Raw genomic sequence first — 56,435 nt, forward strand, 5'->3', positions numbered from 1 at the left:
ACCCACCGTCTACGCCAAGGCCGACCACGCCATCCAGTCCATCGAGGATTGGATCGAGCTGGCCGAGGCCGAGCCCAACAGCCTGGTGTTCGGTCACGCGGATCCGCTCAGCCTGGTGCACCTGCCGCTGGTACTGCTCGAGCTGGAAACCGGCATCCAGAACGTCCACCTGCCGACCACCGGTGGCGGTGAGACTCGCACCATGATCCTGGGCGGGCATATCGACCTGGGCATGACGCTGCCGCCTTCCATCGTCTCCAACGTCAACAATGGCGAAGTTACCGCCATCGGCGTCTTTGCCGATGAGCGCTCCGACGTGCTGCCGGACGTGCCCACCTTCAAGGAAGCCGGCTACGACGTGTCGTTCGAAGCGCCGCTGCTGGTCTACACCTTCTCCTCGGTGGCGGAGTCGATCCAGCAGGAACTCTCCGAGTGCATCATGACGGGGCTCGAAAGCGATACTGCCCAGGCCATGGGGCGTCAGGCCTCGGCAGGACTGGAAAACGTCCAGGGACTCGAGAGCGCTCAGGCCGTCTATCGCGACACCACCGAGCGCGTCAGGGAAGTGCTCGCTGCCATCGGCGAAGGCTGAACCTTACAGGTTGACGCTCCATGAACGGGGCCGGCTTGCCGGCCCCGTCGTGGCGTCGTGATCGTTCCAGCCTCGTGGGAGAGTGCAGATGTTGGATATCGTCATCGAGGCCAGTGCGCTGGCCTTCCATCCCTATGTGTTGATGTACGTTTTCCTGGGAGTGCTGCTGGGTATCACTCTGGGTGCGATCCCGGGCTTGTCGGGTGACATGGCGATTGCCTTGCTGTTGCCCTTCGTGTTTTTCCTCGAACCCGCGCTGGCCATGGGCCTGCTGGTGGGTATCTACAAGGGCGGGCTGTTCGGTGGCTCGATTGCCGCCATTTCCTTCGGTGTGCCGGGCACGCCCGGTGCCGCGGCGACCAGCATTGACGGCTACCAGGCCAAGCTCAAGGGCAATCCGAGCAAGGCGCTGCATACCGCCCTTTACTCCTCCGTCATCGGCGATACCACCAGCGACCTGGTGCTGATCTTCATCGCCGTACCGCTGGCGGCGGTGGCGCTGACCTTCGGGCCCATCGAGTTCTTTGCCCTCTATGCCTTCTCGCTGATTCTGATCGCTGCCCTGAGCCAGGGCATGGTGGCCAAGGGCCTGGCGGTGGCCGCCATTGGCGTGCTGCTGGCGATGATCGGCCGCGACCCCATTACCGGGGCCTCTCGTCTCACCTTCGGCATGCCCGGGCTGTCCGGGGGGCTGAGCCTGATTCCGGTGCTGATCGGCATCTTCGCCATCTCGGAGGTGGTGTTCCAGGGCGCCAAGCTGTGGCGGAGGAAGGTCGACAAGCTGATGGACGACGTGGCCGAGCAGGCCAGCCTGCTGCAGGGCTACGACATCAGCAAGGACAGGCTGACCTGGGCCGAATTCAAGTCGACCCTCAAGGCCACCTATATCGGGGCCGCAGTGGGCACCTTCATCGGCGCGCTGCCGGGGGCGGGGCAGTCGCTGGCGGCCTTCATGAGCTACGGCCTGGCCCAGCGCTTCTCGCGCCGCTCCGAGGAGTTCGGCAAGGGTTCGCTGGAGGGCATCGCCAGCGCCGAGTCCGGCAACAGTGCGACCTGCGGCTCCACCTTCATTCCGCTGTTCGCCTTCGGCATTCCCGGCAGCGCCACCGCGGCGCTATTCGGCGCGGCGTTCATCCTGATGGGCATGACGCCGGGGCCGAGCCTGCTCACCGACCACACGGCGATCATCTATGCGCTGTTCTTCACGCTGATCTTCGCCAATCTGGTGAACCTGCTGCTGGGCAAGATCCTGCTGCCCTATTACTCGCGCATCGCCATGATTCAACCCGGCTACATGATCCCGGCTGTCTTCATCCTGGCGATCGTCGGCACCTTCGCGGCGAACAATTCGGTGATGGACGTGTGGGTGCTGCTGTTCGCCGGTTTGCTCGGTGTGACGCTGAGGCTGATGAGTTTCCCGCTGGCGCCGCTGGTACTCGGCTTCATCATCGGACCCGGGGCCGAGCGGGCACTACGCCAGTCGATGATCATGGGCGGAGGCGACTGGTGGGTGCTGCTCAAGAGCCCCATCGCCATTGGCTTCTACATCGCCGCCTTTGCGCTGATCATGCTATTCACCTTCGCCCTGAGGGCCAGGAAATGAACGAGGGCCGGGAAATGAACCGCACGATGGTGAAAGAGCTGCTTTCGGCAGCCCTGATGCTGACGTTGGGCGTCGCTGGCTTGTTACATATCCAGTACGGTGCCTGGCGACCCGCACCGCTGGTGCCTTCCTACATCATGCCGCAGACGGCGTACTACTTCCTGCTCGCTGCCGGCGTCTGGGTGCTGGCCGCCCTGGGCTTGTTCGCCCTGAAAGGCCGGCTCAGCGCGCTGGAGCGGCCCGGTGCCGAGAACCAGGATCTGGTGGGCGTCGGGGTCGCCGTGGCCTTGATGCTAGGCGGCGCCGTGGTCTACTTCTGGCTGGTGCTCAACGTGGGGTTGGTGGTCGCTACCGTGGCGTTCAATGGCGTGCTGGTGGCCATGCTGGCGCCCAACGCCAGCTACAAGAGCCTGCTGATCGTGCCGCTGCTGGTGGGGGCGGCGGTATGGCTGCTGTTCGTCAGGATGATCGGCGTTACCCTACCGACGCCTCTGCTGTTCTGACTGGGTTGCTTGCAGAGGGTTAGTGGATAAGGTTATTGGAACAGGAGTCGTGGGCCAGGGGTAGTGGAAGAGAAGCAGCGTTGAAACGTTGGGATTGAAGTGGCTCCGGGAGTCGCCGATAAGTTCATTACCGGCAAAGAGCGATGGCCGGAGGCGTTCGTTGCTTCATCTTCCCCTGCCTGAAGGACAACGGCACCATGTTGCTTTCCTCTTTCGATACGTCCCGTCTATCCGGTGAGGTGCCGCCTCAGGTGAGAGCCTGTGGGGAGCGTTTGCAGCATCTCGACGGCTGGCTGGCCACGGTCACCCTGATAGGCAAGGTAACCAGTCCCACCGGAGCCGTCTCGCTGTACGACAGCGTCAACACGACTCGTGAGCGCTTTCGCGCCCTGCGCGAGAAACTCGTGTCCGCGCTGGTGGAAGCCCATGCCGGCGAACTCGAGATGAAACTCGGCTCCCTGGCGCAGGTGGCAGTGGATATTCTGATTCGCAACCTCTTCGAGCGCACCGCCGATGTCGGGTTTCTCGCCACCGACCCGATGCTCAGAGCCTTTCTTGCCGATGGCGAGTCGGCACCGAGCGAGGCGAATCTGGCCGAGCGGCTCGAGGAGTACGTGGCCAAGTATTCGGTCTACGACAACGTCCTGCTGCTCTCGTCCCAGGGCGAGGTACGTTGGGCGCTGCAGGCCTGCCCGGAAGCGCAGCGCGACGCCGCGCTGATGGCAGATCTTGCTCGCAGCAGGGCCGACTATCTGGAGGTCTGCCGCCCCTCACCGCTGCTGCCGGCCCTGCCTGAGGCGCACCTGTTCCTGGCGCCGGTGCTGGCCGATGACCAGCCTGGAAGCCGCTGCCTCGGCCTGCTGTGCCTGAGCTTCAATTTGCAGGACGAGATGGCACGCTTGTTCGACCAGCTCTGCGACGCGCAGCAGCATCTGGTGCTGCTGACACCGGATGGCCATGTCGTTGCTTCCAGTCTGGCAGCCCTGCCTGCCGGGATGTCGTTGGGCGACCCGGGGCGTGGACGGGTTGAGGCCATCACCCTCCAAGGGCGGCGCTACCTTTGTCGCGCGGTGGAGGGGCACCCTTATCAAGGTTATGCCGGGCTGGGCTGGCGTTGCATGGCGCTGCTGGAGCAGAGGGACGCCTTTGCCCGGGGCGATGCCGGTGTGACGACGCTCATGGCCACCGGGGGCGAGGCGACGGCAGATCACCGCCAGGGCGCATTGGCGGAGATTTGCGATGAAGCGGCAGACGTGGCGCAGCGGCTCAGTCTTACCGTGCTCAATGGGCGAATCACTTCGGCGCAGTGCCGACTGACCGAATTGACACCGGTGTTGCAGCAGGTGCGCGAGATCGGTTACCAGACCCGCCAGGTGTTCGACGAATCCATTGCCTCGCTGCAGAACGCGATGACGCAGGTCACTCTGGCGGATGCCGCCATGCGCTCGTTCAGCATGATCGACATCATGGATCGAAACCTCTATGAGCGTGCCAATGACGTACGCTGGTGGGCGCTGGATAACCGCATCCGGCACTGGATGCAGGTTGGCGGCGCGGAAGCCGGCAGGCACATGACCAGGGTGCTGGAGTACATCAACCGTCTTTATACCGTCTATACCAACCTGCTGGTGTTCGATACGGAAGGTGTCATTCGCGCGGTTTCCTCGCCCGAGTCGAGTGCTCTAGTGGGGACTCGTCTGCCTGAGGCGTTGTCGCTGCAGGCCTGCCTTGCTCTGGGTTCGAGCCAAGCCTATGCGGTATCGGCTTTCGCACCCACGCCGCTGTACGATGGCCAGGCCACTTACCTCTACATGGCCAGAGTGACCTCTGCTGAAGATGGCCGGGTGCTGGGTGGCATGGCGACGGTGTTCGACGCTGCCCCGGAGCTGAGCAAGATCGTCACCGACAACCTGCCATCGCCGGCTTCCGCTGGAGCGGCAGCTTTCGGCCTGCTGGTGCAGCCGGATACGACCATCCTTGCCTCCAGTGAGGCTTGCTGGCCGGTGGGGGAGCGGCTGGATGCCTATCTGCCGGTATCCATGGTGGGTATGGCGCCGGGGCAGCGCCGTACCCAATGGCTCGAGCACGGCGGTCGGAGTTATCTGATGGGTTTGACCGCTTCCGCCGGCTATCGGGAATACAAGGTCACCGATGGCTATTGCAACGATGTCATTGCGCTTGCCTGCCTGCCCTTGGCTTGAGGCGACTGCCCACCGACTCGGCCGGTATCCACCGGCCGGCCACGCCTGGTGCGGCTGTCAGCGATAGGTGTCCTGGTACTGCTTGCGCAACTCGTTCTTCTGCACCTTGCCCATGGTGTTGCGCGGCAGGGTATCGACGAAGAACACCCGCTTGGGCTGCTTGTATTTCGCCAGTCGTCCTTCGAGATGGTCGAGCACCTGGCGTTCCCCCAGCGTGACGCCCGGCTGCGACACCACCACGGCAGTGACGCCCTCGCCGAAGTCCGGGTGGGGCAGGCCGATCACCGCCGATTCCACCACGCCTTCCAGCTCGTCGATCACCTGCTCGACCTCCTTGGGATAGACGTTGTAGCCGCCCGAGATCACCAGGTCCTTGTCGCGGCCGACGATGTGCACGTAGCCCTGTTCGTCGGCCATGGCCAGGTCGCCGGTGATGAAGAATCCGTCCTCCAGCAGCTCCTCGCGGGTCTTCTCGGGCATGCGCCAGTAGCCGATGAAGACGTTGGGACCGCGTATCTCGAGCATGCCGATCTCGCCCTGGGGCACCGGCGCATGGGTCTCGCGGTCGGTGATGCGGTACTCCACCCCTGTCAGCGGCATGCCCACGGTGCCGGCGCGGCGCTCTCCGTCGTAGGGGTTGGAGATGTTCATGTTGGTCTCGGTCATGCCATAACGTTCGAGGATGGCGTGCCCCGTCTTGGCCTCGAAAGCCTGGTGGGTCTCGGCGGTGAGCGGCGCCGAGCCGGAGACGAACAGGCGCATGTTGGCGGTCGCTTCCGGGGTGAGGCGCTCATCGGCCACCAGGCGGGTGTAGAAGGTGGGTACGCCCATCATCACCGTGCCGTGAGGCAGCTCCTCGAAGATCACGTCGGCATCGAACTTGGGCAGGAACAGCATGCTCGAGCCCGCCATCAGGGTCACGTTGCAGCCAACGAACAGGCCATGGGTGTGGAAGATGGGAAGGGCGTGGATCAGCCGGTCCGCAGCGGTGAAGCGCCAGGCCTGTACCAGGGTGGCGGCGTTGGAGCCGAGGTTGCGGTGGGTCAGCATGGCGCCCTTGGAGCGGCCGGTGGTGCCCGAGGTGTAGAGAATGGCGGCAAGGTCGTCGTGCTCGCGCGGTTCGATGCCGGTGTACGCTTCGGCACGCTCGGCCAGCGCCAGCAGGCTGCCGTCGGCATCGGTGCCGAGGGTCTCCACCGCGGGGCAGCCGGTCTCGCCGGCCACCGTGCGGGCTTCATCCAAGGCGGCGGGGCGGCAGACGAACAGCGCCGGTTCGGCGTCGTCGAGGAAGTAGCGGATCTCATCGGCGGTATAGCCGGTGTTGAGCGGCAGATAAACGCCGCCCATGCGCAGGCAGGCGAGGTAGAGCAGGATCGCCTCTGGGCTCTTGTCGACCTGCACCGCAACGCGGTCGCCGGGGGCCACGCCCAGCGCTTTCAACGCACCGGCCAGGCGGGCGCTGGCGTCCAGAGCATCGCGGTAGGAGTAGCGCCGACCTTCACGGGTGGTGATGAAGTCGGCGTCGCTACGGTCGCGCATGCGGGCGGCGAAAGTTTCGAAGAGGTTGTGACTCATTTGGCAGGCTCTCCTTTGGCCATTTTCCTGGCGCGGCGATTGAGATCGCGAACTGCATTGGAACATACCACCGTGGCGTTGGCGGTGTAGTTCTCGTGGTTGCGCTCGATGTCGTCGAGTACGTAGAGGTAGTTGACCATGAGTCCTGCGGCCTGCTTCAAGCCCTTGGGTGAGATGTCGCCGAGCCAGTTGATGCGATGCAGCTCGGCGCCGTTGCCGAGGTGGAAGCGGGCCACCGGGTTGAGCGGCAGGCCGCGGGCGTTCTTCTCCTCGACCAGATAGCGGGCGGCAAGCGGCTTGACCACCGCCGCGAGGCGCTCGCTGTGAGCCGGGTCGAGATGCCAGTCGGGGGCGTCCAGCTCGTGCAGCAGCTGGCGCAGCTCGTCGGGCAGAACCTCGTCGTCACGCCGCTCGCCGAGCCAGGCGGCAAAGCCCGGCACCGGCGAAAGCGTGACGAAGTGCTTGAGCTGGGGCAGTTCCAGCTTCAGTTCCTGGACCACCTGTTTGATCAGAAAGTTGCCGAAGGAGATGCCGCGCAGGCCGGTCTGGCAGTTGCTGATGCCGAAGAAGGCGGCGGCATCGGCGGCTTCGGGGTCGTCGATGTCGCGCTCGTCGCTGCGCTCTCCCGAGAGGATGGGCTGGATGCGGTTGGGTAGGCCCCGGCACAGCGCCACTTCGACGAAGATCAGCGGCTCGTCGCCGATGGCGGGATGAAAGAAGGCGAAGCAGCGCCGGTCGCGGGCGTCGAGGCGGCGGCGCAGATCGTCCCAGTCGCGAATCTCGTGCACTGCTTCGTAGCGAATGATCTTCTCCAGAATCGAGGCCGGTGTGTTCCAGTCGATGCGCTTGAGCACCAGGAAGCCGCGATTGAACCAGGAGCCGAACAGGTGGGCGAAGTCGGCGTCGATGGCGGCGAGCTCCTGCTTGTCGCCGCTCCGATCGTGCAGCAGTGTCAGCAAGCCCTCGCGCATGCGCACCAGTTCGTAGGTGCCGTTGGTGGCCAGGTTGAGGCGCCGGAACAGCTCCTGGCGGCGCGGTTCGCAGGCATCGAACAGGGCTTGCAGGCGGGAATTGTCGCGCTGTTCGCGGTAGGCCTCGTAGGCCTGGTCGATGCGCGCCGGATCGGCGGCGAACTCGCTGGCAAGCCCCTCGAAGAAGCGGGTGCGCTCCTCCAGCGTCAGGCGGTTGTACATGGAAAGCGCGCGACTGGCCAGGCTGATGCTCGAGGCCTCACCGTCGCTCTCCAGCAGCGCCCGGCAGGCGGCGAGCACCTGGTCGTGGTCGGGCATGCCGGCCTCGCCCTGGCGCCGCCACAAGCGCGCGTCGCGCTGGGTGATGCTGTTGAACAGCTCCTGCAGGAACGTCATGTTCATATCGGCTCTCCGTCAGCCCATGATCAGGTTGGGCAGCCACAGGGCGATGCCCGGGAAGAAGCACAGCAGGACGATGCCGAGCACCATGCACAGGGCGTAAGGCAGACTGCCCAGCAGGATGTTGCGCAGCGAGATGTCCGGTGCGATGCCCTTGATGATGAACAGGTTCAGGCCCACCGGTGGGGTGATCAGGCCGATCTCCAGGTTGATGGTCAGGATCACCGCGAACCAGTAGGGATCGAAATCGGCGGCCAGGATGATCGGCAGCAGGATCGGTGCGGTCATCACGATCACCGCCACCGGTGGCAGAAAGAAGCCGGCGACGAGCAGGAACAGGTTGATGATGCCCATCAGCACCCAGCGATTCACTTCCATGTTGGCGATGGCGGCGGCCACGGTCTGGGTGATGAACATCGAGGAGAGGGCGTAGGCGAACACTTCGGCGGTGGCGATGACCAGCATGATCATCACGCTCTCGCGCAGGGAGTCGCGCATGATCAGCTTGACCGGTTTGACCTGCCACATGCGGTAGATCAGCACCGCCAGCGCCACGCAGAGGAAGGCACCGACCCCTGCCGCCTCGGAGGGCGTGGCCACACCGCCGTAGAGGGCGAACAGGATGCCGGCAATCACCAGCAGGAAGGGCACTACCCGCACCAGAGCCTTGAGGTTGGTGTCGACGTTGGCCTTGATGTTCTGCTTCACCTGGGCCGCGGCCTGAGCCATGGGGTTGGCGTAACCTCCGGCCAGGCGGCAGGCGATCATGGTCCAGATCATGAACAGACCGGCCAGCATCAGCCCGGGCAACACTCCCGCCATGAACAGGCGGCCGATGGAGGTCTCGGTGGAGATGCCGTAGATGATCATGGTCACCGAGGGCGGGATCAGGATGCCGAGCGTGCCGCCAGCGGCGATACAGCCCGCGGCCACACCGTCGGGATAGCCGCGGGTGCGCATCTCGGGAATGCCCATCTTGCCGATGGCGGCACAGGTGGCCGGCGACGAGCCGGAGAGCGCCGAGAAGATGGTGCAGGCGCCGATGTTGGAAACGGCGAGCCCACCCGGCAGACGGCCCATCCACAGGTCCAGCGAGCGGTAGAGGTCGCGGCCGGTAGGCGAGGAAGCCACGGCGGCGCCCATCAGGATGAACATGGGGATGGCGACGAAGCCGAATTCGGCGATGCGGTCGAAGAAGGTCTCGCCGAAGTAGATCAGCTCCGGCAGACCGCGGTCGTACATCAGCGCCAGCAGCGACACGCCGCCCAGGGCGAAGGCGATGGGTGTGCCGATGGCCATCAACACGATGAGCGCGATGGCGACGATGATGCCCATGGTGATCGGATCCATGTTCACACCTCCCCGCGCAGGATTTCGGCGACGTACTGCAGCGTGAGCAGGCTGGTGCCCACCGCCATCGGCATCAGTCCCGGCCACAGCCGCGGGTTCCACACGGTGCCGGTGCGCCAGTTGTACTGGTAGGCCTCGATCACGTAGACCCAGGAGGCATAGGCCAGCGCCGCGCAGAAGGCCAGACCGATCAGCGCGGCTACCAGGCGCATGATCTTGCGTGCCGTGCCACCCAGGGCGTCGGGCAGAATGGTGATGGCCACGTGGCCGCCGGTCATCAGCACATAGGGGCTACCCATCAGCATGGCGCCGGTAACGGAGAACACCGTGAACTCGGTCTGCCAACTGGTGCTCATGCCGAGCACGTAACGAATGAAGACCATCTGACAGATCACCACCACGCCGGCGATGAACAGCACGGCCGCCAGGTAGGCGCTGGCGCGTGACAGGGTGTCCATCAGGCGGATATAGCCGCCGATGACACCGGATCGTTGAGCAAGGGATTGAGAGTGGGCCATGGCCGTGTAGTCCTCCCGGGGTTCGAAACGGGGGCCACCCGTGGCGGGTGGCCCGACTCACTGGGAAGAGCTGGGCCTCAATCGACGGCGAGGGCCGCGTCGATGATGGCCTGGCCATTGGGTACGTTTTCGGCAAAGTTCTTGTAGGAGGTCTCACGGGCGATCTCGATCCAGGCGTTGTAGTCCTCCTCGCTCATGCGCACCACCTCGATGCCGTTCTGCTCGTAGACCTCGACCATCTTGGCGTCGATGGCCGCGGCCTCGGCGGCGAAGAACTCCTCGGCGGCCTTGCCGGCTTCCATCAGCGCGGCTTGCTGCTCCTCGTTGAGGCGCTGCCACACCTGCTCCGAGATGAGAATCGGCTCGTACATGAACCACAGCGCGAAATCGCCCGGTTCGGTCAGGCACTCCACCTGTTCGTAGAGGCGGAAGGAGATGAACGACATCGACGAGGTGTTGGCGGCATCCAGCACGCCGGTCTGCATGGCGGTATAAACCTCGGAAGAGGGCATCGAGGCGATGGAGGCGCCTGCCGCCTGCAGCATCTGCTCGAAGGCCGGGCCGGCGGCGCGGATGTTCTGGCCGCGCACGGTGTCGGGGGCGGTGATGCACTGCTCGCTGGAGGCGAAGCCGCCGGCGAGCCAGCTGTCGGCCAGCACTCGGGCACCGTTGTCCATGATCACCTGTTTGATCATGTCCATGTACTCGGACTCGTTGAGGCGCGCGGCGTGTTCGTGGTTGCGCACCAGGCCCGGCATCAGGGTGGCGGAAAACTCCGGATGGCGGCCGCTGGCGTAATCCAGCGGCAGCAGGGTCAGATCCAGGCGGCCGCGTACCAGCGCGCCCCACTGCTCGTTGGCACGGAACAGCGACTGACCGGGGTAGACCTGAATCTCGAGCCCCACATCGGCTTCTGCCACTTGGCGGGCCATCAGCTGCACCATCTCGTCGCGGACATCACCTTGACCACCGGGGAACTGGTGCGAGGCGCGCAGTACGGTGTTGGCGGCAGCGGCACTGCTGAAGGCGAGGGCCAGGCCGAGCGTCGCGGCCAGGGTAGCTAGGGTGTGGCGTTGCATTGGGCGTCTCCTTGGGATTGTTGTTGTACTGAAGTGTCGTTTTTATATCCATCAGGCGTGATGATGTATACTTCAATAGACGTTGTATATACTCGTGTCAAATCCGTTACAGTAAAAAGACCCGCTCTTGAATGCCGCGACCGAGGAGGTGGCCATGACCAGCACCAAGCGCTCCAATGCACAGCGCCTGCGCGACTCGCTGGAGAACGACATCATCAACGGTCGCCGGCTGCCCGGCGAAAGGCTGGACCCGGAGGCGTTGGGCCGGGAGTTCAATGTTTCCCGTACCCCGATACGTGAAGCGATCCAGCAACTCGTCGCCAGCGGGCTGGTGACGGTCTCGCCCAAGAAGGGCACCTTCGTGGCCAAGGTGGGCATCGATCAGCTGATCGAGATGTTCGAGGTGATGGCGGAGCTGGAGGCCATGTGCGGGCGCCTGGCGGCGCGGCGCATCAGCGATGCCGAGCTCGCCGAGCTGCGTGATGCACTTGAGCGCTGCGAGGCGGCCGCTCGGGCCGGAGACACCGACGAGTACTACTACGAGAACGAGGCCTTCCACGACTGCATCTACCGGGCCAGCCACAACACCTTTCTGCTCGGTGAGGCGCGCCAGCTAAAGCAGCGGCTCAAGCCTTATCGTCGCTTGCAGTTGAAGGTTCGCCAGCGCATGCACAGCTCGCTGCGCGAGCATCGGGACGTGGTGGCAGCCATCGAAGCGGGCGACCCGGCGGCAGCGGAACATGCCCTGCGCGATCACGTGCTGATCCAGGGCGAGCGCTTCAGCGACTTCGTGGCCAGCATTCGCGAGTTCGAGCGACCGGTTTCCGCTACCGGCTAGCCGCTCGTAACGAGTCGCTCGTGACCAGTCCCTTATAAGGGGGGGCAACGGCGCTCGATTTTCGCCGCCCCCGCGCCTACAGTGAGCGGCATGAAGACTGCTGGAGTTACCATGTTTCCCCCGTTCACTCTGCGTTATGCCCGCCTGCCGGAACGCTTCTACGCCCACTTCGAGCCGGTGCCCGTGCGTGAGCCGCACCTGGTGGCCTTCAATCGGCCGCTGGCCGAGGCGCTGGGCTTCGACCTCGCTGCCTTCGATGCCGAAGAGGCGGCGGTATGGTTCTCCGGCAACGTGGTGCCCCACGGCGCCGAGCCGCTGGCCCAGGCCTATGCTGGGCATCAGTTCGGCGGCTTCGTGCCGCAGCTGGGCGATGGCCGTGCGGTGCTGCTGGGCGAGGTGACCGACCGCGACGGTGGGCTGCGCGACATCCAGCTCAAGGGAGCGGGGCGCACCCCGTTCTCCCGCGGCGGCGATGGCCGGGCGCCTCTGGGGCCGGTGTTGCGCGAGTATCTGGTCAGCGAGGCGATGCACGCCATGGGCATCCCCACTACCCGGGCGCTGGCCGCGGTGACCACCGGCGAGCGGGTCATGCGCGGCATTCCGGAGCCCGGGGCCATTCTCACCCGGGTCGCCTCCAGTCATATCCGCGTCGGCACCTTCCAGTACTTCGCCGCCCGCGGCGATATCGACGGCGTACGCGAGCTGGCCGGGCACGTCATCGAGCGTCACTATCCGGCGCTTGAGTCACGCCAGGACGGCGAGCGCTATCTGGGCCTGCTGGAAGCGGTACAGGCGCGCCAGGCGGCGCTGATCGCCAAGTGGATGGGCGTGGGCTTCATTCATGGCGTGATGAACACCGACAACACCTCGATTTCCGGCGAGACCATCGACTTCGGCCCCTGCGCCTTCATGGAGCAGTACGACCCGAAGATGGTGTTCAGCTCCATCGACGAGGGCGGGCGCTACGCCTACTCCAACCAGCCGTGGATCGCCCAGTGGAACCTGGCGCGGCTGGCCGAGACCTTGCTGCCGCTGATCGATGACGACAGCGAGCGCGCGGTGGAGCGGGCCACCGAGCTGTTGCAGCGCTTCCCGGAGCAGTACGAACGGGAGTGGCTGGCGGTCATGCGTGCCAAGCTCGGCCTGACCAGCGAGAAGCCCGGCGACAAGGCGCTGATCGAGTCGCTGTTGGCGGCCATGCACCGTGGCCGTGCCGACTTCACCCTGACTTTCCGTCGGCTGGCGGACGTTGCCGAGAGCGCTGCGGCGGAAGCCTCGCTGGTCGAGCTGTTCGAACGCCCCGAGGAGATTGCCGGCTGGCTGGAGGAGTGGCGCGAGCGTCTTGCTCAGGAAGAGCAGGGCGAGAGCGAACGGGCGCAGCGCATGCGTTTGGCCAACCCGGCCTTCATCCCGCGCAACCACCGCGTGCAGCAGGCGTTGACCGCGGCCATGGACGAAAACGACTACGGCCCCTTCGAGACCCTGCTCGATATCATCACCCACCCGTTCGACGACCAGCCCGGGCGCGAGGAGTACATGCGGCCGGCCGAGCCCACTGAGCGGGTGTTCCGCACCTTCTGCGGGACCTGAGGCGGTGCCTTACTCGCACTCTCGGCGACCTGTAATGACGGCCTGCAGCGTATGTGCCAGGGCCTCTGCCGCCGAGCCCTCGGCTTCGCCCTGGCGCATGACCAGATACCAGTTCAGGTAGAGCCCCTGTTCGGTGAGGCGCAGCGAGGCCAGATCGCCCGTGGTCAGATGTGGCTCCAGCGTCCAGGCCGGTAAAACGCTGACCCCCAGGCCGTGACGCACCAGGCTCAGCACGGCCTCGGTCACCCCGGCGCTGATCACCCTGGCCGGCAGCACGCCGGCAGGGCTGAACAGCTGTTCGTATTCGCGCCCCTTCTCCGGGGTGGTGTGATAGGCGACATAGGGCTCGGCGGCGACGTCTTCGGCGCCGACCCATGCCTGGCGGGCCAGCGAGTGGTCGTGGCGCACCGCCAGACGCAGCTCGTCGTGCTTCAGCACCGTGGTATCGAAGCCGATGGGCGGATGGCTGCCTGCCACCAGCGCCAGGTCCACATGGCCGCGCCTGAGCGCGCGGCAGGGTTCCAGCGAGACATCCGGGACGATTTCCACGCCGATATGGGGGTGGCTGCGGTTGAAGGCGGCCAGGGCGGTCGGTAGCCAGTGGTAGCCGCCGCACGCCTCGACGCCCACCCGTACCACCTGTTCGACCCCCACCGCCAGACGCTGAATGTCCTGTTCGGCCCGCTCCAGTTCCGCCAGCACACCGCGGGCGGCGTGCAGCAGGCGCTTGCCGGCGGAGGTCGGGTTGAGCCGGCGCTGGCCGCGGGTGAAGAGCAGGGCGCCCAGCAGCCGTTCCGCCTCCTTGAGCCGGTGGCTGAGCGCCGATTGGGTCAGGCCGAGCTGAACGGCTGCGTCGGAGATGCTGCCGGCATCGGCGATGGCCACCATCATCTGCATCTGGCGGGTGCTGAGTCGCGTTGTCATATTATTTTATTTCATGGAAAGCCGTCTTTTTATCAAATTTAAATGTCTTCGACACCTTCGTAAACTGACGGAAAGACGACGAAGGAGGGCGACCATGGCCAAGCGGAAGGAAGGGCAGGCACGCAGCACCAGCGTGGACCTCTCGCAGGAGGGGGTGCACTGGGACCAGCCGATGAGCTATGGCGATTACCTGCAGCTGGGGCCGCTGCTGTCGGCCCAGCGGCCGGGTACCGCGGAGCATGACGAGATGCTGTTCATCGTCATCCATCAGGTCTCGGAGCTGTGGCTCAAGCAGTGCCTGCACGAGGCCCACGCCGCCGCGGCACACATCGCATCCGACCGCTTGCGCCCGGCGTTCAAGATGCTCACCCGGGTGGCGCGAATCCAGGCGCAGATGATCAATGCCTGGGAGGTGCTGGTGACCATGACTCCCGCCGACTACGCGCGCTTTCGTGACAGCCTCGGCCAGAGTTCGGGCTTCCAGTCGTTCCAGTATCGCGAGCTGGAGTTCCTGCTCGGCAACAAGAATGCGGCGATGATCGAAGTGCACCGTCGCCATCCCGAGCGCTACCGGCGCCTCAGCAAGGTACTCCACGCTCCGAGCCTTTACGACATCAGCCTGCAGCTGCTGGCCCGGCGCGGCTTCGCACTTCCCGAGTCGGTCATCGCGCGGGACTGGTCGGAGCCCTATCGGCCCTGTGACGAGGTGGAGCAGGCCTGGGCGGATATCTACCGCGATACCGGCCGCTACTGGGAGCTCTACGAACTGGCCGAAAAGCTCGTCGATACCGAGTACCACTTCCACCAGTGGCGCTTCAGCCACCTCAAGACGGTGGAGCGCATCATCGGACAGAAGCCCGGCACCGGTGGCACCGGCGGGGCCTCCTATCTCGCCAAGGCGCTGGACCTGCAGTTCTTCCCCGAGCTGTGGTCGGTGCGCACCACGCTGGAGGAGGGCGCCTCATGAGCCGACTCTATGACATCTCCCAGCCGCTGCGTGCCGACATGCCGGTATGGCCCGGCGATACCCCTTTTGCCCATGAGCCGACCTGGGTGCTCGACGGACAGTGCCCGGTCAACGTCTCGCGCCTGACGCTCTCCACCCACACCGGCACCCATGCCGACGCGCCCAGCCACTACGCCGCCGATGGCAGGGCCATCGACGAGGTGGAACTCACCACCTACCTTGGCCTATGCGTGGTGCTGGACATGCGCCATGCCGCGCCGAGGGTCGAGCCCGAGCATCTGCTGCCCGTGCTGCCGCCGCGCGTCGAGCGGGTGTTGCTGCGCACCTGGGAGCATTTTCCCCATGAGCACTGGCGCAGTGACTTCACCACCATCGCGCCGGAGAGCATCGACCTGCTGGCCGAGCGCGGCGCGCGGTTGATCGGCGTGGATAGTCCTTCGCTCGACCCCGAGGTGGACAGCAAGCTGCTGGCGCATTGGCGGGTGCACCAGCACGGTATGGCGATTCTCGAAGGGCTGGTGCTGGATGCGGTGCCGCCGGGCCATTATGAGCTGATCGCCCTGCCGCTGAAGCTGGCCGGGGCCGATGCCTCGCCGGTGCGGGCCCTTCTGCGCGAGCTGGCTTGATAGCTACGCGAGCTGACAAGCGCTTTCCCGATTCCGTTTTCTCCTTGTGCTGGAGCCGACCATGCCCCTGACTCTCGATGACGTTCGCGAGCTGGACCGCCAGGACCCGCTGGCCACCTTCAGAAGCCGCTTCACCCTGCCGCAAGGCACGATCTATCTCGACGGCAACTCCCTGGGCGCCCAGCCCAGCGCTGCCGTGGCCGCCGTCGACGGCCTGATGTCGCAGTGGCGCGACTCGCTGATCCAGGGTTGGAACCAGGGCTGGTTCGATGCGCCGGAGCGGCTTGGCGACCGGCTGGCGCCGCTGCTGGGAGCCGGGCCGGGCGAGGTGCTGGTGACCGACACCATCACCCACAACATCTTCAAGCTGCTGGGCTATATCACCGAAGGGCAAAGAGGCACTGAAGGACAGAGCCGGGCGCGGCCGGTGATCCTCAGCGAAGGCGGCAACTTCCCCACCGACGGCTACATCGCCCAGGGCTTCTGTCGCTTCGGCGGCTTCGAGCATCGGGTGGTGCCTGAGGGCGAGGCGCTGGATGCCTATCTCGACGAGCGGGTGGCGGCGGTGGTGCTCAGCCACGTGCACTATCGCACCGGGCGCCTGCGCGACATGGCGGCGATCACCCGCCAGGTGCATGCCAGCGGCGCCGAGGTGATCTGGGACCTGGCCCACTCGGCCGGCGCGATGCTCGTCGACCTCGCCGCCTGCGGCGTGCGCTACGCGGTGGGCTGCACCTACAAGTACCTCAATGGCGGCCCCGGCGCGCCGGCCTTCCTCTACGTGCGCCGCGACTGCCAGCAGCAGGGCTGGCAGCCGCTGTCGGGCTGGCTGGGTCATGCGGCGCCGTTCGCCTTCGAGGCCGACTATACCCCTGCGCCGGGCATCTCGCGCTTTCGTACCGGCACCCACTCGCCGCTGGCCTTTGCTGCCTTGGAAGCGTCGCTGGCGCTGTGGCAGGAGGTGGACCTCGCTCAACTGCGGCGCAAGAGCCAGCGCTTGATCGAGCTGTTTCGCGAGTCGCTGGCCGGCTGCCTCGAAGAGCACGGCATCAGTGACATCACCCCGGACGAGGCGCAGCGCGGCAGTCAGGTAGGGTTGGTGGAAAGAGAACACGGCTATGCCATCGTCCAGGCGCTGATCGAGCGCGGCGTGATCGGCGACTACCGCGAGCCGGGGCTGATGCGCTTCGGCTTCGCGCCGCTCTACCTGAGCCATGAGGACGTCTGGCAGGCGGCGCAGCATCTGCGCGAAGTGCTGAGCGAAGGCGAGTACCTGGCGCCGCGCTTTCAGCAGCGCGGGGCGGTGACTTGATAAGGGACTGCACCCAGGTCATCGACGGATTCCGTAGGCTTTCATGCACGGTATCGGCGCTTGGGGGTACACTGGTCGTAACTGACGTTTCGAGGTCGTGACATGCCTTCCACGCATCGTCGTGATGACACTGAGCTTCACCAGTCGATCCTACGGGCGCTTGCGCCGTTCGAAGAGATCGAGCAGGTCGTGCTGTTCGGCTCGCTTGCCAAGGGGCGCGCCAGGCCCGACAGCGACCTCGACCTTGCGGTGGAGGCTCGCCACCCGCTGACCAGCGACAAGAAGATCGCCCTCATCGAGGCGTTGGCCCTGGCGTGCTCCCGCCCTGTGGATCTGGTCGATCTCAAGACGGCCGGCCAGCCGCTGCTGACGCAGATCGTCACCTCGGGAGTACGCCTGCAAGGCAGCGATTCGGCATGGGCCCGCCTGGTCTACCGCAACATCATCGACAACGAGGATTTCGTGCCATTGCAGCAGAGAATCCTCAAGGCGAGGCAGGCGGCATGGATCAACTCCTGATCAACCAGAAGCTGGAGTCGCTGCGGCGTTGCGTCATGCGGCTCGAAAGCCGCTGCCCGAGCAGCGTCGAGGCCTTGGAAGCGGATCTCGATGCTCAGGATATCCTGGCGCTGAACCTGACCCGTGCCGTTCAGCTCTGCGTGGACATAGCGGCACACTGGATCGCGGAGCACCACGAGCTGACGTCTCCTATCACCATGGGGCAAAGCTTCGATGTACTTGCCGAGCGAGATGTGATCAGCCGTGCGCTGGCCGATGACATGAGAAAATCGGTCGGCTTCCGCAACATCGTGGTTCACAACTACGAAGCCGTTAACTGGCAGGTGGTTTTCGCCATCTGTCGCGATCATCTCGACCAGTTCAGGCAGTTTGCCCGGGTCTTCATGGATCCGTCGCTTCGCTGAGCCGCGTTTTGTCCTGATATGGCCGAACGGGCTCAGCAAGTGGCGGAATCTGCTTTCCGCTAGTTGATCATCCCGGGCAGCCAGGTGGCGATGCCGGGGAACACGATCAGCAGCGCAACCAATAGCATCGAGCAGAGAATGTAGGGGATCGCCGCGGCGTAGATCTCGCGCATGGTGGTGCCCTTTGGCGCCACACCCTTCATCACGAACAGCAGCAGTCCCAGCGGCGGCGTGGAGAAGCTGATCTCCAGCGCCAGCAGCATGATGATGCCGAACCAGATGGGGTCGAAGCCGAGTACCTGGGCCAACGGGAAGAAGAACGGCACCGTGAGCATCATGATCGAGATCTGCTCCATGAAGGTGCCGAGCACCAGCAGCACGGCGAACATCGCCAGCAGCATCAGGATCGGCGCCAACTCGAAGCTGGTGGCCCACTGGATCAGCCCGCTGGAAGCGCCGGAGAAGGCCAGCAGCTGGCTGAAGGTGGCCGAGCCGAACACGATCAGGTAGGCCATCAGGGTGACTTTCAGCGCGCCGATCACCGAGAGCTTGAATGCCTCCCAGGTCATGCAGCGAAAGATCACCGCCAGCACGATGGCACCCAGGGCGCCGAAGGCCGCCGCCTCGGAGGGGGTGGCGAAGCCCAGCAGCATCAGCGCGACGATGAAGATCATCACGCTGATCATCGGCAGGATGTCGGTGAGCACCAGCAGCAGTTTCTGCTTGAGCGGCACTGGTTCGAGTTCGTAATTGGGGGCCGCGTCCGGATCGAGCCGGGTCTGGATCCAGATGGTGGCAATATAGAACCCGGCCAGCACCAGGCCGGGCATGATACCGGCGATCAGCAGCGCGCCGATATCGACCTTGGCCAGGGTGGCCAGCAGCACCGCCAGCGCCGAGGGGGGAATGATGATGGCCAGCCCCCCGGTGCCCAGGATCGGGCCGATGGCCATGCGCTTCTGGTAGCCGCGGCGCTCCATCTCCGGCACCAGCAGCGAGCCCATCAGCGCGGTGGAGCCCATCGAGGAGCCGCTCAAGGTCGAGAAACCGGTACCGCCCACCACGGTGACGTAGGAGAGCCGGCCGGGCACCTTGCCCATCAGTTGGTCGATGGCATTGAACATGCGCATGCCCAGGCCGGTGCGGAAGAACAGCTCACCCATCAGCAGGAACAGCGGGATCGGCACCAGGTTGAAGCTGGAGAGCGCGCCGAAGCCGTTGTTGAGCAGCTGGATGAGACCGTTCTGGCCGCCCATGAAGTGCCAGGCACCGATCACGTTGGCGGCGAGAAAGGCCAGGGCGATCGGCGTACCGATGGCCATGAAGCCAAGAATCAGGGCCAGCAGAAAGGCCAGGGCCAGATACCATTCCATTATTCCTTGATCCCCGCTTCGCCGCTGTGAAGGATGTCGCGCCCGACCACGAAGCGGGCGAATTCGATGGCCATCATGGAAAAGCACACCGGGTAGGCGATGGTGAGAATCCACTTGGGCACGAAGAAGGCGCGCACGTCGTAGTCGTTGCGCGCAATGTTCATCGACACCAGGTCATAGCCCTTCCAGGCCAGCACCACGCACACCGCCACGCACAGCAGGGCCACCAGGCGGCTAACCACCTGCAGGGCCATGGGCGAGAGGATCGAGGTGAGCAGTTCTATGTGCACGTGCCCCTTGTGGCGCACTAGCCAGGGGGCGCCCAGCAGGGTCAGGTAGAACATGGCGTATTCGGTGGAGAGGAAGAACCACGCCGAGGGCTGCAGCCCCAGGTTGCGGATCACCACCGAGAGCACGATGGCGACCATCAGCCACACCAGCATGATGGCGGCAGCGAGGGCCATGCCGTTGAGCAACAGCAGGTAAGCACGACTGGCGTATCGCATAAGCCTCCCCGGGCGCGATGAAAAGGGCCGAACGAACCGACGACGAGCAGCAGTAGTGGGCCGGTCGCTGGCGACCGGCCCCCGCGCTTACAGGTCGTTGAACTTCTCGATCAGCTCGTCGTAGTGCTCGAGACCCATGGGGTGACGCTCCATCTGGCGGCGCATGCGCTCCCAGGTGGCTTCGCGCGCGGCCTCGGAGAAGCGCTCGCCGGCCTCGCCTTCCAGACGGAAGACCTGCATGCCGTCGGCTTCCAGCTCGGCCTGCTGCTCCTCGGCCAGCACTTCGAAACGCTCGGCACTGGCACGCTCGTGCTCGATGGCCACTTCCTGCAGGATCTCGCGGGCTTCCTCGCTCAGGCCGTTCCAGCTGTCCAGATTGACGATCACGCCCATGTCGGTGGAGAAGAAGTCGGGATCGATGCGGTAGTTGAGGAAGCGGTCCCAATTGAGGTCCTTGAGGCCGATCTGGGTCCAGCCGGTGGCGTTGACCACGTTGCGCTCCAGCGCCGAGTAGACGTCGGTGGTGGGCAGGCTGATCGGCTGGGCGCCCAGGTAGTCCTGGAAGAAGGCGTCGTACACCGGGTTGCTGCGCAGGGTCATGCCGGAAACGCTGAGGTTGCCCTCGCTGTCCAGGCGCGGTTCGTTGATGGTGTAGAGGTTGTAGCTCACGCCGCTGTCGAACCAGCCCAGGTAGTAGACCCCCATCTTGTCCTGGTGGATCTGGTTGAGCAGGTCGATGCCGCCGTTCTCACGGGCATAGATGGCGTTGGTGTTGGAGGCCACCATGGCGTCGCGCTCGGGCACGGTGCCGGCATAGAAGCTGGCCGCGGTGTAGGCCATGTCGACCACCCCGTTGCGTACCGCGTCGGGCTGCTCGGAGAGGCCGATCACCTCGGGGCCGCCACGTACATTGATCTGAACCACGCCTTCGCCGCGCTCGTTCACCTTGTCGACGAACTCGAGGAAGCTCTGGGTATAAATCAGCGACGGCGGAAAGGCGTGGACGGCGGTGATGCGCTCCACGGCCAGGGTCTGGCCGGAAGCGACCAGGGCAGCGAGGCCCAGGGAAGCGATGAGAGGCTTGTTCATAGTTGTTCTCCTTTCAATCTTCAGCGTTGGTTGTCTTGCGGTCTTGTCTTTGGTCCTGGGGCCGGAGGCCAGTCAGCCCCGTGTGATCAGCGGTGGCGGCCCGGCATCGAGCCAGGGCCGTTGGCTGGCATAGCGGGTGGCGAAGCGTTCGATCTCCTCGGCGTGCTGCCGGGTCAGGTCGATGTCGTCCCAGCCGTTGAGCAGCTTGGTACGCCAGATCGGGGCGATGGTGAAGGCGACGCTCAGCTCGCCGATGGTGATGCGCTGCGCTTCCAAGTCGACGTGCAGCGCTCCAGGGGCTTCTCCCAGCGCGGCAAGCAGTGTCTCGGCGTCAGCCTCGCTGACCGTGGCCGGCAGCAGGCCGTTGTTGACCGCATTGGAGGCGAAGATGTCGCCGAAGCTCGGCGCGATCACGCAGCGAAAGCCGAAGTCCACCAGCGCATAGACGGCGGCCTCGCGTGATGAGCCGGCGCCGAAATTGCGCCTTGCCACCAGAGTTTCCGCCTCACCCGCCTGCGGGTGGTTGAGGATGAAATCCTCGACCGGTCGGCCGCTTTCGTCGTGGCGCAGGTCATGGAGCAGGAAGCGCCCGTAGCCGACGCTACGCGGCTCCTTCATGAAGCGCGCCGGAATCAGCTGGTCGGTATCCACATTGGCCAGCGGCAGCGGACAGGCCGGGGCGTCTATGATCTTGATCGGTTCCATCACTCGGCTCCTGTCACAGCTGGCGTACGTCGGCCAGGCGGCCGGCCACGGCTGCCGCGGCCACCATGGCCGGCGACATCAGATGGGTTCTGGCGCCCGGCCCCTGGCGGCCCTTGAAGTTGCGGTTGGTGGTGGAGGCGCAGCGCTCGCCGGGCGGCACCAGATCGCCGTTCATGCCCACGCACATGGAGCAGCCGGACTCACGCCACTCAAGGCCCGCCTCGCGGAACACGGCATCCAGCCCCTCGGCTTCGGCCTGGCGCTTCACCTGGGTGGAGCCTGGCGAGACGATGCCCGGCACCCGGCTGCGACGGCCGCGCAATACCGCGGCCGCGGCGCGCAGGTCCTCCAGGCGCGCGTTGGTGCAGGAGCCGATGAAGACCCGGTCGATGACGATGTCGGTCAGCTTCTGGCCGGGAGCGAGGCCCATGTAGTCGAGGCTGTCGCGCAGCTGCCGCGCCTTGCCGGTATCGCGCTGGTCGGCCGGGTCGGGTACGCGGGCATCGATGGGCAGGGCTTCTTCCGGCGAGACGCCCCAGGTAACGGTGGGGGCGATCTCGGCGGCGGCGAGCGTCTCTTCGCGGTCGAAATGGGCGCCATCGTCGCTCTTCAGCGTCTGCCAGTAAGCCAGCGCCTGTTCCCATTGCTCCCCCCGCGGGGCGAAGGGGCGACCGCGCAGATAATCGAAGGTGGTCGAGTCGGGGGCGATCATGCCGCAGCGGGCGCCGCCCTCGATGGAGAGGTTGCACAGCGTCAGGCGCGCTTCCATCGACAGACTGCGAATGGCGCTGCCGGCGTATTCGATGGCGTAGCCCCGGGCGCCGTCGGCCCCCAGGCGGGCGATCCAGGTCAGCGCGATGTCCTTGGCGGTGATGCCCGGTGCCAGCTCGCCCTCGACGGTTAGGCGCATCTTCTTGGGGCGGCTCTGCCACAGAGTCTGGGTCGCCAGCACGTGGGCCACTTCCGACGCACCGATACCGAAGGCGATGCTGCCGAAGGCGCCGTGGGTGGAGGTGTGGCTGTCGCCGCACACCATCAGCAACCCGGGTTGGGTCAGGCCCTGCTCGGGGCCGAGCACGTGCACGATGCCCTGGCGCGGGTCGTCGAGGCCGAACAGAGTGATGCCGTGCTTGCGGGTGTTGTCGGCCAACTGCTCGATCATGCCGCGCACCTTGGCGTCGCCGATGGCATCGAGCCGACGGGTCAGGGTCGGCACGTAGTGGTCGGCGATGCCGAAGGTCAGATCGGGACGCGTCACCGACAGCTCGCGTTCGTGCAGCTTGTTGAAGGCATGGAAGGAGCCCTCGTGCACGAAATGGCGGTCGATCCACAGCAGGCTCTGGCCGCTTTCGCCGCGCAGAATCTCGTGGGCATCCCACACCTTGTCGAACAGGGTCGTTGGCATTGTCATGTCGGTCGCTTCAACGGGGTTGTGTCATTCTTGTCCAAATACATCTATCCCAGACCGATATCACAGGTCAAATGTATTTTTGACTGTTATTTAAATGTATTAAAAATAGCACATTTGGTTTGCGTTACGCTCATGCCTGCTGCTCCGCTTCCGCCTGCTGGGGTTCCGGCGCCATCGGTTCCCAGTAGCGTGCCGCTTCGTCACCGGTGCGGTTGAGATCGATCTGAATGCGGTAGCGGTCGGGGCGGTAGAGCGCGTCGAGATGCTCCACGCCGCGGCCCTCTTCGTCGTATACCACTCGGGTCAGCGAGATCAGCGGCGAGCCCACCGAGACCTCCAGTGCCTCGGCCACCTCGTGGGTGGCCAGGGTGGCTGAGATGGTCTGAGCCGCGTGGTCGACCTTCACGCCGCTGCGCTCGAGCAGGGCGAACAGTGGCGTTTGCGACAGATCGGCTTCGTTGTAGTGCAGCGCGATGTACTCCGGCACGTGGGTCACCAGGTAGGAGAACGGCTTGCCATCGGCCATGCGCACGCGAATCGAGCGCTGCACCTTGTCGCCCTCACGCAGCCCCAGGCTCTCGCGCACCGGCTCCGGCGGCTTGGCGTAGCAGAACTCCAGCAGCCGTACCCGTGAGGCCTTGCTCATCTTGACCATGTTGGGCAGCAGGTTGGCGACGCTGGCGGTCATCACCGTGGCATCCAGCGGCTGCTCCAGCACCACGGTGCCGAGTCCGGGCTTGCGTGCCACCAGTCCCGCTTCGTTGAGCGCCTGCATGGCGCGCCGGACCGTGACCCGCGACACACCGTACTGCTCGGCCAGTTTCAGCTCGCCGGGCAGCTTGCGCCCCGGCGCCAGCCGGCCGCTGAGAATGGCGTCCTTGAGCAGCAGATAGATGCGATGGGACTTGGTGCCCCCAACGGAATTCGCATGCGTATCGTTCATGGTTCGATCCTTGTGCATTGTTGTCGGTTGCGATGAAGCGCTTGACGGAAGGGTCGGGGTGGACATAGAAATGTATTATGCATAGGACAACTTTGTGTGCCATGCAATTCGAAGAATAGCGCCAAACAACGACAAAGGCTTCTTCCCTGGAGACCCCTATGCCTGCCAACAAGCCTGCTGCTGCCCCCGAAGAGGTCGTGCGCGACTTCCTGGCGGCAATGGAGGCGCGCGAGCTCGAGCGTGCCGGTGCCCTGCTCGACGAGGAGTTCAGCATGGTCTTTCCGGGCAGTGGCGAGATGCATCGCCTCGAAGAGCTGGTGGCCTGGGCCGCCGACCGCTACCGCTTCGTGCGCAAGCGCATCGCCGCGGTGGAAACCTGTGATGGCAATGGCGTCACAGCGGTGTTCTGCCATGGCGAGCTCGACGGCGAGTGGCCCGACGGCACTCCCTTTGCCGGGGTGCGTTTCATCGACCGCTTCGAGCTGCGCCACGGCCGGATAGTGCGACAGCAGGTCTGGAACGACCTGGCGCTGGCACGTCCCTGAACAGGGGCGACGTACCACTTACCGACTTTCCGAACATGAGGAATTCACCCGTCATGACTGTTGATGCCAGCGACCTCAAGGCCAGACTGCACGCTCCCGAGATCGTCGTAGCACCTGGCGTTTATGACGCCCTGAGCGCTTCGCTCGCCGCCGAGGCGGGCTTCGATACCGTCTACCTCTCGGGGGCCAGCATCGCCTACACCCAGCTCGGCCGCCCCGACATCGGCCTGGTCAGCGTCAGCGAGGTCAATGACGTGATGGCGCACATCCGCGAGCGCACCGAGCTCTCCGTGGTGGTGGATTGCGACACCGGCTTCGGCAACGCCATGAACGTCATGCGCAGCGTGCGCATGCTGGAGCGCGCCGGGGCCAACGCCATCCAACTCGAGGATCAGACCTACCCCAAGCGCTGCGGCCACCTGCGCGGCAAGACCCTGGTGCCGCAAGGCGAGATGGTGGGCAAGCTCAAGGCCGCATTGGACGCTCGGGCGAGCGATGCGACCCTGATCATCGGGCGCACCGATGCAGTGGCGGTGGAGGGTACGGCCCGGGCCATCGAGCGTGCCCATGCCTACCGCGAGGCCGGTGTCGACGTGCTGTTCATCGAAGGCATTCGCAGCGACGACGACATCGCCAGCATCATGGCCGAGTTCCGCGGCAAGATCCCGATCATGGCCAACATGGTGGAGGGGGGCGACACGCCGCTGCAGAACGCCCAGGCGCTGCAAGCGCTGGGCTTCTCGTTGGTGATCTTCCCCGGTGCTCTGGTACGTGCCTTCACCCACATGGCGAGCCAGTTCTTCGGCACCCTGCGCCGCGACGGCACCACCGATGCCTTCCGTGAGCGCATGCTCGACTTCAGTCAGCTCAACGAGGTGCTCGGCACCCGCAAGATGCTCGAGCTGGGCGAGAAGTATGACGCCCGCTGATCACAAGGACAAAGACACAGGAGAGAGCGCATGATCACGACCGATAAAACCGCCAAGGAGATCTTCTTCGAGGTGATGGCCAACCCTCAGCGCGTGCCGTTCGGCTTCGGCAACAAGGCGGTGCTGGTCAACGTCGATCCGCAGAAGGCCTACACCCGCACCGATCTCTACAAGACTGCCTACGAGACCGACCCCAACCAGCTCGACTACGTGAACCAGCTGGCACGCGGCTTCCGTAAGCTCGGTTGGCCGGTGGTATGGACCCATGTCGCCTTTCTCGACTCCGCCGAGGATGCCGGCGTATGGGGCACGCGTACCGACACCCCGGATTCGTTGCAGAACATCAAGTACGGCTCCGACCGCGCCGCCTTCGACGAGCGGGTCGAGATCGAGCAGGGCGATGTGGTCTATACCAAGCGTATGCCCTCGGCCTTCTTCGAGACCCCGCTGCAGTCGCTGCTGGTGTGGCACCAGGTCGACACCGTGATCGTCACCGGCGGTTCCACCTCGGGCTGCATTCGCGCCACTGCGGTGGACAGTCTGTCGCGGGGCTACCGCACCATCGTGCCGATGGAGTGCGTGGCCGACAAGCACGAGAGCTACCACTACGCCAACCTCACCGACCTGCACTTGAAGTACGCCGACGTGATGAACGTGGCCGACGTGCTGGCCTGGCTCGAGGCACGCGCGAGCGACAAGGCCTGAGCGGCGGGGAGGCTGACATGCAGGCAGAGCTGAAAGAGAGACTGGGCGCCTACGACTACTGGCCCTACGAGAACCGGCCGAAGATCGCCTGGCCGAACGGGGCTCGGGTGGCCTTCTGGGTGGCACCCAACATCGAATACTATGAACTCGATCCGCCGGCCAATCCCCAGCGCAAGCCGTGGCCCACGCCGCACCCCTCGGTGCCGGGCTTCAGCATTCGCGACTATGGCAATCGGGTCGGCCACCAGCGCCAGATGGCGCTGCTCGACAAGTACGGCATTCGCGGCTCGGTGTCGCTCTCGGTGGCGCTGTGCGAGCACCACCCCGAGATCGTCGCGATGTGCCGCGAGCGCGACTGGGAATTCTTCAGCCACGGTATCTACAACACCCGCTACACCTACGGCATGAGCGAGGCCCAGGAGCGGGAGATGATTCGCGACGGCATCGAGACGATCCAGCGTCATACCGGGCAGAAGTGCGCCGGCTACCTGGCGCCGGCGCTGTCCCACTCCGAGCACACCCTCGACCTGTTCGCCGAGGTGGGTCAGGAGCTGTTCGGCGAGGAAGGCGGCATTTATACCTGCGACCTGTTCCACGACGACCAGCCCACGCCGATCCGCCTGCGCTCGGGGCGGCGCTTCATCTCCATGCCCTATTCGCTCGAGATGAACGACACCATCGTCTACGCGGTGAACAAGGTGGAGCCGCGCCACTACCTGACCATGCTCAAGCGCCACTTTGACCGGCTCTACGCCGAGGGCGCCGAGTCGGGCACGGTGATGTGCATTCCCACCCACAACTATCAGATCAGCTGCCCGCACCGCATCAAGGCCTTCGAGGAGGCGCTGGAGTACATCACCGGTCGCAGCGACGTGTGGGTTACCACTGGGCGCGAGATCGCCCAGCACTATCTCGCTCACCACTACGACGACGCCTTGCGCGACATCGATGCCAAGTCGGGGAGGAACTGAGTCATGGCTCTCGATTCGGACTACCTGCGCTACCCCTGGCGGCGCCACGGCTACGATCACGAGCGCTACGCCTGGTCGATGCTGGGTGAGCGCCAGCCGATCCAGTGGCCTGGCGGCAAGACGCTGGCGGTGTGGATCAACGTCTCGCTGCAGTTCTACCCGCTCAACCAGCGCGGTGTGCCGTTCAAGGTACCCAACGGCATGACCATGCCCTACCCGGACCTGCGCCACTACTCGCTGCGCGACTACGGCAACCGGGTGGGCATCTACCGCATGCTCGCGGCATTCGAGCAGCGCGGCATTCGTCCCACCTGGGCGATCAACGCCCAGCTCGCCGAGCAGCACCCCTACCTGCTGAATCGCCTGAAAGCATACGGCGGCGAGTTCCTGTGCCATGGCTGGAACATGGATCACCTGCACTACGGCGGTCAGGATCGCGACGAGGAGGCCGAGATCGTGCGCCGCTCGGTCGCCACGCTGCGTGAACTGACCGGACAACCCGTTCGCGGCTGGCTGAGCCCGGCCAAGCACCAGAGCTGGAACACCCCGGAGCTGCTCGTCGAGAACGGCATCGAGTACTGCTGCGACTGGGTCAACGACGACATGCCCTACGCCTTCGTCACCGACCAGGGCGAGCTGACCATGCTGCCGCTTTCCACCGAGATCGAAGACCAGTTCGTGATGTGCCAGAACCTGCACTCTGAAGACAGCTGGGTGGCTCAGGTGACGGACGCCTTCGACTTCCTGCTGCAGGAAGGGCGGGAACAGGGCGGACGGCTGCTGGCGCTCAACCTTCATCCCTGGCTGGTGGGTCAGCCCCATCGTATCGGCTGCCTGGAGGCGGTGCTCGATCACATCGCCGGCCATGCCGAGGTGTGGCAGGCGCCGGCGGGAGAGATTCTCGATGCCTACCGGGCTCAGGCCGGCGGCAACCACTGAGGAGAAACGTCATGCCTATCGTGGCCTTTGGCAGCGGAGAAGAGTTCGAAGCGCACGTGCCGCTGGTGATCGTCGGGGCGGGCGCCTGCGGCCTGGTGGCGGCCCTCGCCGCCAAGCAGTTCGGTATGGAGGCGGTGGTGCTGGAGCGCGATGCGCTGCCGCGGGGCAGCACCTCCATGTCTCAGGGGTTCATCCCGGCGGCGGGCACGCGCTTTCAGGAGCGGCGTGGAGTGACGGACAGCCCGGCGCTGATGGCCGAGGACATCCAGCGCAAGAACGGACACCAGGCCGACCCGGCCATCGTGCGTGCGCTGACCGAGGCCTCGGCCGGAGTGGTGGAGTGGTTGGCCGACGACCACGGGGTGCCTTTCGACCTGGTGGAGGGCTTCCTCTACCCGGGCCATAGCCGCATGCGCATGCATGCCACCCCACGGCGCACCGGGGAGGAATTGATGGGCAGCCTGCTCAACGCCGTAGAGGCGGCAGGCGTCGACCTGCTCACCGAGGCGCGAGTGGTCGACCTGCATGTGGACGATGGCGGCCGGGTACATGGCGTGACCCTCGAACGCCCCGACGGCAGCCGGGAGGCCATCGGTTGCGACGCCCTGATCCTTGCCTGCAACGGCTATGGCGGTAATCCCGAACTGGTGGCGCGCCACCTGCCGGCGCTGAAGGATGCACTCTATTTCGGCCACGAAGGCAACCAGGGCGACGCCCTGCTGTGGGGCGAGGCGATGGGCGCGAGCCTCAAGGACCTTGGCGCCTGCCAGGGCCACGGTTCGCTGGCGATGCCGCATCAGACCCTGATCACCTGGGCGGTGATGATGCGCGGCGGGGTGCAGCTCAATCGTGAGGGCCGGCGCTTTTCCAACGAGCACGGCGGCTACTCGGAGCAGGCGGCCAAGGTGCTGGCCCAGCCGGGCGGCATGGCCTGGAACCTGTTCGATCGGCGCATCCATCAGGCTGCGCTGGAGTTCGAGGACTACCGCAACGCCCACATTGCCGGGGCAGTGCGCACCTTCGACAGCCTGGAGGCCATGGCAGCGGGGCTGGAGCTGCCGCTGGAGGCGCTGCGTGAGACCTTCGCCGAGATGCAGGCCCTGGCCGAAAGCGGCGCAGCCGATGCCTTCGGCCGCACCTTCAGCAGCGAGGATCTGCTGACGGCGCCCTATCACGCGATCAAGGTCACCGGTGCGCTGTTCCACACCCAGGGCGGGCTCGAGGTGAATACCCAGGCGCGGGTGCTGCGCCAGGACGGTAGCTTATTCGCCAATCTGTTCGCCGCCGGCGGTGCGGCGCGCGGGGTTTCCGGCTCGGGCGACAGCGGCTATCTCTCCGGCAACGGTCTGCTCAGCGCCGTGGTACTGGGCGCCATTGCCGGGCGCGAGGCCGCCCGTCAGCTCAGCTGCGACTCGGCCGCGTAAACGTTCGCTTTCGTTACAGCGAGGCGTCAGGCAGCGTCAGCTCCCGCGCCTCGCCATGATATCCTGCGCAACTTCACTGAGCGCTCCTCTCACTCAGCATTTCTCTGACTAGGTACTTCTCTGCCTAAGCACTCTTCATCCCGGGCGGAACTTGGCGCCCACTCGGCGCGTCGATGTGCGATCTTTAAGCGGCGCAACAACTTTTTGTTACCGAATGGCTTGTAAAGTTAACGGTAATGGTTCGTTAACCTGTCACTCTGACGTTACATGAACCACTTGGCCTTCGAGGAGAGGCGGCTTGCCACAAAGTACTCCTGGCGCAGTATGGCGCCGCCTCAATACATTGCAGAGGCGTCTGCTGGGTGGGCTGGTAATGACCTGGCTCGTCATCATCGGGTTGCTGCTGGTCGTTGCGTGGGGCAGCGGTCAGAGACTGATGCATGAGGCCACTCTTTCCCACTTGGGGTATCAGGCAGAAATATTGAGCCGAGAACTGCGGGACCGCCTGAACTTGCGCTTTACCGCGCTGGAAATGCTCTCTGCGCAGCTCACCGATGTGTCGCACGAGGACGCTCGGCTTCTGCTGCAGCAGAATCCCAGCCTGCTGGCTTACTTCGAAGGCATCATCGTCAGCGACGCCGACGGCGAGATCATTGCCGATCTGCCTCAGGTGCCGGGACGCGTTGGTTTTGGCGTTGACGACACCGAGTACTTCGCCATGGTGAGCAACTCCCGCTGGCCGTACGTCAGCCGTCCCTTCTTTGGGCGGACCAGTCACCAGCCTCTGGTAATGATGCTGGTGCCTCGTTATACCCCCCAGGGGGAGTTCGACGGGGTGGTTGGTGGGCTCCTGAACTTCGCTCATGGCCAGTTTTTCAGCAGCATTTCCGCGCTCACCTTCGAGCATAGCGGCCACATCGCCATCTTTACCGCCGCCGGTGTGCCTTTGTTCGTGCCAGGGCCAATCAGCCACCATGTCGGGTCGCTCCAGCACCTCGATCCACTGGATTTCCAGTTGGCCCTCGACGGGTGGCAGGGCGAAACGCTCCACGAGCTGGATGGCGAGGACGTGCTGGTGAGTTACCGCCAGGTGTGGGAGGCCAATTGGGTAGTGGCCATGCTGATGCCACGTCATTCGGTATTGGCGCCGTTTCAGAATTTTCTGGAACGGTTGTGGTGGACCTGGCTGGTGATTGCCTTGGTGCTGTTGGTCCTCATTCGCTGGCTGGTCGGGCATCAGCTCAAGCCGTTGCATCGGCTCGAAAGGCAAATCCTGGAAATCGGCTCCGGAGTGCGCCAGCGCCTGGCGCTGGCGACCGGCCTGAGGGAGTTGACGCAAATCTCCGACGCCTTCAACAGGCTCGAGCAAGAGCGCAAGGATGCCTTGCAGCACCTGAGGCATCGCGAGGCGTTTCTCGATGCCGTACTCGGCTCGACCCCAGCCGGCATGTTCGTGGCCGATCAAGAGGGTGACCTCATTTATCTTAACCCGGCTCTGTCGACCATGCTGGGCCACCTGGCCGGTGCGTCGACCCATGACCTCTGGCAGCTCATCCATGAGGATGATCGCGAAGATGCCCATGACATGTGGCTGCATGCCATGAGCCGGAACAGCGAGTTCCTGCGACAGCTGCGCATGCGGGATGACAAGGGCAACATGCTGTGGGTCGAAATCCATGCCAGCCGGGTCGAGGGCAGCGAGGGGCCGCTTGGGATAGTAGGCACGATCAAGGACATCACCGAGCGGCAGCACCAGGAGGCGTTGCAACGTTGGGAAGCGGAGCATGACCCCTTGACCGGCCTGCTCAATCGTCGCGGTTACCTGCGGCGCCTGGAAGATGCAATGGCCGACTTTGCCAAGCTCGGTACGCCATCGGCCGTGATTCTCTTCGACCTGGATCGCTTCAAGCCGGTAAACGATGAGGGTGGGCATGCGTTAGGTGACGAGCTGCTGCGCCGAGTAGCCCAGGTGCTGGTGTGGGAGGTGAGACGCAGCGACCATGTTGCCAGGCAGGGCGGAGATGAGTTCGGCCTGCTGCTGCCGAGTTGTACACTCAGCCAGGCCGCGACAATCGCCGAGTCGCTGCGCGTCGCCATCGGCCAGGTCAGTGTCGCCCATGAGGGCAAGGAATACGCCGTGACGGCGAGCATTGGCCTGACCGCTTTCCATGAAGGTGACGAGAGTCTCGAGGAGATTCTGGTGCGGGCCGACGCCGCGAGCTACGAAGCCAAGAGGCAAGGGCGAAACAGCGTGGTCGTGCATGGCAGCGCGGTCACTTCAAGCCGCTCCTCGGACACCGGCGGTAGTCATGCCTGAGCTCAACCGGAAGGGACGCGGAGCGTTGAGCCATCCGCCTCGCCCATCAGTAGCGCCCGGTTGGCCTCCAGCGCCTCGCGCAGGAAGTCCCACAGTAGCCTCACCCGCGCCAGGCGCCGCTGCTCCTGGCGCGCGGTGATCCAGAACTGACGCACGATCTCCACCTCATCGTTCAGTACGCTCTCGAGCCGGCTGCCGGTCTCGGCCATGAAGCAGGGCAGCACGGCGAGCCCGGCTCCCTGCAGGGTCGCCGCGTGCTGGGTGGTGACGCTGGTACTGCGAATCGAGAAGTGCGGCGGCGTGCCCACCACCGCCGGATCGAGCAGCGGGTCGAGATAGTTGAGCTGTTCGCTGAAGATCAGGTCGTCGACGTAGCCGATCAGCCGGTGCTGGCCCAGCTCGTCGAGCCGTGTGGGGCGGCCGTGGCAATGGAAGTAGCTCTCGCTGCCGTAGAGCCGCAGGCGGTAGTCACACAGCCGCGAGATCACCAGCCCCTGACTCGCCGGGCGCTCCACGGTGATCGCCAGGTCCGCCTCGTGGCGACTCAGGTTGACCACCCGCGGCAGGGCCAGCAGGTCCAGGGTGATGCCCGGGTGGCGTTCGCAGAAGGCCGAGAGCAGCGGGGCGACGACCCAGGTGCCGAAGCCTTCGGTTACGCCGAGGCGAATCTGGCCGCCGAGCTGGCGGTTCTTGTCGGCCAGGCTCTCGCCCGCCTCGAAGGCGTGGCGGGCCATCTCCTCGGCGTGGGCCAGCAACTGCTGGCCGGCCTCGGTCAGGTGGTAGCCATGGGTGCTACGCTCGAAGAGCTGGGTATTGAGTTTCTGCTCGAAGCGCCGGGTGCGCCGCGACAGCGTGGAGTGGTCCAGGCCCAGGCGCCGGGCGGCGTCGGTGAGCCGCTGGCTGCGCGCCACTTCGAGAAAGATCTGGATGTCCTGCCAGTCGAGCACGGTTCGCACCTCGCGGGGGTTGCTTGTGCATTATTGCACAAGGCATGTGAAGAAGTGCCCGTTGTCACGCTGGCTCGCGGCTATATAGACTCGAATTCATCACACTTCGTGTGTTTCTACACACAAGGTCTACATCGCAGTGTCAACCGTACAACGACTACAAGCACAACAGGAGTTCGCCATGTCCATTCGTGAAATCCCCATGTACATCGACGGCCAGCCCGTCCCGTCCCAGAGCCAGGAGTGGCGCGACGTGATCAACCCCGCCACACAGGAAGTGGTGGCACGGGTACCGTTCTGCACCGCCGAGGAGGTCGACCGCGCCGTGGCCAGCTCCAAGGAGGCGTTCAAGACCTGGCGCAAGACGCCGCTGGCCAAGCGCATGCGCATCATGCTTACGCTGCAGGCGCTGATCCGCGAGCACACCGAAGAGCTCGCCGCGCTGATCACCGAGGAACACGGCAAGACCCTGCCCGACGCCGCCGGTGAGGTAGGCCGGGGCCTGGAGGTGGTGGAGCACGCCTGTTCCATTACTTCGCTGCAACTGGGCGAGCTGGCCGAGAACGCGGCCAGCGAGGTCGACGTCTACACCCTCAACCAGCCGCTGGGGGTGGGCGCGGGCATTACCGCCTTCAACTTCCCGATCATGCTGCCCTGCTTCATGTTCCCGCTGGCCATCGCCACCGGCAACACCTTCGTGCTCAAGCCCTCCGAGCAGGACCCCAGCTCCACCATGCGTCTGGTCGAACTGGCCCATGAGGCGGGCGTGCCGGCCGGCGTGCTCAACGTGGTGCACGGCGGCCCCGACGTGGCTAACCAGATTTGCGACCACCCGGACATCAAGGCGCTCTCCTTCATCGGCTCCACCAACGTGGGCACCCACATCTACCGCCGCGCCTCCGAGGCGGGCAAGCGGGTGCAGTCGATGATGGGCGCCAAGAACCATTGTGTCGTGATGCCCGATGCCAACCGCAGCCAGGCCATCAACAACCTGCTGGGCTCTGCCTTCGGTGCCGCCGGGCAGCGCTGCATGGCCAACTCGGTGGTGGTGCTGGTGGGCGAAGCCAACCAGTGGCTCGACGATATCGTCGAGGGCGCGCGCAACATGAAGGTGGGTCCGGGCACCCAGCGCGATGCCGATCTCGGCCCGCTGGTGTCTCCGGCAGCCAAGGAGCGCGTGGAGCGCCTGATCGATGCCGGCGAGAAAGAGGGTGCCAAGCTGCTGGTCGATGGCCGCGGCTACCAGGTGGAAGGCTATCCCGACGGCAACTTCGTCGGTGCCACCGTGTTCGCCGACGTCAAACCCGAGATGACCATCTATCGCGAGGAGATCTTCGGCCCGGTGCTGTGCGTGGTCAGCGTCGATACCCTGGACGAGGCGATCGCCTTCATCAACGCCAACCCCAACGGCAACGGTACCTCGATCTTCACCAACTCCGGCTGGGTGGCGCGCCGCTTCGAGACCGACATCGACGTCGGCCAGGTGGGCATCAACGTGCCGATCCCGGTGCCGGTGGCCTACTTCAGCTTCACCGGCTCGCGGGCCTCGAAGCTCGGCGACCTGGGCCCCAACGGCAAGCAGGCGATCCAGTTCTGGACCCAGACCAAGACCGTGACCGCACGCTGGTTCGAGCCCGAGAACGTCTCCAGCGGCATCAACAGCACCATTTCGCTGAGCTGACACTTGCCGACTGGCAAAGCGCCCATCCCTTCGGGGTGGGGCGCTTTGCGTAAGTTAAGAGTTTTTCAGACTAGACCTGCTAGAGTGGAGGGATCGTAAGGACACGATAGGAGGCAGTGTACCGATGCGCTGCGCGCTCGCCGGTGCCCATACCGGCATGGCCAAATGGATGGCCGCTCTAATCTGGTCATTCTCGTGGCTGCTCGTGTGGCAGGCCCAGGCCGCTGTCGACATCACCACGCCTTCCACCGTGATCAATCCTGCTCCCCAGGTTGCGGTGTTCGAGGATGATACCGCTCAGCTCGGTATCGAGCAGATCCTGGATCGTGCCGAGGTGCTACCCTGGCGGTTGTTGGAGCAGGAGGTGCCCAACTTCGGCTTCACCCACTCGGCCTGGTGGCTGAAGCTGGAGCTCGCCAATGACTCCCATGCTCCCCTGCGGCGCTTGCTCGAGCTGGCCTCGCCGCTGCCCGATTTCATCGATGCCTATGCCGTCGATGCCGAGGGCAGGGTGCTGCAACAGTGGAACACCGGCAGCCGGCGCCCATTCGCCTCTCGCCCTGTGCGGCATCACGCCTTCGTGCTGCCGGTATACGTGGGCGCGAACGAAACGCGACAGGTGTACATCCGCTTGGCGAGCCACGATGGCTTGGTGCCCGCCACGCCTCTGCGGCTGATGGACGACGTCAGCTTCCTCGAGCGTACCCAGAGCGAGCTGATGGCCTACAGCGTGCTTTATGGCGGGCTGCTGGCACTGCTGCTCTACAATCTGCTGACCTTTCTTGCCACACGCGAGAAGGCGTTTTTGCATTCCGTCTTCTATCTAGGCGCATTTCTGCTGTTCAACCTCTCACTGCGAGGGTTCGGCTATCAGTACCTGTGGCCGGAGTGGCCGCGCTTCAATCAGCAGGTCTTACTACTCAGCGCGGGGCTGTTGTACGTGGCGCTCACCCTGTTCAGCCTCGACTATCTGAACCTCAAGCGGCAGGCGCCGCGCCTGGCCAAAGGCCTTATGCTGCTCACGGGGCTCTTGGTGCTCAGCGTGTTGCCAGGCCTCGCAGATCGTTTTGCCTGGGTGCTGCGTGCCTTGGTGCCGCTGAGCATCGGCTATGCGTTGCTGTTGCTCGGCACCAGCGTCTGGCTTTGTCTCAAGGGTGACCGGCTGGCGCAGATATTCCTGCTGGGCTGGAGCGGCCTGCTGGTAGGGGGATTGCTCTACTCGCTGCGTCTTGGTGGCTTCGTGCCCTATGGGCTGGCCACCGAGTACGCACTGGAGATGGGGGCGGGCTTCGGCTTCCTGCTGATGGCCTTCGGTCTGGCCTGCAAGATAAACCGGTTGAAACGCGCCAAGCTGGAAGCGGAACGCGAGACCTACGAGCTGCAGCGTACCCTCAATCACCAGCTCGAGACCAAGGTCCATCAACGTACCCAGGAGTTGGAGCAGGCCAACCGCAAGCTGGCGGCCATGGTGCGCACCGACCCGCTGACGGGACTGCTCAATCGGCGCCAGTTCGAGACGCTGATCAACGAAGAGATCCAGCGCCGTCAGCGTGACGGCAAGCCGCTGATGTTCGCCATGATGGACATTGATGATTTCAAGCTCTTCAACGACACCTACGGTCACCAGGCCGGCGATGAAGTGCTCATCGAAGTCGCCGCTCTGCTCAAGGCCCATTTTCGCCGCGCCGGCGACCGGCTCTTTCGACTGGGCGGCGAGGAGTTCGGCGTCCTGCTCGAAGCCGATTCGATGGAGGCGGGTCGTTTCGCACTGGAGCGCTTTCGCCATGCCCTGCAGCAGTTGCGGATTCCCCACGAGGCGTCGCGGCACGGGGTGGTGACCGGCTCCTTCGGGCTGGTTTGCTGCAGTGACTACGATCAGGTGCCGACGGCCATGGCCATTTACCGCCAGGCCGACCAGGCCATGTACGAGGCCAAGCAGATCAGCCGCAACCGGGTGGTCACATGCTCGCTGTCGGTGACGGCATGAGCGGATGTCCCGTGGACTTCTTCTTTACGTTGACGTTAACTGGATTCGTCCAGGCATAACAACGACGCCAGAGGTCCCGTCATGACAACACCGATCAGCCGCTTTCCCATCCCCGAGTCGATCCAGGATCTGCCCGAGGATATTCGCAAGAGTATCCTCGAGGTGCAGGAGAAGGCCGGCTTCGTGCCCAACGTGTTCTTGATGCTGGCACACCGCCCCGATGAGTTTCGGGCGTTCTTCGCCTACCACGATGCCCTGATGGAGCGAGAATCCGACACGCTCACCAAGGCGGAGAAGGAGATGATCGTAGTGGCCACCAGCGCCCGCAATCGCTGTCTCTACTGCGTAGTAGCCCATGGCGCGCTGGTGCGTATCTACAGCAAGGACCCGCTGCTGGCCGATCAGGTGGCCATCAACCACCGCACCGCACCGATCAGCGAGCGCCATCGGGTGATGCTCGATTTCGCCCTGCACTGCGGGCTGGAGATCGGCGAGCTCACCGATGAGTGGCAGGCTCGTCTCACCGAGGCGGGCTTCACTCACGACGACATCTGGGACATCGGCGCCATCACCGCCTTCTTCTGTCTCTCCAACCGCCTGGTCACCCTCACCGGTACCCCGCCCAATCCGGAGTTCTACCTGATGGGCCGGGTGCCGCGAGAGAAGCCCGCCACCAGCTAGAACACCGCTGCGCTCAGGCGCAGCAGGTTGCCAGCAGCAACTGTACCGGTTCGAGCTGACTGACGTGCAGTACCAGCACGCTGTCGCTGCCAGTACTTTCGGCGGGGCGGATCACGGCGAACTCGCCCTCTTCCAGATGGAACTCGTGGATCTCTCTGGAGCCCTGCGGCGTTTGGCACTGGATCGAGCGGTAGCTGTCGTCTTCGCCGTAGGTGAGACGGTGATAGACCTTGAAGAAGGTATAGAGCGAGAGACCGCTCTCGAAGGCGGGCCAGCGTGCGGGGATGGTGCGAGTTTCCTCTTCGAGCGCCTGCCCCTTGGCCTCGGCGGCAGAGATGGCTTCTGCCAGCGGGCCGGCCAGCAGCGAAGCGTCGTCGCGGGGCAGCGGAGCAGCGCTCTCGATGGCGTGCTGATAGCTGGTGCGTATCTGCTCCAATGCGCCGAGCGTGGCGATGGGGTGGTCACTGTGGGCGAGATCGCCGGGCTCGAAGCCACCATTCTCCCAGCCGTGAATGACCCGAAGCGTCAGTACTCCGCTGGCCATCGGCTCGCACACCAGCGCTTGCAGGGCGACCCGCAGATGCAGTTGGCGTTCGACGTTCAGGTTGTCGAAGGCTGAGTAGGGGTCGGCAAAGATATGATGCAGATGCCCGGGGGCGTGTTCCTTGGCTTCACTGAAAGGCATGGCGGTTCCCTGCGGGGGAGAAGTCGTATTGGCTTTTTCGCTGTTATATCACTGCATGAGCTCCAGGTCATATCGGCCAGGTGGCTTTGGGCTTTAGCTCCTCGGTCCGGCGACAGCCAGATGGGAATTTGCCAGGAAGCTTTTGGCCAACCACCCTTCGTAGATTGATAAGCGAAACGAAGGAGCCACTTCCATGAGCGATTCCCCGGACCCGCGTCGCCGCCACTCCGCCCCGGTGGTGGACGGCGTCGGCAAGTCGGCCAGCCGTGCCATGCTGCGTGCGGTGGGCTTTACCGACGAGGACTTCACCAAACCCCAGGTGGGCATTGCCTCCACCTGGAGCATGGTCACTCCCTGCAACAGCCATATTCATGAGCTCGCCGAGCGGGCCCGCGACGGTGCCGATTCGGCCGGCGGCAAGGGCGTGATCTTCAACACTGTGACCATCTCCGACGGTATCGCCAACGGTACCGAGGGCATGAAGTATTCGCTGGTCTCGCGGGAGGTGATCGCTGACTCCATCGAGACCGTAGCCGGCTGCGAGGGCTTCGACGGTCTGGTGACCATCGGCGGCTGTGACAAGAACATGCCGGGCTGCGTGATGGGCATGGCACGCCTGAACCGGCCCAGCGTGTTCGTCTATGGCGGCACCATCCAACCCGGCAAGAACCATACCGATATCGTTTCGGTGTTCGAGGCCATGGGTGCCCACAGCCGCGGCGACATGGAGCTGATCGAGCTCAAGCAGATCGAGGAGACGGCGATACCCGGCCCGGGTTCCTGCGGTGGCATGTACACCGCCAACACCATGGCCTCGGCCATCGAGGCGCTGGGCATGAGCCTGCCGGGCAGCTCGGCGCAGAACGCCGTGTCCCAGGCCAAGCGCGCCGACTGCGAGGCGGCCGGCGCGGCAGTGCTGACACTGCTCGAGCGCGACATCAAGCCTTCGGACATCATGACCCGTGAGGCCTTCGAGAACGCCATCACCGTGGTGATCGCCCTGGGTGGTTCCACCAACGCGGTGCTGCATCTGATCGCCATGGCCAACACCGTGGGCGTGCCGCTCTCCCTTGTCGATTTCACCGAGATCGGCCGGCGTGTGCCGGTGCTGGCCGATCTGCGCCCCAGCGGGCGCTACATGATGAGCGAGCTGGTCGAGATCGGCGGCATCCAGCCGCTGATGAAGACGCTGCTCGATGCCGGCATGCTTCACGGCGACTGTCTGACGGTGACGGGGCGGACCCTGGCCGAGAACCTGGCAGGGGTAGCTCCCTACCCGGCAGAGCAGGCCATCATCGCGCCGCTGGACGCCCCGCTGAAGAAGGAGAGCCACTTGCGCATCCTCTACGGCAATCTGGCGCCCGAAGGTGCGGTGGCCAAGATCACCGGCAAGGAGGGCACGCGTTTCTCCGGCAGCGCGCGGGTGTTCGGCTCCGAGGAGGAGGCCCAGGCGCGCATCAACGACGGCACGGTGACGGCCGGCGACGTGGTGGTGATCCGCTACGAAGGCCCCAAGGGCGGCCCCGGCATGCGTGAGATGCTGACGCCCACCTCGGCGATCATGGGACGTGGCCTGGGCGACTCCGTGGCCTTGATCACCGACGGCCGCTTCTCCGGCGGCAGTCATGGTTTCGTGGTGGGGCATGTTTCGCCCGAGGCCTTCGATGGCGGCCCGCTGGCGCTGGTCGAGGATGGCGACACCATCACCATCGATGCCGAGGCCGACACCATCGAGCTGCACGTGGACGTTGAGACGCTGGAACGACGGCGAGCCGCCTGGCGCCAGCCCCCGCCGCGTTATACCCGCGGCGTGCTGGCCAAGTACGCGCGCACGGTCAGTTCGGCCTCCACCGGGGCGCTGACCGATCTGCCGCCGGAGGCATGAGGGCTTGGCATGAGGGGCTTGGCATAAGGGATTGGCGAGCCGGTTGGCTGCGTTTGGCTTGCCGCCACGGGCTTGGCTAGCTTGATGAGGCATCAGGCTCAACCACTCATGGCAACAGCAAGGAGGCAGCATGCCCAAGAGCGGACCCAAGCAGGCGCGTGTCGAGCCGATTCGCGATACCGAGGACATCAATCTGCCGGTCACGGGCTGGCACGTCATCGACGAGACGGATCCCAGCAATGAGGTCGTCATCTCCGAGCATGAGACCGAAGCCGAAGCCATTCGCGTAGCCGAGGAGTTCGAGCAGCAAGAGGAGTGACGGCCGGCAATTTGCAAGCACGCCAAACCGACGCCTCGTCCTGGGACGAGGCGTCGCTGTATCCGGGGCGATCCCTATCAGGTCGATCGAAACGCGGAACTTCTGGCGCTACGCGGAGCTTCTGGCGCTAATAGTTCAAGGCGCCTTCCGGATCGATGCTGTGATAAACGAGGCGCAGCTCATCGAGCGAGAGGTGTTCGAGGCGGCCGGCCAGCAGATCGCTGATCTTCTGTGCCGGAAGTCCGGCGCGGCGAGCGATCTCGCGGCAACCGAGGTCGGATACGGCGATGAGCCGTGTAACGATGCGCATCAGACGTGTGCGCTTTTCCAAGTCCCTGACGTCGAGGTCAGGGCAGCTTCGCGGGGGGTCGAGGAGTTCCGCGTTGGAAGAATGTCGTGCCGTACTCATGATGCTCCAGTGGGCGATTGCGACAACCACATCATGGGGGCATTTCGCCAAATTTGCCAGTGCCGTTTGACGACTTTTTCGTGACGCTATGATGACTGCTGCCCGGCGGGGCGGGCAGCGGTGTCGAACGGTCAGAAACGTCCGCGCAGTGTCGCCACCGCGCCGCGTCCTGGCGCCAGCAGTTCTCCCCCCTCGGGCTGGTCGATGAGGTGCTCGCGATAGCCGCGGTCGAACAGGTTATTGACCTCGAGCCCCACCTCCAGGCTGGAAAGCCCTGCGGCCGGCCCGAAGCGCCAGCCCAGGCCTAGGTCGGCAGTGGCATAGCCCGGCGTGGTCCGTTCGGTGCCGTTGGAGAAAATGTCGGCGGTGCGGTCCTGGCTGGCTACGCCGCGTACCTGGGCGTGCCAGTGGAAGCCGGCTTGGGGCTGCTGGCCGATGCCCAGGGTCGCTTCATGCGCCGGCACTTGATAGAGCGGCTCGTCGTCCTGCTTGTTGGTGCCGCGCAACCAGGTGAGGCTGCCGTCGAGCTGCCAGTGACCCCCTGCCAGCCGGCCGTCGAGGGGCAGTACGAAGCCTGCCTCCACGCCTTGTATCTCGACCCGGTCGAGATTCTCGGTGCGCTTGATCGGCTGGTTCTGGGCGTTGGTGGCGCCGGTGATGCGGCCGGCGATGTAGTCGTCGATGCGGGTGTGGAAGGCGGCCAGGCGGTATTCGCCACGCTCGCTGCGCCCCTTCAGACCGAGTTCCAGGCTGGTGGAGCGCTCCGGGTCGAGCTGAGGGTTGCCGATGTGAAAATAGCCATCCCCGCGGGCGGCATCCTCGAAACGCTCGCGCATGTCCGGGGCGCGGTAGGCGCTGCCCAGACTGACGTAGGGGTTGAGCATCGGTGAGGCGTTGTAGATGGCGCCCACGGACCAGGAAAGCGTGTCGCTCTCGTTGCGCAGTCCTTCGCTGGTGGCATTGGGCCCGCTGCCCTTGACGTCGGCGTCGCCGGTCACGCTGTCGTAGCGGGCGCCGAGCATCAGTGTCCAGTCGTCGAATATGATCTCGTCTTGCAGGAATACGCCACGACTCTCGATCACGCCGTTGCGGAACGGTGAGGTGGCTACGGCGTTGTCGGAGAGCGGTGGGGTGTATTGGAAGCGTTCGGGGTCGCCGGTCATCTCCCAAGCTTCCACCCCGAGGGTGAGCAGATGGCGCTCACCCAGCGGCAGGCGGTACTGGATGCGCCCACCGTCGGTGATGAAGGTGACGTCATTCCACACTTGGTTGCGCTCCAGTCCGCTCGACCAGGCGCGTATCTGGCGGAATACTTCCTGGCGATAGAGGCTGGTTTCCAGCGTACCTGGGCCCACCTCGCCCTCGTAGGCCACCTCGTAGAGCTCGCGCTCCTGGCGCGGAGAGTGAATGGTCAGTGTGCCAAGGGCCGGGTTGGGCCCCGGCTTGGCCGAGCCGGGGTACCAGACGTTGCGGTCCTCCTGGCCCTGCACGTTGAGCTTCAGGCGGTGGCCGTCGGCCAGTCGGAAAGCGTACTTGAGCAGAAAGGCTCCCGATTCGAAGCCGCTATTATCCACCCGGCCTTCAGGCGTGTCGTAGTCGCCTACGTCGCGTCCGGTGGCGCCCAGCACCAGGGCGTGATCGGCATTGGCAAGCTGCAGGATGGCGCCGCCGCCAACGCTGTCGTCGACGCTGCCGGCGCTGGTCGAGAAGCGTCCGCCGATGCTGGGCCGGTCGCTGAATTCGGCTTCCGGCGTGCGCAGGTTCACCGCGCCGCCCAATGCCCCGGAGCCGTGCAGTACCGAGCCGGGTCCCTTCACCACTTCGATGCTGTCGAGCAGGCCGAGGCTGGCGAACGAGGCCAGCGCCCCTTGGGGCTGTGCCGAGTTGAGCCGTACGCCGTCCACCTGCAGCACGATGCTTTCCTTCTTCAGGCCGCGTAGCACGGGATTCTGGCCCCAACTGCCGTCGCCGTGCACGGCGGTACCGGGCTGGCCGCGGAACAGGCTGCCCACGCTCTGGGTAGCCGGGGCTTGAGTGGCGTCGAGGCGCAGGGTGGCGCTGGGGGTGTCGAGCTCGTCGGCTTCGTAGCCCTTGGCGGTGACCGTAACGCTCGGCAGGTCGAAGGCGGCACCGCCGTCGGCCTGGGCCGGCAGGCTCAGCGCCGCGCCGACAGCCAGGGCAAGAGGGGCCAGGGCAAGAGGGGGCAGGGCGAAGAGGGACTTGGTGGGCAGAGCGGGGCGTAGCAGGTGCATGGGGGGACTCCTCTGGTTAATGTGGTAAATGTAATGCATCTTATAATCGTTCTTATTTGATCTGGGTCATCAAGCGGTGTCGTCGACTCGGGCAGGCTTATGTCATGGGGTAGGAATGGATGAGGAGCCATGAAGCGATCACTGCCGACGCGCTGCATCGAAACGCTGTTGGGCTGGGGCGGAAGCCTGACCGGGGTGCTGCTGTTCGTGGCGCTATGGGAGTGGGGCAGCCAGCTCTACGGCAGTTTCCTGCTACCCGGGCCGCGGGATGCACTGGCCGCGCTTGCCCGGCTGTGGCAGGCGGACGCCCTGGCGGCGGTCTGGGCCACCACTTGGCGCGCCATGCTGGGTTTCGCCCTGGCGGCGGTGATCGGCACCGCACTGGGCATTCTGGCCGGGTTGTCGCGCACTTTGGGACGGGCGCTGGAGCCGGTCTCCACGGTGCTGCTGGGGATACCACCGATCGCCTGGATCGTGCTGGCCATTCTCTGGTTCGGCAGCGGCTCGCTGGCCACGGTCTATACGGTGATGGCCACGTCACTGCCGGTCAGCTTCGCCGGCGCTCAAATGGGGGCGCTGACCCGCGACCGGCGTCTGCAGGAGATGGCCGACGTCTTCGCCGTTCCGCCGCTGATGCGGCTGGTCGACTTCCATCTGCCACACATCGCCTCATATGTGTTTCCAGCGCTGATAACGGCACTGGGGGTGGCCTGGAAGGTGGCGGTGATGGCCGAGCTGTTCGCCACCGAGGATGGCATCGGCGCCGGGCTCGCCATGGCCCGGGTCAACCTTGACACTGCTGCGGCCATGGCCTGGATCGTGCTCGTGGTGGCGCTACTGTTGGCGGCCGAGCACGGCCTGCTGCGTCCGCTGCAGCGGCGCATGGAGCCCTGGCGTCAGACCGGGCGAGGAGCGAGGTAATGCTCAAACTCGAAGCGGTGGGTCACGACTTCGGTCGCGAGCGTACGCTGGCGGGCATCGACCTGGCCATCGTGCCAGGGGAGTCGGTGTGCCTGGTGGGTCCTTCGGGCTGCGGCAAGACCACGCTGCTGCGTATTGCCGCCGGCCTGGTCACGCCCAGCGAGGGACGCGTCAGCGACGCCTTCCATCGCAGCACTGTAGTGTTTCAAGAGCCGCGCCTGCTGCCCTGGCGGCGCCTGCTCGACAATATCGCTCTGGGGCTCAAGGCGCAGGGCGTGCCGCGCCGGGAGCGCCTGGCTCGTGCGCGAGCCCTGGCCGACGAGCTGGGACTGGCCGAGCGTCATCACCACTTTCCCCATGAACTCTCCGGCGGCATGCAGCAGCGGGTGGCGCTGGCTCGAGCCTTGGCCGTGGATGCCGACCTGCTATTGCTCGATGAGCCCTTCAGCGCCCTCGACGTGGGCCTTCGCAGCGAGGCCCAGACGCTGCTGCTCGAACTGCTGGCCCGGCGCGGCATCGCTTCGTTGTTGGTCACCCATGACCTGACCGAGGCCCTGCGTCTGGGGCACCGGGTGCTGGTGATGTCGCCGTCGCCGGGGCGCATCGTGCACGAGGAGCGCATCGCGCGGCCCTTCGTCGACCGCGACACCGCTTTTCTCTACGAGGCCGCCGGTGCTCTGCTGCGGCAGGCCTCGGTGGCCGAGAGCTTCCTGTTTCGTCAAACCGAGGTAAGTCCATGATCGATTCTCAACGTCGCCGTTTGCTGCAGCTCGCCCTGGCTTCGGCCACCCTGGCTGCCTTTCCCGGCTTGGGCCTGGCGGCGGCCGGTGGGTTGCGGATGGCCGCGCCGCTTGGCCTGCCTCAGGTGATTCTGGCGCGGGCGTTGCAGGATGCGCGGCTGCTCAAATTGATCGGTGAGAGCGAGCTGCGTACCTGGCGCGACCCGGACCAGTTGCGGGCCTGGATCGCCGGCGGCGAGGTTCAGCTCACCGCGACGCCGACCAACGTGGCGGCCAACCTCTACAACCGCGGGGTGCCGGTGGTGCTCCTGAACGTCAACGTGTGGGGTACGCTGGGCATCCTGGCCCACGGCGTGCCGCTGGCAAGCCTGGCGGAGCTTGCCGGGCGCCATGTCGGCGTGCCCTGGCGTGGCGACATGCCCGACCTGGTGCTGCGCTACCTGCTGGCTCGGGAGGGGCTGGAAGTCGGCCGCGACCTGCGTATCACCTATCAGGCCAGCCCCTTCGAGACCGTGCAGACCTTCCTGGCCCAGCGCATCGACGCCGCCGTTTTGCCCGAGCCGGTACGCACCTCGGCACGGCTGCAAACGGCCTCGCTCGGCCTGACCGTCGCCGAGCTCGACCTACAGCAGGAGTGGGCGCGGCTGACGGGGGCAGCCCCGGCGTTGCCTCAGGCGGGCACCATCTGCCGACGTGAGTTGCTCGAGGCGCACCCCGAGTGGGTGGCCGCCATCCAGGTGGCGGTGGCCGAGGCCGTAGCCTGGGTAGCGTCGAACCCGGCCGAGGCCGGTCAGCTCGGTGCCCAGCATTCGCCGCTGCCCGCCCAGGTGATCGAAGGTGCCATCTTACGCACGCGGCTGGAGATGCGCAGCGCCGCTCAAGCGCGCACCGAGCTGGAGGGATTCCTAGGCGCCCTGGCCGAACTCTCCCCGGGCTTCATTGGCGGCGGCCTGCCCGACGAGGGGTTCTACCTCGTCGATGGGCCGGCGGCAGCCGGTTAGGGAGCGTGGCATGACGACCACCGCAGCCCTACGCGCCGGCCAGCCGTGGCCGATCCTGGCCTACGCCTTTCGCCCTTTCTTCCTGCTGGCCGCGCTCTATGCCCCGCTGACGTTACTGCCGTGGGTGGGGCTATTGCTGCATCAGGTATCGCTGCCGCTCGGCATGTCACCGCTGCTCTGGCATGGGCACGAGATGCTGTTCGGCTTCGTCGCGGCGGCCTTGGCCGGCTTTCTGCTCACGGCGGTGCCTTCCTGGGCCAAGGTCGAGCCGCTGATCGGTGCCAAGTTGGCCGGCCTGGTGGCACTGTGGCTGGCCGGACGTCTGGCGTTCTGGTTCGCCGGCTCGCTGCCGGGCTGGCTGGTGGCGACCATCAACCTGGCGTTTTCTCTCTGCGTGCTGGCCTGGGCACTGCCGGCGCTGCTCTCGCCCGAAGGGCGCCGGCACCTCAGCTTGGGCACTCTGGCGCTGCTCTTCGTGCTGGCCCAGGGGGGCTTCTATCTAGCCTGGCTGGGCCTGCTGCCGGGGCGCCTGGGTGCGCTGGACATGCTGCATCTGGCGGCCAACCTGCTATTGGTGATGATCGCTGTGACTGCCACTCGTATCGTGCGGGTGGTTTCGCAGGTGGCGGTAGGGGAGAGCGGGAGTCGGCGGTCGCTGCGCTTCACTCCTGCCCGTGAGCACTTGGCGGTGGCCACACTGTGCCTGTTCGTCTGCGCCGATCTGGTGGCTCGGGGGCATCCTGTCAGCGGCTGGGTCGCACTGGCCGCCGCCGCCGCTCAAGCTGACCGGCTCAGTGAGTGGCCCTGGGGGCGCGCCATGACCAAGCTCTATCTGCTGCTGCTCACGCTGGCCTACGTGTGGCTGATGCTGGGACTGGCCGTGGTGGGCGTAGCGGCGCTGGGGGAAAGCTTACCAGCCTACGCTGGGCGGCATCTGCTGTTCGTGGGAGCGGTAGCCGGCGCCGTGCTGGCGGTGTTTTGCATTGCCGGGCTGCGCCATACCGGTCGGCCCTTGGTGCTGCCACGCACCATCTGGCTCGTTCTCGCCTGTCTATTCCTGGGCACCGTAGCGCGCAGTGCAGTACCGGCGCTCTGGCCGCAGCACTACCTGCTCGGTAGCGTGGTGCTCCCTGCGTTGTGCTGGGGGTTCGCTTTTTGGCTCTATGCGCTGAGCTTCGCCCGCATGCTGCTCAGTGCTCGCCCCGATGGCTTGCCGGGCTAAGCCGACCTTGGTGGAATTGCCGAAAATTCTCAATAACGTAGAAACTGTCGATTAGCCTCTTTACGCAGGGGCGTGCTAGCTTTTGTCAGGTAAGCGGTCGGGCTCGCCCGGTACGCTCCGAAACAACCATAAACGATCCGGTTTCAGGACGGAGGAGATTCATGCGCGCTCTCAAATATGTCGCTGCCGCTTCGCTGATGGCCACGGCTCCGTTGGCTGCCGCTCAGCAGCTTTCCATCGCTACCGGCGGTACCGGCGGCGTGTACTATCCGATCGGTGGCGGCTTCGCCGAGATGATCAACAACCACATAGAAGGGGCTAGCGCCACGGCGGAAGTGACCGGCGCCTCGGTGGAGAACATGGGCCTGATCATGCGCGGCGATGCCGACCTCGCCCTGGCCCTCGCCGATACCGTCTATCAGGCCTACAACGGCACGGGTGATTTCGAGGGGCGTCAGATCGAGAACACCCGCGCACTGGCGTCCGTGTATCCCAACGCCGTGCAACTGGTCACCCTGGCCGATTCCGACATCCAGTCGCTGGAAGACCTGCGTGGCAAGCGCGTCTCAGTCGGCGCACCGGGCAGCGGTACCGAGCTCAACGCTCGCGCCCTGCTGGAAGCCAACGGCATCACCTATGACGACTTCCGTCCTCAGCGTCTGAACTTCAACGAGACCGCCGACGCCATCCGCGACGGCGACATCGACGCCGGCTTCTGGAGCGTGGGGCCGCCCACTAGCTCGATCCTCAACCTGGCGGCGACCCGTAGCATTCGCCTGATCGGCTTCAGCGAGGAGGAGATCGAGAACGCCCGTGAAGTCGAGCCTACCTTCGCTGCCTACGAGCTGCGTGCCGGCATGTACGACGGCATGGACGAGGCGGTGCAGACCATCAGCATTCCCAACGTGCTGGTCGTCAATGCCGACATGGACGAAGAGCTGGCCTATGAGCTGACCAAGCTGCTGTTCGAGAACATCGATGAGTTGATCGCCGTCCATCCGGCGGCCAACGACACCACCGTCGAGTTCAGCATCGACTCCACTCCGGTCCCGTTCCACGATGGCGCGCTGCGCTATTATGAGGAAGTGGGCGCCGAAGTGGCCGACCACCAGCGTCCGTAAGGCTCGTTCAGTCAGGCATCCACGATGCTTGCTGCGAACCTGCGCAGGAGTCGCCGAGCCCTCGGGCCGGCGACTTTCTGCATGCTGACACTATGCGCTACGAGTATCGCGGCCTGGTCCGATGCCTCGCATCTGGAAGTGCTCGACGATCACGGTCAGGCGCTGGTCTCGCTGCCGATGCCGGAAGGCGAGCGCTGGTGCATGGAGTGGAATCACTCCGTGACCGGCATTCGCGTGCAGGATTGCTATCGCCATCACCAAGGGAACATGGTACTGGAGCGTAGCCACCAGCCGGACTTCGCCGCTGGGCTTGGCCACGTGCCAGGCCGGGGCCGTCAGGTCTCGGACGGCCAGGGCGGCTACTGGATCGAGGACATCGACGAGCCGGTGCCCGGCAACCGCTATCGATTGAGGGTCGGCTCTGCCAGAGTCGACCATAGACTGCTGCATGAGGGACGTCGGATCAGCCTGAGCGAACTGGCGGCCGGCGAGCGGGTGACGATCCACCTGCGCACCCCTGATTCCACCCCCTGAGAGGCGCGCATGAGCGAATCTGCCAACCCGCCCGTCACCGTACCCGGTGGCAATGCCATTCAGCCCCGACCGATCCTGTGGTTGATCACCCTGGTCGCCGTGGGGCTGTCGTTGTTCCAGCTCTACTCCGCCGGCATCCAGCCGCTGGGTCTGTTCTATCAGCGCAGCGTTCACCTGATGCTGATCATGATGCTGGCGTTCCTGATCTTTCCGGTGTTCGGCCCCCACCGCAAACGCGGCGTGTTGGGCGGGCTGATCGATATGGCCTTCTTCGCCGGGGCCCTGATCACCGGTGGCTACATGGTGCTCTACCTGGATGAAATCATCCGCCGCGCCGGGTTCTGGAGCCAGACCGACATCATCGTCGGCTGCATTGCCGTGGTCACGGTGCTCGAGGCCAGCCGCCGTGCGGTAGGCCTGGGTATGACCATCATCGGTGTCATCGCCATTCTCTACGCCTTTGCCGGCCCGCGCGGCGAGCTGCCGTGGTTGGGTCAGTTCATGCCCGGCATTCTCGAGCACCGCGGCTACAACCTCGATCGGGTAGTGGGGCAGCTCTATCTGGGCCAGGAGGGTATCTTCGGCCTGCCGCTGGGGGTGGCGGCCACCTTCATCTTCGTCTTCGTGCTGTTCGGCGCCTTCCTCGAGAGTACCGGCGCCGGCAAGTTCTTCATCGACATGGCCTACGCTGCCACCGGCCGCCAGCGCGGCGGCCCGGCCAAGGCCGCTGTCATCGCCTCCGCCGGCATGGGCTCGATCTCCGGCAGCGCCATCGCCAACGTGGTGACTACCGGCGCCTTCACCATCCCCTTGATGAAGCGTCTGGGCTACAAGCCGCATCAGGCCGGCGGCATCGAGGCTGCGGCTTCCACCGGCGGTCAGATCATGCCGCCCTTGATGGGGGCCGGTGCCTTCCTGATTGCCGAGTACACCAATACGCCCTACCTGGACGTGGTCAAGGTGAGCATCCTGCCGGCGATCATGTATTTCGCCACCGTCTATCTGTTCGTGCACATCATCGCTCTCAAGCAGGGCATGCAGGGTCTGCCCCGCAGCGAGCTGCCGCAGATGCGCGACGTGCTGCGCGAGGGCTGGCACTTCCTGCTGCCACTGGCGGTACTGGTGTGGCTGTTGGCGATGCACATGTCGCCGATGCGGGTGGGCTTCTACGCGGTGGTGACCATGGTTGCCGTGGCCGCGCTGCGCTATACGATATGGTTCTTCTTCGTTGCACCGCGCCAGGGGCAGCCCGTCACCCTGGCCAGCACCGGACGCGTGATCTGGGCCGGCTTCGTCAAGCTGATCGAAGGGCTGGAGCTGGGCGCGCGCAATGCCGTGTCGGTTTCCCTGGCCTGTGCCGTGGCCGGCATCATCGTCGGCGTGGTGGGGCTCACCGGCCTGGGGCTCAAGTTCTCCGCCATGATGATGGCTTTCTCCGGCGGCAACATCGTGCTGGCGCTGCTGATGGTGCTGCTGGCCAGCCTGATTCTGGGCATGGGACTGCCGGTCACCGCCAGCTACATCGTGCTGATCGTGCTGGTGGGCCCGGCCTTGACCGCCGAGTTCGGCATTCCGCTGCTGATCGCTCACCTGGTGGTGTTCTGGTACTCCCAGGACTCCAACGTCACGCCACCGATAGCCTTGGCCGGCTTCGCCGGGGCGGCGATCGCCGGCTCCAAACCGATGGCGACCGGGGTCCAGGCGTGGAAGTTCGCCAAGGGGCTCTACCTGATCCCGATGTTCATGGTCTTCAATCCTGAGATCATCATGGGCGGCCCGCTGCACATCCTGGCCTGGAACGGGCTGATCGCGATATTGGCGCTTGGTGCCTTTGCCGCGGCGCTGGAGGGCTATCTCTTCACGCGTATGTCGTGGCTACCGCGTATCGCGATTACCGGTGCCATCGTGGCGGTGTTCTATCCCAACTTCATGGTGGAGGCCGTGGGGGTGGCGGTGATGATACTCGCCCTCGGCGCCAACTGGCTGGCCAGCCGGCGTGAAATTCACTCGGCCGGAGCCGGGACGACGTGACGGCGGAGGCCGCCTGCGCGAGCGGGCGGCCAATTGCCCGACTGGTCAAGATGACGGCGCCTGCGGGCGCCGTTAGAATACCTGCCCTTCGCCAACCAGCCTCATCACGGGGAACCGCAAAATGTCATCCAGCGAGCAGCCACGCGTAGGCGTGATCATGGGGTCGAAATCCGACTGGCCGGTCATGGAGCATGCCGTGGCGATGCTCGAACGCCTGGGCGTGGCCTATGAGACCCGCGTGGTCTCGGCGCATCGCACCCCCGACCTGCTGTTCGACTACGCCAAGAGTGCCGCCGAGCGCGGCCTGCAGGTAATCGTCGCCGGTGCCGGTGGGGCCGCCCACCTGCCGGGCATGGTGGCTTCGCAGACGGCGCTGCCGGTGCTGGGCGTGCCGGTGGAGTCCAAGGCGCTGAAGGGCCTCGACTCGCTGCTCTCCATCGTGCAGATGCCGGGCGGTATCGCCGTGGGCACGCTGGCCATCGGCAAGGCCGGGGCGACCAACGCCGGCCTGCTGGCAGCGCAGATCGTCGGTCTGCAGGATGCCAAGGTGCGTGCTGCCGTCGAGGCCTTCCGCGCCGAGCAGACCCAGTCGGTGCTCGACAACCCCGATCCCCGACCCGCAGACGAATGAGTCGGCGCACCCCTACGAGCCAGCGAGAGGAGAGAGCGACATGAATATCGGCGTACTCGGTGCCGGCCAGCTCGGCCGCATGCTGGCGCTGGCCGGCTACCCGCTGGCCAACCGCTTCACCTTCCTCGACACCACCGGCCACCCCAGCGCCGGGATCGGTGATGTCATGATCTACACCGATCAGCATCATCTGCTCGACGACTTCCTGGCCAAGGTCGACCTGGTCACCTATGAGTTCGAGCACCTGCCCGTGGCGCTGGTGCAGGCCATCGAGGAGGTCAAGCCGGTCTACCCCTCGAGCGAGGCGATCCGCATCTGCCAGAACCGTGCCGAGGAGAAGGCGCTGTTCGACCGCCTGGCCATTCCCACTCCCGCCTACCGTATCGTCGAGAGCGCCGAGGCGCTGGAAGCGGCGGCCCGCGAGCTGGGCACCCCGGTGGTGGCCAAGTCGGTCACCGAGGGCTACGACGGCAAGGGCCAGGCGGTGCTGCGCGACCCGGCCGAGGCGGCCGAGGCCTGGCGTTCGATCAATCATCCCAAGCTGATCGTCGAGGCCTTCGTCGACTTCGTGCGCGAGGTGTCGATCATCGCCGTGCGCGGCCGCGAGGGCGAGATGGCCTTCTACCCTATGGCCGAGAATCTGCACGTGGACGGCATCCTGCGCTATTCGCTGGCGCCGATGCCGGATCTCGACGAGGCAGTGCAGCAGACCGCCGATGGCTACATCCGCGCGCTGCTCGACGAGCTCGACTACGTCGGCGTGCTGACCCTGGAGCTGTTCCAGACCCGCGACGGCAAGCTGCTGGCCAACGAGATGGCGCCGCGGGTGCACAACTCCGGCCACTGGACCATGGACGGCGCGGTGACCAGCCAGTTCGAGAACCACCTGCGTGCGATTCAGGGCCTGCCCCTGGGCGACACCTCGGCACGCATGCCGACCTGCATGGTCAACGTGATCGGCCAGGAGGGCGATCCGGCGGCCATACTCGCCATCTCCGACGCCCATCTGCACCGCTACGACAAGAGCGAGCGCCCCGGGCGCAAGCTCGCCCACGTCAACCTGCTGGCGCCGACCCACGGCGAGCTGCTGGAGAAGGTACACGCTTGCGCCTGGCTGCTGCCCGAGGCGCCGGAGCCGCGCTTCAGCTTCGAGGACGCGTTCCGCCAAGGCAACCTCTAACGACGCAAGACGCAACGCAGCGGGCCCCGCCATTGGCGGGGCCCGCTGTTTTTTTGCCTCTCGCTTATGCGCCGATGATACCGCCGTCCTCTCGGGTAATCACCAGCGTCGCCGAACGCGGAATGGCGCTTCCGCCGTCCGGCCAGTGGCTGACCGACTCGCCGGCGGCGAACGCCTCGGCGCTGGTGGTGGCGCCGGGGTGCTGCACGTTGACGAACATGGTGCGCTGGTCGGGTGTGGTGATCACCCCGGTGATCTCCTGACCGATGGGGCCGGTGAGGAAGCGGCGGATCTCGCCGGTCTCAGGGTTGGCGACGAGCATCTGGTTGTTGCCGAACACCTCGTGGATACCGGTATTCATCACCGACTCGCTGATGTCGGTCTGGATCCATACGCGACGGTCTGCATCGATCCACAACCCATCGGGGCTGGCGAAGATCGCCTCCTGACCCAGCGGCTCGCCGGCCAGGTCGCGACCGCTCTCCTCATCGCCGGCCAGGACGAAGATATCCCACGCGAAGCGCTCGGCGGCGTGGGTGCCGTCCTCCTGCCAGCGAACGATATGGCCGAAGTGGTTCTCGGCGCGGGGGTTAGCGGCATCGACCTGCTCTTCGCTGCGGCGGGTGTTGTTGGTCAGGGTGAAGTAGACCTGGCCGGTAGCCGGGTCGACGGCGCCCCACTCGGGGCGGTCCATCTTGGTCGCGCCGACGAAGTCGGCTGCACTGCGGGTGTTGACCAGGATGTCGGCCAGGTCGGCGAAGCCGTTCTCCGGGGTCAGGCCGTTCTGGCCCGGGGCCAGGGCCAGCCACTCGCCGCTGCCGTCGTCGTTGAACTTGGCAACGTAGAGCGTGCCTTCGTCGAGCAGCGAGCCATCGGCGCTGGCGGCCTGATAGGGCCGCGCCGAGACGAACTTGTAGATGTACTCGAAGCGGGCGTCGTCGCCGGAGTAGGCCACCACCGGCTGGCCCTCGACGGCCGGAGCGAAGATCACCCCTTCATGGGCGAAGCGGCCCAGGTGGGTGCGCTTGACCGGGGTACTCTGCGGATCGAAGGGGTCGATCTCCACCATGTAGCCGAAGGCGTGGGGCTCGTTGCGGTAGTCCTCGCTGGATGAGGCGCCGCGGGAGGTGGCATCGAAGCGCACGAACTCGTCGGCGCCGCCCTGGGCGCGGTGCCATTGGTAGCGACCTTCGGCACGGGTGGCGATGCCGTAACGGGTCTGGCGGCGATCGATCTCGGCATCTTCGTTGGCGAAGTAACCGGCCCAGTTCTCCTCGGCGGCCAGGTAGGTGTTCCACGGCGTGACACCATGGGCGCAGTTGTTCAGGGTGCCGCGGGTCATGCTGCCGTCGGGGCTGTACTTCGTCACCACGTGCTCGGTGCCTGCCACCGGCCCGGCCAGTTGCATCGGCGTGAGCCCGGTGACGCGACGGTTGTGACGATCCTGTACCACCTGCCACTGGCCGTCGTCACCCTGGCGCACCCGCACTACCGAAACGCCATGAGCGTTGAGTTCCTTGCGCACCTGGTCGGTATCGCGGGAGCCGTCCTCGTGCTGCGGGAAGCCGTCGGCGTCCAGGGCCAGCCCTGACGCCGCAGCGTGCAGGAAGCGCGGCTCGACGTATTCGTGGTTGAGCACCAGCAGGCCGTCGCGGGAGCTGCCGTCGATGGCGAAGTAGTGCATGCCGTCATGGTGGCTGCCGATCTGGTGAGCCTGGTCCTCGCCGCTGGCATCGAGAGAGAAGGCCGGCATGCTGCCGCTGATCGGCGTGCCCCAGGGAATGAAGGCCTGTACCCGGTAGCCTTCCGGCACCACTACGCTGTCGCCGGCGCCGACGGGAATCGCCTTGAAGCCGATGCTCGGCGACGGGACGCCGGCGGCCAGGGCGCGACCGAAGGGCAGGCTGGTGGCCATGGCCCCGGCAATGGCGGCAGCCAGACTGCCGCGCAGCAGCGTGCGGCGACTCATGCGCGCTGCCAGGATATCGCCGAAATAGGCGTTGCCGGAGGCGTTGCTCGTCGGCTCGTCGCCGGCGGCCAGTATGGGGTCGACGTGACCGGGGAGATGAGGCTGGGTCATGGCTTGTTTCTCCTGGAGGCATGCTGCATGGCGCTTGCCGAAGGCTAGTGGGTCTTCGCCCGAAGAGAGTGGCGACTGGGCGTTACAGCGGCATGACCGGTTGGTGGCGCTTCGATGACGCGGCGTTGCACCATCTGATATGGATCAAGTGTGTGTGGATAAATGGCGTCAGACCTTGAAGCCTGGCGCCATTAGACGACACTGATGTCAGTTCTGCCCCGGGGAGAGATCATGCGACGACTGCCAAGACTGGGCGACATTGCCCTGATCGTGGCACTGTTGCTGCCGTTGGCGGTGGCGCTGCCGCGCCTGGGTGGGCTGGGTGGGCCGCCCGAGCTGTGGTTGACCTGGGTCGGTCGTGTCACGGGCATCCTGGGGCTGGCCATGATGCTGCTGGCCGGGCTAGTGAGTTGCCGGGTGCCGGGTTTTGACAGACCTTTTGGCGGGCTGGCACGACTCTGGCGCATGCATCATTGGCTGGGTTTCGCGGCATTCATCCTGGTCATGGTCCATGCGTTGGCGATGGGGCTGGTGGCGGTTCCGGCATCCCTGGAGGCCGCGGTGGCCACACTGTTCCCGCCGCCTGCCCAGGGCGCGATATGGCTCGGCTGGCTGGCCTGGGTGGCGATGGTGGTGTTTTTGGCGCCGACCTTCGGCTTCTTCGGCAAGCCCCATTATCAGCGTTGGAAGCGCCTGCACCTGGTCTCGGCAGCGGCGCTGCTGCTGGGGCTGTGGCATGCCTTGCTGCTGGCCGGAGAGGCCTGGCCGTGGTGGCTGCTCGGCATTGCCGGGCTGGGTGCCATTGCCTGGCGCAAGGGCGTAGCGCCGCAGCGGCGCCATCCCTACCGCATCGAGCAGGTGGTGCCTCTGGCCCGCGGTGTGGTCGAGCTGGTGCTGCGCCCCGAGGGGAGCGGCATTCGCCATGCGGTGGGGCAGTTCGTCTATCTCACCCCGCTGGACGAGCGGCTCGCTGCCGGACGCGGTGAGGAGCACCCCTACACCATCGCCTCGGCGCCCTCAGATTCGCGGCTGCGCATCGGTATCAAGGATCTGGGCGATGCCAGCCACGCCCTGCAGACTGTGATGCCGGAAACACGGGTATTGATCGAAGGCCCCTACGGGGAGTTCTTCGAGCGGCGCTTCCCGCAGCGCGACATGCTCTGGCTCGGCGGCGGCATCGGTATCACACCGTTCGTTGCCGGTGCCCGTAACCTGGGTGCCGGATCCGTTCCCGACGTGCACGTGCATCTGTTCTATCTGGCCAATAACCCGGATCGTGCCTATTACCGGCAAGAGTTCTGCGAGATTGCCGCGCGAGTCGAGGGGTTCGCCTATACCCAGCACTACCATCGCGATCATGGACCTCTCACCGAGGCATTCCTGCGTGAGCACTGTCCCGACTTCGCCGAACGGGAGATATATCTCTGCGGCCCGCCCGGCATGAACGCTTATCTGCAGCGGCTATTGATCGAGCAGGGCATTCCCGCTGCACGCATTCACAGCGAGGTCTTCGATTTCCTATGAACAAGATCGCTTACAGCGCCTTCATTGCTTTCGTGGCCAGCCTCATCACCCTTGTCTCCGTCAATGCGCTTTCCGGCAGCGACCGGGAGACGGTCGAGGACTTCGACCTGGAGTCGATCACCATGGAGGAGCTGGCCGAACATGGCAGCGCCGAGAGCTGCTGGAAGGCCATTCATGGTCGGGTCTACGACATCACCGACTACGTGCCCGATCATCCCACCGAGGAAGAGGTCCTGCTCGAGTGGTGCGGACGGGAGTCCACCGAGGGCTGGGACAACAAGCGCCCCGGTGTACCCCACAGCCCCAGGGCCGAGGCGATGCTCGAGCGCTACCTGATCGGCCGACTGGTGGATGACACGGCCGAGCCTCTCGAGCCCGGAGCGAGCGAGCCCGCTGGCGCCGTGGTGGAGAGGCAGGCCGGAGAAGCGACGTCGCCGGCCCAGGACGAGCGTCTGGCGCGCGCCTTGCTGGGGCTGCCGCTCGACGGACACTATCGCGGTGCCTTCACCGACCGGGGCAGCATTCAGGTCAACGTCACGTTCGATCTGCGCGATGGCCACATCGAATCGCTGGCCTATCGCCACCTGGCTTACCGTGGGGTGGATTATCTGGCCTTGGAAGAGGGCGATGAGCTGTATCCGGTCATGCTGCAGCATCGTCAGATAGCCGAGCGTCTGGAGGGCGCACCGGTCACCCGGATTTTCGCTCTCTACGAGCCCGAGTCGCTGGTGGATGACATCGATGGCTACAGCGGAGCGACCCTGCGTGGTGCCAAG

Annotated in this window: 51 protein-coding genes (2 of these 51 cut by a window edge); 34 read left to right on the forward strand and 17 right to left on the reverse strand. The window is 65.3% G+C overall.

Going from position 1 to position 56,435, the window contains the following annotated elements; genetic code table 11:
• The 4 genes from B8115_RS05830 to B8115_RS05845 form a co-directional block, all read left to right on the forward strand.
• Positions 1-592: the 3' portion of a tripartite tricarboxylate transporter substrate binding protein gene (locus B8115_RS05830; RefSeq protein WP_010626824.1), read on the forward strand. The gene continues 383 nt to the left of window position 1, outside the view; only the last 592 of its 975 coding nucleotides appear in the window; the start codon falls outside the window, past its left edge; the stop codon is at positions 590-592.
• Between the two features lie 88 nt (positions 593-680).
• Entirely contained in the window at positions 681-2,195 is a 1,515-nt protein-coding gene (locus tag B8115_RS05835) for a tripartite tricarboxylate transporter permease (RefSeq protein ID WP_010626825.1), read from the forward strand.
• A 14-nt stretch (positions 2,196-2,209) separates the two neighbouring features.
• A complete protein-coding gene (locus B8115_RS05840; protein WP_010626826.1) occupies positions 2,210-2,698 on the forward strand; it encodes a tripartite tricarboxylate transporter TctB family protein in 489 nt (162 codons plus the stop codon).
• Between the two features lie 197 nt (positions 2,699-2,895).
• Positions 2,896-4,899, forward strand: coding sequence for a hypothetical protein (locus B8115_RS05845; protein ID WP_141638528.1), 2,004 nt, complete (start codon positions 2,896-2,898; stop codon positions 4,897-4,899).
• 57 nt (positions 4,900-4,956) lie between these two features.
• Here B8115_RS05845 and B8115_RS05850 read toward each other — a convergent pair whose 3' ends face one another.
• The 5 genes from B8115_RS05850 to dctP (B8115_RS05870) all read right to left on the reverse strand — a co-directional run bounded on the left by B8115_RS05850 (position 4,957) and on the right by dctP (B8115_RS05870) (position 10,791).
• Positions 4,957-6,474: a malonyl-CoA synthase gene (locus tag B8115_RS05850; RefSeq protein WP_010626828.1), complete on the reverse strand. Its 1,518-nt coding sequence runs from the start codon at positions 6,472-6,474 to the stop codon at positions 4,957-4,959.
• Positions 6,471-7,847: a malonyl-CoA decarboxylase gene (locus B8115_RS05855; RefSeq protein ID WP_010626829.1), complete on the reverse strand. Its 1,377-nt coding sequence runs from the start codon at positions 7,845-7,847 to the stop codon at positions 6,471-6,473. Before B8115_RS05855 ends, B8115_RS05850 begins: the two co-directional genes overlap by 4 nt.
• Before the next feature lie 12 nt (positions 7,848-7,859).
• Positions 7,860-9,194 carry a TRAP transporter large permease gene (locus B8115_RS05860; RefSeq protein WP_010626830.1) on the reverse strand — a complete coding sequence of 445 codons (1,335 nt, stop codon included), beginning with the start codon at positions 9,192-9,194 and terminating at the stop codon, positions 7,860-7,862.
• A 2-nt stretch (positions 9,195-9,196) separates the two neighbouring features.
• Positions 9,197-9,712, reverse strand: a complete 516-nt coding sequence (locus B8115_RS05865) for a TRAP transporter small permease subunit (RefSeq protein ID WP_010626831.1) — start codon at positions 9,710-9,712, stop codon at positions 9,197-9,199.
• A gap of 77 nt (positions 9,713-9,789) precedes the next feature.
• The gene (dctP, locus tag B8115_RS05870; RefSeq protein WP_010626832.1) at positions 9,790-10,791 is read right to left on the reverse strand and encodes a TRAP transporter substrate-binding protein DctP; all 1,002 of its coding nucleotides are present in this window, start codon (positions 10,789-10,791) and stop codon (positions 9,790-9,792) included.
• A 154-nt stretch (positions 10,792-10,945) separates the two neighbouring features.
• Here dctP (B8115_RS05870) and B8115_RS05875 point away from each other — a divergent pair, with 154 nt between their 5' ends.
• Together B8115_RS05875 and B8115_RS05880 are read left to right on the forward strand one after the other, a co-directional pair.
• Positions 10,946-11,629: a GntR family transcriptional regulator gene (locus B8115_RS05875; protein WP_026037922.1), complete on the forward strand. Its 684-nt coding sequence runs from the start codon at positions 10,946-10,948 to the stop codon at positions 11,627-11,629.
• Positions 11,630-11,740: 111 nt separating this feature from the next.
• Complete coding sequence (locus B8115_RS05880) at positions 11,741-13,219, forward strand: YdiU family protein (RefSeq protein ID WP_010626834.1); 1,479 nt, start codon at positions 11,741-11,743, stop codon at positions 13,217-13,219.
• 9 nt (positions 13,220-13,228) lie between these two features.
• On the opposite strand, the gene B8115_RS05885 is transcribed toward B8115_RS05880, so the two are convergent.
• Entirely contained in the window at positions 13,229-14,143 is a 915-nt protein-coding gene (locus B8115_RS05885; protein WP_010626835.1) for a LysR family transcriptional regulator, read from the reverse strand.
• 94 nt (positions 14,144-14,237) lie between these two features.
• On the opposite strand from B8115_RS05885, the gene kynA reads away from it, so the two are divergent.
• From kynA to B8115_RS05910, 5 genes are all read left to right on the forward strand, one after another.
• On the forward strand, positions 14,238-15,110 hold the full coding sequence (gene kynA, locus B8115_RS05890) for a tryptophan 2,3-dioxygenase (RefSeq protein WP_010626836.1): 873 nt from the start codon (positions 14,238-14,240) through the stop codon (positions 15,108-15,110).
• Positions 15,107-15,736: an arylformamidase gene (gene kynB, locus B8115_RS05895; protein ID WP_010626837.1), complete on the forward strand. Its 630-nt coding sequence runs from the start codon at positions 15,107-15,109 to the stop codon at positions 15,734-15,736. The genes kynA and kynB overlap by 4 nt, the downstream gene beginning before the upstream one ends.
• 61 nt (positions 15,737-15,797) lie before the next feature.
• A complete protein-coding gene (gene kynU / locus B8115_RS05900; protein WP_010626838.1) occupies positions 15,798-17,048 on the forward strand; it encodes a kynureninase in 1,251 nt (416 codons plus the stop codon).
• Positions 17,049-17,150: 102 nt separating this feature from the next.
• Positions 17,151-17,567, forward strand: a complete 417-nt coding sequence (locus tag B8115_RS05905) for a nucleotidyltransferase family protein (protein WP_010626839.1) — start codon at positions 17,151-17,153, stop codon at positions 17,565-17,567.
• Complete coding sequence (locus B8115_RS05910) at positions 17,552-17,971, forward strand: DUF86 domain-containing protein (RefSeq protein WP_010626840.1); 420 nt, start codon at positions 17,552-17,554, stop codon at positions 17,969-17,971. Before B8115_RS05905 ends, B8115_RS05910 begins: the two co-directional genes overlap by 16 nt.
• Positions 17,972-18,030: 59 nt before the next feature.
• Here B8115_RS05910 and B8115_RS05915 read toward each other — a convergent pair whose 3' ends face one another.
• From B8115_RS05915 to B8115_RS05940, 6 genes are all read right to left on the reverse strand, one after another.
• On the reverse strand, positions 18,031-19,344 hold the full coding sequence (locus tag B8115_RS05915) for a TRAP transporter large permease (protein ID WP_010626841.1): 1,314 nt from the start codon (positions 19,342-19,344) through the stop codon (positions 18,031-18,033).
• Complete coding sequence (locus B8115_RS05920) at positions 19,344-19,850, reverse strand: TRAP transporter small permease (protein ID WP_010626842.1); 507 nt, start codon at positions 19,848-19,850, stop codon at positions 19,344-19,346. The genes B8115_RS05915 and B8115_RS05920 overlap by 1 nt, the downstream gene beginning before the upstream one ends.
• An 87-nt stretch (positions 19,851-19,937) precedes the next feature.
• Positions 19,938-20,939, reverse strand: a complete 1,002-nt coding sequence (dctP, locus tag B8115_RS05925; RefSeq protein ID WP_010626843.1) for a TRAP transporter substrate-binding protein DctP — start codon at positions 20,937-20,939, stop codon at positions 19,938-19,940.
• Positions 20,940-21,011: 72 nt separating this feature from the next.
• The gene (gene leuD / locus B8115_RS05930) at positions 21,012-21,644 is read right to left on the reverse strand and encodes a 3-isopropylmalate dehydratase small subunit (protein WP_010626844.1); all 633 of its coding nucleotides are present in this window, start codon (positions 21,642-21,644) and stop codon (positions 21,012-21,014) included.
• Between the two features lie 13 nt (positions 21,645-21,657).
• Positions 21,658-23,055 carry a 3-isopropylmalate dehydratase large subunit gene (gene leuC, locus B8115_RS05935; protein ID WP_026037925.1) on the reverse strand — a complete coding sequence of 466 codons (1,398 nt, stop codon included), beginning with the start codon at positions 23,053-23,055 and terminating at the stop codon, positions 21,658-21,660.
• 130 nt (positions 23,056-23,185) lie between these two features.
• Positions 23,186-23,998 (reverse strand): GntR family transcriptional regulator, encoded by an 813-nt coding sequence (locus B8115_RS05940; RefSeq protein ID WP_010626846.1) that lies wholly within the window; start codon positions 23,996-23,998, stop codon positions 23,186-23,188.
• Between the two features lie 158 nt (positions 23,999-24,156).
• Between B8115_RS05940 and B8115_RS05945 the strand changes: the two genes are divergently transcribed.
• From B8115_RS05945 to B8115_RS05975, 7 genes are all read left to right on the forward strand, one after another.
• A complete protein-coding gene (locus B8115_RS05945) occupies positions 24,157-24,543 on the forward strand; it encodes a nuclear transport factor 2 family protein (RefSeq protein ID WP_010626847.1) in 387 nt (128 codons plus the stop codon).
• A 53-nt stretch (positions 24,544-24,596) separates the two neighbouring features.
• Positions 24,597-25,472, forward strand: coding sequence for an oxaloacetate decarboxylase (locus B8115_RS05950; RefSeq protein ID WP_010626848.1), 876 nt, complete (start codon positions 24,597-24,599; stop codon positions 25,470-25,472).
• A 30-nt stretch (positions 25,473-25,502) separates the two neighbouring features.
• Positions 25,503-26,177, forward strand: a complete 675-nt coding sequence (locus B8115_RS05955; RefSeq protein WP_010626849.1) for an isochorismatase family protein — start codon at positions 25,503-25,505, stop codon at positions 26,175-26,177.
• Between the two features lie 17 nt (positions 26,178-26,194).
• The gene (locus B8115_RS05960; protein WP_010626850.1) at positions 26,195-27,148 is read left to right on the forward strand and encodes a polysaccharide deacetylase family protein; all 954 of its coding nucleotides are present in this window, start codon (positions 26,195-26,197) and stop codon (positions 27,146-27,148) included.
• 3 nt (positions 27,149-27,151) lie between these two features.
• Positions 27,152-28,087 carry a polysaccharide deacetylase family protein gene (locus tag B8115_RS05965; RefSeq protein ID WP_010626851.1) on the forward strand — a complete coding sequence of 312 codons (936 nt, stop codon included), beginning with the start codon at positions 27,152-27,154 and terminating at the stop codon, positions 28,085-28,087.
• 11 nt (positions 28,088-28,098) lie between these two features.
• Positions 28,099-29,511 (forward strand): FAD-dependent oxidoreductase, encoded by a 1,413-nt coding sequence (locus B8115_RS05970; protein WP_010626852.1) that lies wholly within the window; start codon positions 28,099-28,101, stop codon positions 29,509-29,511.
• Between the two features lie 298 nt (positions 29,512-29,809).
• On the forward strand, positions 29,810-31,828 hold the full coding sequence (locus B8115_RS05975) for a diguanylate cyclase (RefSeq protein ID WP_234254409.1): 2,019 nt from the start codon (positions 29,810-29,812) through the stop codon (positions 31,826-31,828).
• A 2-nt stretch (positions 31,829-31,830) separates the two neighbouring features.
• On the opposite strand, the gene B8115_RS05980 is transcribed toward B8115_RS05975, so the two are convergent.
• A complete protein-coding gene (locus tag B8115_RS05980; protein ID WP_010626854.1) occupies positions 31,831-32,775 on the reverse strand; it encodes a LysR family transcriptional regulator in 945 nt (314 codons plus the stop codon).
• A gap of 181 nt (positions 32,776-32,956) precedes the next feature.
• On the opposite strand from B8115_RS05980, the gene B8115_RS05985 reads away from it, so the two are divergent.
• The 3 genes from B8115_RS05985 (at position 32,957) to B8115_RS05995 (ending at position 37,124) form a co-directional block, all read left to right on the forward strand.
• On the forward strand, positions 32,957-34,456 hold the full coding sequence (locus B8115_RS05985) for a CoA-acylating methylmalonate-semialdehyde dehydrogenase (RefSeq protein ID WP_010626855.1): 1,500 nt from the start codon (positions 32,957-32,959) through the stop codon (positions 34,454-34,456).
• A 124-nt stretch (positions 34,457-34,580) separates the two neighbouring features.
• Positions 34,581-36,443 carry a diguanylate cyclase gene (locus tag B8115_RS05990; RefSeq protein WP_010626856.1) on the forward strand — a complete coding sequence of 621 codons (1,863 nt, stop codon included), beginning with the start codon at positions 34,581-34,583 and terminating at the stop codon, positions 36,441-36,443.
• Between the two features lie 81 nt (positions 36,444-36,524).
• Complete coding sequence (locus B8115_RS05995; RefSeq protein ID WP_010626857.1) at positions 36,525-37,124, forward strand: peroxidase-related enzyme; 600 nt, start codon at positions 36,525-36,527, stop codon at positions 37,122-37,124.
• Positions 37,125-37,137: 13 nt separating this feature from the next.
• Here the strand turns inward: B8115_RS05995 and B8115_RS06000 are convergent, their stop codons facing one another.
• Positions 37,138-37,809 carry a hypothetical protein gene (locus B8115_RS06000; RefSeq protein ID WP_010626858.1) on the reverse strand — a complete coding sequence of 224 codons (672 nt, stop codon included), beginning with the start codon at positions 37,807-37,809 and terminating at the stop codon, positions 37,138-37,140.
• A 193-nt stretch (positions 37,810-38,002) separates the two neighbouring features.
• On the opposite strand from B8115_RS06000, the gene ilvD reads away from it, so the two are divergent.
• Together ilvD and B8115_RS06010 are read left to right on the forward strand one after the other, a co-directional pair.
• Complete coding sequence (gene ilvD, locus B8115_RS06005) at positions 38,003-39,694, forward strand: dihydroxy-acid dehydratase (RefSeq protein ID WP_010626859.1); 1,692 nt, start codon at positions 38,003-38,005, stop codon at positions 39,692-39,694.
• 130 nt (positions 39,695-39,824) lie between these two features.
• Positions 39,825-40,013, forward strand: a complete 189-nt coding sequence (locus B8115_RS06010) for a hypothetical protein (protein WP_010626860.1) — start codon at positions 39,825-39,827, stop codon at positions 40,011-40,013.
• Positions 40,014-40,140: 127 nt separating this feature from the next.
• Here the strand turns inward: B8115_RS06010 and B8115_RS06015 are convergent, their stop codons facing one another.
• Positions 40,141-40,422 carry an XRE family transcriptional regulator gene (locus B8115_RS06015; RefSeq protein ID WP_026037927.1) on the reverse strand — a complete coding sequence of 94 codons (282 nt, stop codon included), beginning with the start codon at positions 40,420-40,422 and terminating at the stop codon, positions 40,141-40,143.
• A gap of 131 nt (positions 40,423-40,553) precedes the next feature.
• Complete coding sequence (locus B8115_RS06020; protein ID WP_010626862.1) at positions 40,554-42,674, reverse strand: TonB-dependent receptor; 2,121 nt, start codon at positions 42,672-42,674, stop codon at positions 40,554-40,556.
• 129 nt (positions 42,675-42,803) lie between these two features.
• Between B8115_RS06020 and B8115_RS06025 the strand changes: the two genes are divergently transcribed.
• The 9 genes from B8115_RS06025 (at position 42,804) to B8115_RS06065 (ending at position 52,055) form a co-directional block, all read left to right on the forward strand.
• Complete coding sequence (locus tag B8115_RS06025; RefSeq protein WP_010626863.1) at positions 42,804-43,595, forward strand: ABC transporter permease; 792 nt, start codon at positions 42,804-42,806, stop codon at positions 43,593-43,595.
• Positions 43,595-44,335, forward strand: coding sequence for an ABC transporter ATP-binding protein (locus tag B8115_RS06030; RefSeq protein WP_010626864.1), 741 nt, complete (start codon positions 43,595-43,597; stop codon positions 44,333-44,335). The genes B8115_RS06025 and B8115_RS06030 overlap by 1 nt, the downstream gene beginning before the upstream one ends.
• A complete protein-coding gene (locus B8115_RS06035; protein ID WP_010626865.1) occupies positions 44,332-45,336 on the forward strand; it encodes an ABC transporter substrate-binding protein in 1,005 nt (334 codons plus the stop codon). Before B8115_RS06030 ends, B8115_RS06035 begins: the two co-directional genes overlap by 4 nt.
• A gap of 10 nt (positions 45,337-45,346) precedes the next feature.
• Positions 45,347-46,558: an NnrS family protein gene (locus tag B8115_RS06040; RefSeq protein ID WP_010626866.1), complete on the forward strand. Its 1,212-nt coding sequence runs from the start codon at positions 45,347-45,349 to the stop codon at positions 46,556-46,558.
• A 161-nt stretch (positions 46,559-46,719) separates the two neighbouring features.
• Positions 46,720-47,679 carry a TAXI family TRAP transporter solute-binding subunit gene (locus tag B8115_RS06045; RefSeq protein WP_010626867.1) on the forward strand — a complete coding sequence of 320 codons (960 nt, stop codon included), beginning with the start codon at positions 46,720-46,722 and terminating at the stop codon, positions 47,677-47,679.
• An 81-nt stretch (positions 47,680-47,760) separates the two neighbouring features.
• Positions 47,761-48,213, forward strand: a complete 453-nt coding sequence (locus B8115_RS06050) for a DUF1850 domain-containing protein (protein WP_010626868.1) — start codon at positions 47,761-47,763, stop codon at positions 48,211-48,213.
• A gap of 9 nt (positions 48,214-48,222) precedes the next feature.
• Positions 48,223-50,244, forward strand: a complete 2,022-nt coding sequence (locus tag B8115_RS06055; RefSeq protein WP_010626869.1) for a TRAP transporter permease — start codon at positions 48,223-48,225, stop codon at positions 50,242-50,244.
• Positions 50,245-50,365: 121 nt separating this feature from the next.
• Entirely contained in the window at positions 50,366-50,875 is a 510-nt protein-coding gene (purE, locus tag B8115_RS06060) for a 5-(carboxyamino)imidazole ribonucleotide mutase (protein ID WP_010626870.1), read from the forward strand.
• Positions 50,876-50,915: 40 nt separating this feature from the next.
• Positions 50,916-52,055, forward strand: coding sequence for a 5-(carboxyamino)imidazole ribonucleotide synthase (locus B8115_RS06065; RefSeq protein WP_010626871.1), 1,140 nt, complete (start codon positions 50,916-50,918; stop codon positions 52,053-52,055).
• Positions 52,056-52,119: 64 nt separating this feature from the next.
• Here B8115_RS06065 and B8115_RS06070 read toward each other — a convergent pair whose 3' ends face one another.
• A complete protein-coding gene (locus tag B8115_RS06070) occupies positions 52,120-54,135 on the reverse strand; it encodes a PhoX family phosphatase (RefSeq protein WP_010626872.1) in 2,016 nt (671 codons plus the stop codon).
• A gap of 231 nt (positions 54,136-54,366) precedes the next feature.
• Between B8115_RS06070 and B8115_RS06075 the strand changes: the two genes are divergently transcribed.
• Both B8115_RS06075 and B8115_RS06080 read left to right on the forward strand, forming a co-directional pair.
• Positions 54,367-55,659: a ferric reductase-like transmembrane domain-containing protein gene (locus B8115_RS06075; protein WP_010626873.1), complete on the forward strand. Its 1,293-nt coding sequence runs from the start codon at positions 54,367-54,369 to the stop codon at positions 55,657-55,659.
• Positions 55,656-56,435 carry the 5' portion of a cytochrome b5-like heme/steroid binding domain-containing protein gene (locus tag B8115_RS06080; protein WP_010626874.1) on the forward strand. 54 nt of this gene lie beyond the right edge of the window, so 780 of the gene's 834 nt are visible here — the first part of the coding sequence; its start codon is at positions 55,656-55,658; its stop codon lies beyond the right edge, outside the window. The genes B8115_RS06075 and B8115_RS06080 overlap by 4 nt, the downstream gene beginning before the upstream one ends.

Origin of the sequence: Halomonas sp. KM-1 (assembly GCF_000246875.1) — a bacterium.
Taxonomy (GTDB): Bacteria; Pseudomonadota; Gammaproteobacteria; order Pseudomonadales; family Halomonadaceae; genus Halomonas; species Halomonas aerodenitrificans.

Excerpts from the sequence above, each read along its gene's own strand:
- B8115_RS05835 (WP_010626825.1), top strand. The coding sequence starts at position 681 with ATGTTGGATATCGTCATCGAGGCCAGTGCGCTGGCCTTCCATCCCTAT.
- B8115_RS05840 (WP_010626826.1), top strand. The coding sequence starts at position 2,210 with ATGAACCGCACGATGGTGAAAGAGCTGCTTTCGGCAGCCCTGATGCTG.
- B8115_RS05845 (WP_141638528.1), top strand. The coding sequence starts at position 2,896 with ATGTTGCTTTCCTCTTTCGATACGTCCCGTCTATCCGGTGAGGTGCCG.
- B8115_RS05850 (WP_010626828.1), bottom strand. The coding sequence starts at position 6,474 with ATGAGTCACAACCTCTTCGAAACTTTCGCCGCCCGCATGCGCGACCGT.
- B8115_RS05855 (WP_010626829.1), bottom strand. The coding sequence starts at position 7,847 with ATGAACATGACGTTCCTGCAGGAGCTGTTCAACAGCATCACCCAGCGC.
- B8115_RS05860 (WP_010626830.1), bottom strand. The coding sequence starts at position 9,194 with ATGGATCCGATCACCATGGGCATCATCGTCGCCATCGCGCTCATCGTG.
- B8115_RS05865 (WP_010626831.1), bottom strand. The coding sequence starts at position 9,712 with ATGGCCCACTCTCAATCCCTTGCTCAACGATCCGGTGTCATCGGCGGC.
- dctP (WP_010626832.1), bottom strand. The coding sequence starts at position 10,791 with ATGCAACGCCACACCCTAGCTACCCTGGCCGCGACGCTCGGCCTGGCC.
- B8115_RS05875 (WP_026037922.1), top strand. The coding sequence starts at position 10,946 with ATGACCAGCACCAAGCGCTCCAATGCACAGCGCCTGCGCGACTCGCTG.
- B8115_RS05880 (WP_010626834.1), top strand. The coding sequence starts at position 11,741 with ATGTTTCCCCCGTTCACTCTGCGTTATGCCCGCCTGCCGGAACGCTTC.
- B8115_RS05885 (WP_010626835.1), bottom strand. The coding sequence starts at position 14,143 with ATGACAACGCGACTCAGCACCCGCCAGATGCAGATGATGGTGGCCATC.
- kynA (WP_010626836.1), top strand. The coding sequence starts at position 14,238 with ATGGCCAAGCGGAAGGAAGGGCAGGCACGCAGCACCAGCGTGGACCTC.
- kynB (WP_010626837.1), top strand. The coding sequence starts at position 15,107 with ATGAGCCGACTCTATGACATCTCCCAGCCGCTGCGTGCCGACATGCCG.
- kynU (WP_010626838.1), top strand. The coding sequence starts at position 15,798 with ATGCCCCTGACTCTCGATGACGTTCGCGAGCTGGACCGCCAGGACCCG.
- B8115_RS05905 (WP_010626839.1), top strand. The coding sequence starts at position 17,151 with ATGCCTTCCACGCATCGTCGTGATGACACTGAGCTTCACCAGTCGATC.
- B8115_RS05910 (WP_010626840.1), top strand. The coding sequence starts at position 17,552 with ATGGATCAACTCCTGATCAACCAGAAGCTGGAGTCGCTGCGGCGTTGC.
- B8115_RS05915 (WP_010626841.1), bottom strand. The coding sequence starts at position 19,344 with ATGGAATGGTATCTGGCCCTGGCCTTTCTGCTGGCCCTGATTCTTGGC.
- B8115_RS05920 (WP_010626842.1), bottom strand. The coding sequence starts at position 19,850 with ATGCGATACGCCAGTCGTGCTTACCTGCTGTTGCTCAACGGCATGGCC.
- dctP (WP_010626843.1), bottom strand. The coding sequence starts at position 20,939 with ATGAACAAGCCTCTCATCGCTTCCCTGGGCCTCGCTGCCCTGGTCGCT.
- leuD (WP_010626844.1), bottom strand. The coding sequence starts at position 21,644 with ATGGAACCGATCAAGATCATAGACGCCCCGGCCTGTCCGCTGCCGCTG.
- leuC (WP_026037925.1), bottom strand. The coding sequence starts at position 23,055 with ATGACAATGCCAACGACCCTGTTCGACAAGGTGTGGGATGCCCACGAG.
- B8115_RS05940 (WP_010626846.1), bottom strand. The coding sequence starts at position 23,998 with ATGAACGATACGCATGCGAATTCCGTTGGGGGCACCAAGTCCCATCGC.
- B8115_RS05945 (WP_010626847.1), top strand. The coding sequence starts at position 24,157 with ATGCCTGCCAACAAGCCTGCTGCTGCCCCCGAAGAGGTCGTGCGCGAC.
- B8115_RS05950 (WP_010626848.1), top strand. The coding sequence starts at position 24,597 with ATGACTGTTGATGCCAGCGACCTCAAGGCCAGACTGCACGCTCCCGAG.
- B8115_RS05955 (WP_010626849.1), top strand. The coding sequence starts at position 25,503 with ATGATCACGACCGATAAAACCGCCAAGGAGATCTTCTTCGAGGTGATG.
- B8115_RS05960 (WP_010626850.1), top strand. The coding sequence starts at position 26,195 with ATGCAGGCAGAGCTGAAAGAGAGACTGGGCGCCTACGACTACTGGCCC.
- B8115_RS05965 (WP_010626851.1), top strand. The coding sequence starts at position 27,152 with ATGGCTCTCGATTCGGACTACCTGCGCTACCCCTGGCGGCGCCACGGC.
- B8115_RS05970 (WP_010626852.1), top strand. The coding sequence starts at position 28,099 with ATGCCTATCGTGGCCTTTGGCAGCGGAGAAGAGTTCGAAGCGCACGTG.
- B8115_RS05985 (WP_010626855.1), top strand. The coding sequence starts at position 32,957 with ATGTCCATTCGTGAAATCCCCATGTACATCGACGGCCAGCCCGTCCCG.
- B8115_RS05990 (WP_010626856.1), top strand. The coding sequence starts at position 34,581 with ATGCGCTGCGCGCTCGCCGGTGCCCATACCGGCATGGCCAAATGGATG.
- B8115_RS05995 (WP_010626857.1), top strand. The coding sequence starts at position 36,525 with ATGACAACACCGATCAGCCGCTTTCCCATCCCCGAGTCGATCCAGGAT.
- B8115_RS06000 (WP_010626858.1), bottom strand. The coding sequence starts at position 37,809 with ATGCCTTTCAGTGAAGCCAAGGAACACGCCCCCGGGCATCTGCATCAT.
- ilvD (WP_010626859.1), top strand. The coding sequence starts at position 38,003 with ATGAGCGATTCCCCGGACCCGCGTCGCCGCCACTCCGCCCCGGTGGTG.
- B8115_RS06010 (WP_010626860.1), top strand. The coding sequence starts at position 39,825 with ATGCCCAAGAGCGGACCCAAGCAGGCGCGTGTCGAGCCGATTCGCGAT.
- B8115_RS06015 (WP_026037927.1), bottom strand. The coding sequence starts at position 40,422 with ATGAGTACGGCACGACATTCTTCCAACGCGGAACTCCTCGACCCCCCG.
- B8115_RS06020 (WP_010626862.1), bottom strand. The coding sequence starts at position 42,674 with ATGCACCTGCTACGCCCCGCTCTGCCCACCAAGTCCCTCTTCGCCCTG.
- B8115_RS06025 (WP_010626863.1), top strand. The coding sequence starts at position 42,804 with ATGAAGCGATCACTGCCGACGCGCTGCATCGAAACGCTGTTGGGCTGG.
- B8115_RS06030 (WP_010626864.1), top strand. The coding sequence starts at position 43,595 with ATGCTCAAACTCGAAGCGGTGGGTCACGACTTCGGTCGCGAGCGTACG.
- B8115_RS06035 (WP_010626865.1), top strand. The coding sequence starts at position 44,332 with ATGATCGATTCTCAACGTCGCCGTTTGCTGCAGCTCGCCCTGGCTTCG.
- B8115_RS06040 (WP_010626866.1), top strand. The coding sequence starts at position 45,347 with ATGACGACCACCGCAGCCCTACGCGCCGGCCAGCCGTGGCCGATCCTG.
- B8115_RS06045 (WP_010626867.1), top strand. The coding sequence starts at position 46,720 with ATGCGCGCTCTCAAATATGTCGCTGCCGCTTCGCTGATGGCCACGGCT.
- B8115_RS06050 (WP_010626868.1), top strand. The coding sequence starts at position 47,761 with ATGCTGACACTATGCGCTACGAGTATCGCGGCCTGGTCCGATGCCTCG.
- B8115_RS06055 (WP_010626869.1), top strand. The coding sequence starts at position 48,223 with ATGAGCGAATCTGCCAACCCGCCCGTCACCGTACCCGGTGGCAATGCC.
- purE (WP_010626870.1), top strand. The coding sequence starts at position 50,366 with ATGTCATCCAGCGAGCAGCCACGCGTAGGCGTGATCATGGGGTCGAAA.
- B8115_RS06065 (WP_010626871.1), top strand. The coding sequence starts at position 50,916 with ATGAATATCGGCGTACTCGGTGCCGGCCAGCTCGGCCGCATGCTGGCG.
- B8115_RS06070 (WP_010626872.1), bottom strand. The coding sequence starts at position 54,135 with ATGACCCAGCCTCATCTCCCCGGTCACGTCGACCCCATACTGGCCGCC.
- B8115_RS06075 (WP_010626873.1), top strand. The coding sequence starts at position 54,367 with ATGCGACGACTGCCAAGACTGGGCGACATTGCCCTGATCGTGGCACTG.